Source organism: Streptomyces sp. NPDC017520, assembly GCF_044329855.1.
GTDB lineage: Bacteria > Actinomycetota > Actinomycetes > Streptomycetales > Streptomycetaceae > Streptomyces.
This window is the reverse complement of sequence record NZ_JBIRKB010000014.1, coordinates 111,897-166,831: the sequence shown is the minus strand read 5'-3', so window position 1 is coordinate 166,831 and position 54,935 is coordinate 111,897. Positions and strand designations below refer to the sequence as shown.

The following is a 54,935-nucleotide window of genomic DNA, read 5'->3' as shown; positions in this document are numbered from 1 at the left end:
GGAGCCGTGCAGGGCAGGTACGCACAGCAGCGCACCGTTGCCGAGCACCGCCGCCGACACGAGCACCACGCCGTGACCGAACCGGCCCGGCAGCCGTGCGGCCAGGACCGAGCCCAGGAGCGCGCCCGGTCCGGTCGCCGCGAGGGCGAGGCCGACGGTGGCGCCCGTCAGCCGCAGTTCGTGCGTGAGGAAGAGCAGGTAGACGGTCATCGTGGCCGCGAAGGAGAGCTGGAAGGCGGCAGAGGCGAGGCACACGGCCCGCAGCCAGGCGTTCTTGGCGACGAAGCGCAGGCCCTCCCCGATCCGGCGCCGGACCGGGGAGGCGCGCTCCGGTACCGGTGCCACCCGCCCGGGTACGGCTTCGGGACGGCGGATCCGCCGCAGAGACACGAACGAGACCGCGAAGAACAGCGCGGCGGTGGCCGTGGCGACCGGGGCCGACAACAGTGACACCAACGCGCCGCCGAGCGCGGGGCCGCCGATCTGCGCCGCGGACCGGCTGCCCTCCAACGCACTGTTGCCCCGCACGAGTTGGTCGCGCCGCACCATCCGTACGAGGGACGCCTGGTACGCCACGTCGAAGAGGACGGACAGGGCTCCGACGGTGAACGCCGCCACGAACAGCGCGGGCAGACCGAGCAGTCCGAGGAGACCGGCCACGGCCGCCGCCCCCAGGGCCACGGCTCGGCCGGCGTCGGTGAGCACCATCACCGTACGGGCCCGCCACCGGTCCACCCAGGCGCCCGCTAGGAGGGCGAGCAGCAGGATAGGCGCCTGCCCCACGGCGCGGAGGGCGCCCAACTGGCCCGCGCCCGCGTCGAGCGTCAGGACGGCGAAGAGCGGCAGCACGACGAGCGTCGTGTGCTCGCCGAGCTGGGAGGCCGTCTGACCTGCCCAGAGCCTGCGGAAGTCGGCGTCCCGCCAGGGGCCTGGCGGCATGGCTCTGCCGGAATCCGGTACGCCGGAGGAAGGGGAGGGGGAGGAGAGGGGCTGCACAGGAACCTCTGGAGTCGCCGGGCACGAGACCCGCGGCCGGGCGCACGGAGGCGCACCCGGGCATCGGGCGTGAAAGGGGCTCGCTGTGCCGCGACCTCAAGGGCAGCACGCGATGACGGGCCGGTCTGGCTACGACGTCAGCGCGCGCTCGGACGACCGAGCATGTCTCTCCGCTCCTGGTGGGGTCACTCCTCGCCCGGAAGGCTAGCGCTTACCGAGCGGGGGGAGAAAGGCAATTACGGGAGGCACGGAAAGGCGTGGCCGGCCTCGGACGGGTGCGACGGGGCGGCGGTACCCCTCGGCGTCCGCGATGCGGAGCACCGGAGGTCGGCCCCCGCTCCTGACGTTCTCACCACCCTGCCGTTCTCGCTGCCCGTACGGTTTTCACCGCCCGTACGGTTCTCACCCCACGTACGGTTCTCACCGCCCGTACCGTCCCCCTCGGTTCGGGCGACGGGAACGGCACGGGCGGTGAGGCCGCGTCACGCGACGGCGGTGCCCTCGAGCTCGACCAGCTGGCCGGGGACCGCCAGTCGCGTCACCCCGAGCAGGGTGCTGGCCGGCGCCACGTCGGCCGCGCCCAGCCGCCCCGCCAGCGCGCCGTAGTGCCGGCGCAGCAGATCGACGTCGGTCGTGTAGACGTTGAGGCGGACGAGGTTCGCGAGAGACATGCCCGCCTCGCTCAGCACGGCCTCCAGGTTGTCGATGCTCAGCGTCAACTGCGCCGCCATGTCCCCGTCGTGCTGGGGCTTGCCGTCGTCGCTCATCGAGGTCTGCCCCGAGACGTACAGGGTCCGGGTCTGCCCGGAAACTACTTCACCCTGGTTGAACCCCAGGTCCACCGACCACGTCACCGGGTTCACGGCCGTTCGTTCCAGTGCCACTTCAGCTCCATTCGATTCATGGGAGTACGGAGGTCCGTCGGCCCGGCGGTCGCCGGCCTCGACGTCGTACGGGGGAGCCTTCCAAACAAAAGACGACACCCTTGGTCATGTATTTCGCTACCGTTCCCGCATGCGCGCCGACCGATTGGTCTCGTTGGTACTGCTGTTGCGTCAGCGCGGTCGGCTGACCGCCGACACGCTGGCCCGTGAGCTGGAGGTCTCCACCCGCACCGTGCTGCGCGACATCGAGGCACTGTCCGCTGCCGGAGTCCCGGTCTACGCCGAACGCGGCAGGCACGGCGGGTTCGCCCTGCTGCCTGGTTTCCGGACCGAGCTCACCGGGCTGAACCACGACGAGACCCTCGCCCTGCTGGCCGCCGGACCGGGACGCGGGGAGCAGATGTTCGGTCTCGGACCGGCGCTCGCCTCCGCCATGCGGAAGGTGGTCGACGCGCTGCCCGAAAGCCATCAGGCCGCCGCGAGCGACGCGGCTCAGCGGATTCTCGTCGACCCGGAGACCGACCTGCTCTCGCGTCGGCCGGTCATGGACCAGGTACCGGGCACCACCATGATCGAGGTCCGCAGGGCCGTGCTCTCCGGCCGCAAGCTGCGCATCCACTACGCGGCCACGGGCCGGGCGCCGCAGTGGCGCACGGTGGACCCGATCGGCCTGGTGACCGTACGGGACCGGGGCTACCTGCTGGCCACCAGATCAGGCGCGGACCGCACCTACCGGCTGTCACGGGTGCTGGCCGCCGAGGAACTGCCCGAACCGGCCCAGCGGCCGAACCGGGTCGACCTGGACCGGATCTGGCAGGACCGTTCCGCGCGATTCCTCGCCGGCGGCGACCACGTCACCGCGCTGGTACGGGTGGCTCCGGCGCGGCGGGAGGAACTGCTGGGCACCGTGCTGGCCGTCCGCGCGGAAGATCCCGACACGGACGGCTGGCCGCGGCTGGAGGTCACCTTCCAGGACGCGCGGCACGCCGAATGGGCGCTGTGGCGGCTCGGTACGGATGCGGAGGCCCTGGCCCCGCAGTCCTTGCGCAGTGCCCTGCACGACCTGGCCGTCACGCTCGCGGCCCGCTACGGGGCCCAACTCAGTTAGGGCGCGTATCGAGTCCTGATCAATCTGCGGGAATCGACCTCACGAAAGGGACTGGATCGATAGACCTTCTTGCATGACGCGAGTGCAACTCACAGAACAAGAGTGGGAGTTCATCGAGCCGCACCTGCCGATCGGGGGGTGCGGTCCGTACCCCGAGCCCCTGCGGCAGCAGTTCGAGGGCGTGATCTGGCGGTTCAGGACGGGTGGGCAGTGGCGGGAGATGCCGACCGAGTTCGGTGCCTGGTCGACCGTCCACAACCGCTTCCGGCAGTGGCGTGACGCCGGCGTGTTCGAGGCACTGCTGGAGGACCTGATCGCGGAAGCCGCGAAGCGGGGCGAGGTGGACCTATCCCTGGTCAGCGTGGTCTCCACCACCGCGCGGGCCCACCACTACGCGGCCGGGATGCACCTTGATGAGGGCTTCGTCACCGCCCTGGAGAAAGCTGCTGCCGAAGAGGAGAAGGCCAAGTCAAAGGGGGCTCCCTTGAAGGACAAAGCGGGCAGGTCACCGAAGACGATTCCGCTCGGGAAGAGCGGCGACGCATCCGACGCCGGCACAAGCTCCGGCTGAAGGCCGCCCTCCTCGGACGCTCCCGGGGCGGGCAGACCAGCAAGGTCCACCTCGCTGCCGACCGCAAGTGCCGCCCCCTGGCATTCATCCTGACTGCGGGCCAGGCGGCGGACAGCCCGCAGTCCATCTCCGTCCTTGAGAAAGTGCGAGTGCGCGGGCCCGTCGGTCGCCCTCGCACCCGGCCGGACGCGGTCGCTGGGGACAAGGCGTACGCGTCCCGTGGAAACCGCGCCCACCTGCGTAAACGCCGCATCAAGGCGGTCATCCCGGAGAAGCGGGACCAGGCCGCCAATCGGAACGGGAAGGGCTCCAGAGGTGGCTGGCTCGTCAGCCACGACGCCGACCTCCAGTTACCTGGCCGGGCTCTACCTCCGTGCCTCGACGATCTGGATCAGGGATCTCATAGAGTCCACTCCTTGATCGCCGTGAAACGCGCACCGCACCCTGGTCGCCGCCCGCCGCCGGGACCAGGGCGCCGCTCTTGCCTCGAGGTGGCGGTGCCGCCTGTGCTCACATCCCGCCTGCGATTCTCATCACCGTGCCGGTGGCGTAGGAGGCGTCGTCCGAAAGCAGCCAGGCGACTGCTCCGGCGATTTCCTCGGGCTTGCCGGCGCGGCCCATGGGGGTGATCGCCGCCACCTTGGCGGGCCGCTGCGGGTCGGCGTGAAAGTCGGTCCAGATCGTCCCGGGGGCGACGCAGTTAACCCGGACGCCTTCGGCCGCCACTTCCTTGGACAGCCCGACCGTCATGGCGTCCACGGCGGCCTTCGCCGCCGCGTAGTGGACGTAGGTGCCGGGGCTGCCGAGGGTCGCTGCGGCTGAGGAGATGTTTACGATCGCCCCGCCTGCCGTCATGTCGCCGATGGCCCGGCGGGCGCACAGCAGGTAGCCCAGGATGTTGACTTCCAGGGCCTGCCGCATCCCTTCCGGGTCTGCGCTGGTCAGTGGTCCGACCGGCCCGCTCACCCCGGCGTTGTTCACCAGCCCGGTGACCGGTCCCAGGTGCGCGGCGGCAGTATCGAACAGACGGTCCACGTCCGCCGCGTCGGAGGTGTCGACCGCGACCGCGACGGCCGACCTGCCCAGCGCGCGCACCCCTTCGGCCACGACCTCGGCCGCTTCGGCGTCCGACCGGTAGCCGACGGCGACGTCGTGTCCTTCGGCTGCCAGCCGAAGGCAGATCGCCGCGCCGATGCCCCGGCTGCCGCCGGTGACCACAGTCACCCGCTGGCGCTCTCCCCGTTCCGCCATGTTCCGGTCCTTCGAGCTGGGCTGATAGATGATCGATCAAAGACCCACTCTACTCAGACTGCTTCCGTGTCGATCCCCGCCCCCAAGCGCCCGAGGTGAGGCGGTTACGCAGGTGGGCGTGGTTACCGCGAACCAAGGCGGCTTGTCCCGGCACCGCGTCCGGCCGGCCCGAACAGCGTCGGAGACTACGGCTCACTGAACTCCCCAGCTCGGTATGCCATTTGCACCCGCGTGATGCAAAAGGCCTGCAGACCCAAGTCCTCCGGTGAGGACGATTTCCGCAGATTGATCACGACTGGATACGCGCCCTAGGGGCGATGCGGTTCGGGGCCTGCCGCGGTTCAGCGACCGAACGGACGAAGGCGATCGTGCGTGAGCGCAAGCCTCCCCGACGCGAGGCGATGATCTCGTCGACCGGACGGCCGAAGGCTTCGCGGACCGGCTTGCTGTGTACCTTCACCGCGCAGTCGAGGTCGGTGCACAGGAGGAGACCGGTCGCGTCGAGGCGTTCGCGTTTGTCACGTGAGGGGCGTTGGGCGGTGAACAGCGAGACCTCGTTGAAGCGGCGGGCGAACCGGCACAGGTCGCACATCACCGCGCGCGAGCCGCGCGCCGAGTCGTTCGGGGCCTGGCGCAGCACCACTCCCCGCGCTCGGCCGTCGAGCTCGGTGACGAGGTAGGCGTGGGTCGGGGCGCGCATGTCTCTCCAGCCGAGGTAGTCGATCCGGTGCCATCGGACGTCGTCGAACCGGGCCGGCAGGCGGACCTTCTTCGCGGCCGGGTCCAGGTTCACGATCGCGCCGCGCACCTCTTCCCTGGTCATGGGGCGCATGGCTTCTCCTTGCGAGTCGCACACGGGTGCGATCTGTAGTGGGACGGGGGTGTGGGGACCCCGAGCGTCAAGGCGTGGGGGTGGTGGGTGCCGTGTGCCACGGCATCGCGCGGGGGCCGGGTCACGGCGCGAGTCCCATGCGATGGGCGGCGCCGGGGTCCCGCAGGGGTCTCAGCGCCAGGCGCACCAAGGCCAGTGCGTTGTCGTCACCGGCGATGCGATTGGCGCTGAGCTCGCCGCAGGACACGCACTGGTGGATGATCATCCACTCGCCGTCGGGCCTGACCGACATGCCCAGGGCTTCCATCCGGGCGCGGCAGTCCGCGGCCCGGTCGCCCGGCACCCGCCGGTCGACGTGCAGGCTGACCAGGCAGTTCGGACAGTGATTGCGGTGCGTGGTGCCGGGTGCCTCCAGGGGTACGTCCAGTCGGCAGCCCGCGCACCGGAAAGCGTCTCCCCGGTGCCCTCCCTGGCTGTGCAGGACGTCCTTGTACCGCTGCGGCCGCCGTGCGGCCCGGGCGCGGCGACGGGTGTTCTTCGCTCGTCTCGGCATGGCCGGTCCTCTCCTCTCCTTCCGGTTCAGAGGTCGCCGAACGCTTCGAGCGGAAAGGGAGGTTGCGCCAGTGGCCGGACGGCCAACCGCATCAGGATGAGCTGGTTGTCGTCCGTGCGGGCGGGGTGGGAGGTCAGCTCGTCGCACCGCACGCAACGGTGGATGACCACCCAGCCGCCCGTACGCGGCACGGCGACGGCGATCGGCGACATGCGGCCCCGGCAGTCACCGGAGCCGCCGTCGGCGGGGTCGGGAACATGCTGGAACTGCAGGCACGACGGGCAGTGATGGCGCCGTGCGCCGTCGTCGGCGACGGCGGACACGGTCCGGCCGCACCACGCGCAGGAGAAAGCGGTGTTCAGGGCGGTGCGTGGAGTGCTGGAGGGAGTTCTGTTGGTGCTGGACACCCGGGGTGCTCCTTGCTGGGAGGTCTGTGATGACAGCAAGAGCAGGCCGAGCGGCCTCGACGAAGAGGCCCACCCCGTACGACGCGACATGCGTGCGGGCGGAGGAAGGGGCTGATTCAGTGCACCGGAGAGTCACGTCCGGACGCCGTCCGAGAAGGACGGCAGCAGAAAGACGGACTACTGGCTAGACGGTGCAGCGAGGCGCGCGCGGCGCGGGCCGGAACATAAAAATCTCTCTTTTCCAGGGCGCGGAAGCCCAGAACAGACCGAGGAACGCCGTCAGCGTATGCACAGCTCGGTCGGGGGGCCAGCGATTATTTCCCGGCACCGCATCACCGGCTGCCCGCACCGCAACCACACGCGATCGATGAGCGCCCATGGCTTCAGGCCTGCCGGAGCGACCGTCAAGGCTTGTGGAGGGGAGAACCGACCCAGCGACGATATGCGTCCATGTCGACGTTGCTGCCGCACACGATGGTGGCTACGTGCCGGCCGGCGAAGCGCTCACGGTCTTCGAGGATCGCCGCGACGCCGAGCGCGGCCGACGGCTCGACGACGAGGCCGGCCTGGTCGAGGAGCATCCGCATACCGGCGATGATCGACGCCTCCCGGACAAGGACGGCGTCGTCGGCGACCAGGAGGAGGTCGTCCAGGACGGCCGGGATGGGATACCGGCCGGCGACGCCGTCGGCGATGGTGTCGGTCGAGCCGGTGGTGACGACGCGTCGTTGGCGCCACGAGCGTGTCAGCGCCGGTGCGCCCAACGGCTGGACGCAGATCACCTCGACATCGGGAGCCAGGGTTTTCATGACGTGACCCACGCCGGTGGCCAGCGCCCCACCGCCGAGAGCGATCAGAACGGCGTCGAACGACGGCACGGTGTCCACCAGTTCCAGGCCGATGGTCGCCGCGCCCTCGCAGGTCTCGATGTCCAGGCTGTCCTCGACCAGCCGAATGCCGTCATGCCGCGCGATGGCCGCGGCCCGCTGGCGCGCCGGCTCGTGATCGCCGTCCACCAGTTCCAGTCTGGCGCCCAGTGCGCGGATGCGATCGAGCTTGGCCCGGGTCGCGGAGCGGGATGCCACGACGGTGACGTCGAGCCCCCGGCCGCGGCCGGACCAGGCGAGGGCCTGGCCGAGGTTGCCCGCGCTCGCGCACACCACGGCTTGCGAGCCGTCATCGGCGAGCCGGCTCGCAACCACCTCGGTGCCGCGGGCCTTGAAGCTGCGGACCGGGTTCGCCGTTTCTAGCTTGACGCTCAGAGCGCATCCGAGGTGGGGCTCCAGCGCCTCGCAGCGGTACAGCGGAGTGTCGAGAAACATCGGGTCGATCAACCGGCGAGCCGCTCGGATCCGAGCGGTGTCGAGGCGTGTCTCCTGCACGACACAAGAGCCTAAGGGCTGTCCCGGCTGACCCAAAGTCTTTCGCGTGCCGCGTGCCGCGTGCCGCGTGCCGCGTGCCGCGTGCCGCGTGGGCGTGGGCGTGGTCAGGAGGTGACGAGCCCGGCGAGTTTGCGCAGCGACTCCTGGAGCGCCGCCGTCGCGGAGTCCTTGAGACTGCCGCCCATCAGTGAGACCGCCGCACCGGTGAACTCCCCGTCGATGCGCATCGTCGTGGCGTCGCCCTCCGGGGTCAGGGAGTACCGCATGGCCAGGTTGACCCCCATCGGGCCCTTGCCCCGGGTCGCCAGCAGGCGGCCCTCCTCCAGGCCGTCGACCGTCCAGATCACCTCGGCGGGGAAGCCCATGAGCTTCATGTTCTCCTCGTAGGTGGCCGCGAGCTCCAGCCGGGCCGGGCCGCCCTCGGGGAAGCTGGTGTGGGTGGCGTTCCACTCCCCGTACGACGAGAAGTCCGTCAGGCGGCCCCAGACCTTCCCGGCGGGCGCCTCGATGCGTGCCTCGGCGCTGACTTCAGCCATGCGACCACCCCTGGTTCGTCCGGTTTCGGTGTCGCGGAAGGTAGCGGGGGCCGCGTCAACATTCAATACTGATGCGCCGTCAGATCTGTTGGGGCTGTCTGTTCCGCCAGATCACCGCGGAGTCGAACCTGTCCGACGCGCGGGGGTGGGGGCCCTCGTCGTGGCAGTGGAAGGCCGCCCAGAAGAGATCGGCGGGCAGGGCGTCGTCGGGTGCGTACACGCGGTAGACGTACTGCAGCCCGTCCTGGGCGAGCAGCGCGACCATCCAGAACACCCGATCCTCCCCTTCTGCCCCCGCCGCGTCCCTGTGGCGTGGGGGACGTGCGCGCGGGGGCCTGCGGTTGCCGCGGGGGCGTGAGACGCAAGACGGCGCGCTCTCCGGACCGTCATGGTTGTGCCGTTCGGCGCGATCTCATCCGCAAGGATGACGGACGGCTGCGGCGTCCCCAACTTCGGTGGGATGCCCAATGGGTCGCTCCGGGGATGTCTTTCGGCCGTGGGACTGATGGGGTAGAGGTGTGCAAAACCGGACGCCGCGCATGCCTGACCAGCCCGCACCGAACCACGCCGAGAACGATGCCCGCTTCACCGTGGAACTGGCATCGGTGCTGACGGGTGCGCGCAGGCGCGCGCTGCGCGACGGTGACCGGCAGATCGACACCGCCCACCTCCTGCATTCGCTGATCGAGACGGACCCCGAGGTCCGCGAGGCCTTCGACGGTGGGCGCCAGTTGGCCAAGGTGCTCGGTTATCTCGTTCAGCGCAGCATCGGTTACGGGCTCCGCTGGCAGGGCTCCGTCGAGGACTCCGGCGCCGTTCCGGTGGTGCGCGACCCGGCGGTCGACGGCTGGTCGCCCTCGGCCCTCGCCGCGATGGAGGGCGCGCTGTACCGTGCGGCGTCGCGCGGCGAAGCGCGCGCCTCCGGCCTCGATCTGCTCGCCGCCCTGGCGGCCGACACCGAGTGCCGCGCGGTGGAGGTGCTCGCCCGCGGGGGCGTGGACGCGCGGTGGCTGGCGGACCGGGTGGTCGTGCTCACGGCCGAGGTGGCGCGACACGCTTGAGGCGCCCCGTGACGGTGATCCCTCACCGCCTTCCCGCGGTCGCGGCCGGAGGGCCGTCTCGACAGGTGTCATGGGGATGACGGTGCTGTCGACTGCTGCCATGATGTGCCGATGCAAGCGTCTTCGGGATTTCAGGGCAGAAGTGCCGGGCTGGGCCTCGCACTGGTCTCGGCCTTCGCCTTCGGCGGTTCGGGAGTGGCGGCCAAGCCGCTGATCGAGGCAGGGCTCGACCCGCTGCACGTGGTCTGGCTGCGTGTCGCGGGCGCCGCCGTCATCATGCTCCCGGTCGCCTGGCGACACCGGAATCTCGTACGGGAACGCCCCGCGCTGCTGGCCGGGTTCGGCCTGTTCGCGGTGGCCGGGGTCCAGGCCTTCTACTTCGCCTCCATCTCCCGTATCCCGGTCGGGGTGGCGCTGCTGGTGGAATACCTGGCGCCCGCGCTGGTCCTCGGCTGGGTCCGCTTCGTGCAGCGCAGGCCCGTCACCCGGGCCGCCGCGGTCGGTGTGGTGCTGGCGGTCGGCGGCCTGGCGTGTGTCGTCGAGGTCTGGTCCGGGCTCAAGTTCGACCTGCTCGGCCTGTTGTTCGCCCTCGGCGCGGCCTGCTGCCAGGTCGGCTACTTCGTCCTCTCCGACCACGGCGGGCAAGACGGCCGGGACGGCGGGGGCAAGCACGCCGAGCCTCCGCACCCCGTCGGGGTCATCGCGTACGGACTGATCGTCGGCGCGGCCGTCCTCACCGTCGTCGCCCGCCCCTGGGGCATGGACTGGTCGCTGCTCGGCGGCAGCGCGGGCATGAACGGCAATGAGGTCCCCGCCTGGCTGCTGCTCGGCTGGATCGTGCTGCTCGCCACCGTGCTCGCGTACGTCACCGGGGTCGTCTCGGTCCGGCTGCTCTCGCCCCAGGTGGCCGGAGTCGTCGCCTGCCTCGAAGCGGTCATCGCGACCGGACTGGCCTGGGTACTGCTCGGCGAGCACCTCTCCGCACCGCAGCTCATCGGCGGACTCGTGGTCCTGACCGGCGCGTTCATCGCCCAGTCCGCCGCGCCGAAGCCCCCGTCGGGTCCCGTCGCGTCCGGCGTCGGCGCCGGAGCGGCGGCGGGGGTCGTCGAGGGCGAGTTGTCCGGCGGCCGGGCCCCGCACTAGTGTGCCGACCATGCATCTGACTGTGCTGCCGCCCCCTGCCGCCTAGCGCGGGCGGCCACTCCTGACGAAGACCGGGCTCGGGCAGTCCCCGAGCGGCTCGTCGCTGCCCGCGTGCGGAGCCGAGCGACCTGCCACCCTGTCCTCCTCTGGAGAAGTCACATGTCCATCCCTGTTGCTTCCGCGCTGCCCGTCGGGCGGAGCATGCTGTATCTGGTCGTCGCCGGAGTCGCCTGGGGCACCGCCGGCGCGGCTGCCTCCCTGATCTTCCGGGTCAGTGATCTCGGCCCCCTCGCCCTGTCCTTCTGGCGCTGCGTGGGCGGTCTCCTCCTGCTGGCCGGGGCGCTCGCACTGCGCCCCCGCCGGACGCCCCGGGAGCCCGAACCCCGACGTCGCCGACTGTTCCGGATTCTCGGTACGGGCATCGGTCTCACCCTGTTCCAGAGTGCGTACTTCGCGGCGGTCGAGGTCACCGGCCTTGCCGTCGGCACCGTTGTCACGCTCGGCGCCGGGCCCGTCCTGATCGCCGTCGGGGCGCGTCTGCTGCTGGGCGAACGCCTCGGCCGGGGCGGCCTGGTCGCTGTGACCGGCGCGCTGACCGGGCTCGCCGTGCTGGTCCTGGGCGGCGAGGGCGGCGAGGTAGTGCCGGCCGGGGTGCTGCTCGCGCTGCTGTCCGCCTCCGGGTACGCGGCCATCACGCTGCTCACCCGCTGGCTCGGCCGGCACGGCGGCGGCGGTGACGCGCTGACCACCAGCGCCTGGGCGTTCGGCATCGGGGCGGTGGGCCTGCTGCCCATGGCCATGGCCGAGGGGCTGGCGCCGCACACCGCCGAGACGGGGCAGGTGCTGTGGCTGCTGGTCTATGTGGCCGCGGTCCCCACGGCGCTCGCCTACGCGCTGTACTTCGCCGGGGCGGCCGCCGTCCGGTCGGCCACCGTCTCCGTGATCATGCTCCTGGAGCCGGTGAGCGCGGCCGTCATCGCGGTGACCGTCCTGCGGGAGCGGCTGACGACGGCCACGGTCCTCGGCACGTTGCTCCTGCTGACCGCGGTGGCCGGACTGGCCCTCGCGGAGGCGCGCGGCGCGGCGGCGGCCCGCCGGGGGGAGGGCCTGGCCGTGTGAGGCCCCTGCCCGGCGGCGTGGCGGGTGCCGGTCGCGGCGGCCGTGGCCGCCGCGACCTCGGCGGGTCGGCGGGCCGCCGCGGCCTGCGTCAGAGTGCGGACAGGTACTCCGGTACGGCGATGGCCGGATCCATGTCGTCCGCGGGGACCGGCGCCGCGTAGCCCCGGGTGAGCGGCACGATGCCGGTCCAGTGGGGGAGCGCGCTGTCCTCGGGCTCGTCGTTGGGCCCGCCGGTGCGGACCTTCGCGGACACTTCGTTCAGGTCCAGCCGGATCACCGCTGTCGCGGCGAGTTCCTTGGCGTCGGCCGGCCGGGAGTCGCGGGAGCGGCCGGGCACGACCTGGTCCACGATCGCGTCCAGGGCGAGCCGACGCTCCTCGGGGTCGGTCACCGTCACGGCCGTGCCGTGCACCACCACCGAGCGGTAGTTCATCGAGTGGTGGAAGGCGGACCTGGCGAGCACGAGGGCGTCGACGTGGGTGACCGTCAGGCAGACCGGCAGCCCCGGGTCGGCGCTCCTGGCCGACCGTAGCGGTCGCGAGCCCGTGGAACCGTGGACGTACAGCCGCTCTCCTATCCTGCCGAAGAGGGTCGGCAGGACGACCGGGGCGCCGTCGCGCACGAAGCCCAGGTGACAGAGGCAGGCCTCGTCGAGGATGGAGTGGACCAGTTCGCGGTCGTAGGAGGCGCGGTCCTTGGCCCGGGTGGGCACCGTGCGGTCGGTGGGCAGGTAGGGGGCGGCGACGCCGGAGCCCGTGCCGTCGGGCGTTGCGGTGTGCTGCATTTGCTGACTCCATTGCACTAGTGCATACTGTTGTTTGTGCTAGGAGAGTATCGGATCAGTGGGCGGCGCGCAGCAGAGATCGCCGCCAGTGTGGAGCGCGGGGTCGGCTCCGGAGACCTTCCGCCGGGCCATGTGCTGCCCCCCATGCGGGAGTTGGCCGCGCGTCTGGAGGTCAACCCCAATACCGTGGCCGCCGCCTACCGGACGCTGCGCGAGCGCGGCGTGATCGAGACGGCGGGCCGGCGGGGGAGCCGGGTGCGTCCGGCCCCGGCCAGCACGTCGCGCGGCTCACTGCGGATCGAAGCGCCCCCGGGCGTCCGGGATCTCGGCGAGGGAAATCCCGATCCGGAGCTGCTGCCCGGCCTCGGGCCGGCGCTCGCGGCGGCCGCCGCGGCCGACGCGGAGAGCCATGGTCTGTACGGGCAGGCCGCGGTGGTCGCGGAGTTCGCCGCGTACGCCCGCGCCGTGCTGGACGCCGACGGGGTGCCCGCCGGGCCGGTCGCCGTGACGTCCGGAGCGCTGGACGCGATCGAGCGGGTCCTCGCGGCGCACCTGAAGCCGGGTGACGCGGTGGCGGTGGAGGATCCCGGCTGGGGCAGCGTGCTCGACCTCGTACCGGCGCTCGGGCTGCGCGCCGTGCCGGTCGGCGTGGACGACTCCGGCCCGCTGCCCGCGGATGTGGAGCGGGCGCTGCGGGCCGGGGCGCGGGCCCTGGTCGTCACCGACCGGGCGCAGAACCCGACCGGCGCGTCCCTGGACGCGCCGCGCGCCCGGGAACTGCGCGCGGTCCTCGGGCGCCACCCGGACGTGCTGCTGATCGAGGACGACCACGGACACGCCATCGTGGACCTGCCGCTGCACCCGCTGGCCGGGGTGACGGCCAACTGGGCGTTCATCCGTTCGGCGGCCAAGGCGTACGGCCCCGATCTGCGGGTGGCCACGCTCACCGGGGACGCCGTCACGGTCGACCGGGTGGCGGGGCGGCAGCGGCTCGGGCCCGGTTGGGTCAGCCGGCTGCTCCAGCGTGCCGTGCTCCACCTGTGGACCTCGGGAGCCGTCGACACCCTTGCGGTGTCCCGCTCCTACGGGGACCGCCGGGACGCGCTCATCCACGCGCTGGCGGAGCGCGGCGTGAGCGCCCGGGGCCGTAGCGGGATGAACGTGTGGGTGCCCGTGAGCGACGAGACCGGGGCCGTCGCCCGGCTGCTCCACGCGGGCTGGGCGGCGGCCCCGGGCGCACGCTTCCGGCTGGACACGCCCCAGGGGGTGCGGCTCACCGTCTCCCCGCTGACCGCGGCGGACATCGGGCCCCTGGCGGACGCGGTGGCCGCGGCAGCGGGTCCCGCACGGCCGGTCAGCTACGGCTGAGACCGGCGGCGTCCACGTCCGGTGGCCCGGCTCGGTCCGCCGCGGGTTCCGGCGGTACGGCTCGGTCCGCCGCGGGTTCCGGTGGGGCGGCGGCCGGGACGGCCGTGGGCTCCTGCGCGGCGGGGACAAGAGCCTCCGCGGGCTCGGTTGCGGTGGCGGGGCGGGCCCGGCTCTGGGTGAGGGCCGCCCCGACGAGGACGATCAGCGCCCCGACCGGGGTGTTCCAGCTCAGCTGTTCGCCGAGCAGTGCGACGCCTGCCGCCGTCGCGATCACCGGGACGAAGTACGTGACCATCTGGGCCGTCGTCGGACCGACCTCCTGGACCAGGCCGTACTGGAGCAGGACGGCGAGGCCCGTGCCCAGCGCGCCCAGGGCGAGCACCGAGACCGTCGGGAGCAGCGGAAAGGACGTCGGCGCCGAGGTGAACAGCGGCGTAACCACGGCCAGTTGCAACGTCCCGAGGAAGAGCTGGCTGCCCGTCAGCGCCAACGTCGACGACCCGGTCCCGGCCAGGGTGCGGCGTACGTAGATCCAGCCGACCGGATAGCAGAACGAGGCGAGCAGCGCCATGCCCGTACCCGGCAGGTCCAGGCCGGAGAAGCCCTGCCAGGCGCCCAGCACCGTGAGGACGCCGAGGAAGCCGACGCCGAGGCCGCCGACCCGGCGGCGGGTCGGGCGGTCCTCCGACAGGGCGACCACCGAGAGCGCCATGCCCCACAGCGGCGAGGTCGCGTTGCAGATACCGGCCAGCGTCGAGGGGATCGTCAGCTCCGCGTAGGAGAAGAGCGAGAACGGCAGTGCGTTGAGCAGGAGCGCCGCGACCGTGAGGTGCCCCCAGGTCCGGACGGAGCGCGGCAGCCGTTCCCGGCGCATCGCCATGGCGGCGACCAGCACCGCCGTACCGGCCAGCAGCCGGCCGAAGGTGACCTGGAACGGGGCGTAGCCGTCGGTCCCGATCTTGATCAGCAGAAAGCTGAACCCCCAGATGAGCGAGAGCCCCGCGAACCGGATCCGCCAGTCGAGGGCGGGGCGCCGCGCGGCGGACGCTCTCGGGGCGGGCGGAGGAGGTGGCGGGGAAGGTGGCGGGGGAGGTGCCGACGCCGGGGCCATGACCCCCGGCTCGCAGGGAGCGCTCATGAGGTCAACCCTGACGAAGATGACATCGTAGGACAAGCGAATCTTTCTGCGCTCGTTCGCGTAGCATCGCTTACATGTTGAACCTGGAGCGGCTGCGCACGCTGGACGCCCTCGCCCGGCACGGCTCCGTGAGCGGGGCGGCCGACGGGCTGCACGTCACGACCTCGGCGGTCTCGCAGCAGCTGGCGAAGCTGGAGCGTGAGGTCGGGCAGCGGCTGCTCGCCAAGCACGGCCGGGGCGTCCGGCTCACGGACGCCGGCCGGCTCCTCGCGGACCACGCCGCGCGGATCCTGTCGCAGGTGGAGCTGGCCCAGTCCGACATCGAGGCACAGCGCGGCGAGGTCGTCGGCGAGGTGCGGATCTGCGCCTTCCCGACGGCGGCTCGCGGGCTGTTCCCCGCGATGCTCACCGCGCTGCGCGCGGACCACCCCGATCTCGCCGTCCGTACCCGGGAGCTGGAGCCCGAACAGGGGCTGCGCGCGGTGCTCCGCGGAGACGTCGACCTGGCCGTCGTGCTCGACTGGAGCAACAAGCGGCTGCCTGTGCCCGGCGGGCTGGCCAAGGCCGAACTCCTCGACGACGCGCCGGACATCGCCATGCCGGCCGGGCATCCGCTGGCCGACCGTGACGAGGTGGAGCTGGAGGACTTCGCGGACGACCCGTGGGTGTCCTGGCCCGAGGGCGAATTCTGTTACGAGTGGCTGATGTTCACGCTGCGCTCGCGTGGTATCGAGCCCCGCATCGCCCATCTGGCGGGTGAGCACCACACCCAACTCGCGCTGATCGCTGCTGGGTTCGGCGTCTGTGTGGCTCCTCGGCTGGGGCGCGGTCCGGTCCCCGAAGGCGTGCGGCTGGTGCCGGTGCGGCAGACCATGCGGCGGCACGTCCACGCGGTCTGGCGCACGGACGCGGACCGCAGGCCGTCGGTCCGCGCCGCGGTGAAGGCGCTGCGGGCGGCGGGGGCTGGGGCGGGTGTGGGCGTGGGTGTGGCGGCGCACGGTGGATGAGCCCTGGAAATAGGCGGGTCGGGGCCGCGGGCGGGAGCTCAGGAGAGATCGGCGAGCTTGCGGAAGTCCCAGGAGGTGATCGTCTCCGGGGTGAGCCGCAGCCAGGCGTGCCGTCCGTCGTGCGGCATCTCCGCCATGCCGAAGTACTTCGCGGGGAACAGCCGCTCCGGCTCGGCGAGTTCGGGGCAGGGCTCGCCCGTGCGGGGCGCCTCGCCGACGAACTCCGCCCGGCCGGTGAGCTCCACGCCGCGCAGCTCCTCGTACCCCTCGCCGTCGTCCACGACCACGGCGATCCGGGCGTCCCCGTGCAGCTGGGACCAGCGCAGGCTGCGCGTGATGGAGTACAGCCAGAGGGAGTCGCCGTCCCAGACGAACCACAGGGCGCCGACGTGCGGGGCGCCGTCGGGGCCGAGCGTCGCCACCCGGCAGGTGCGCTGTTCGCGGAGATAGGCGTCACGCTCCCCGGGCGTCATCATGATCCGGCGGCCTCGTCGCTGGGTGTCGGTCATGGTCGCCCTCTCCCGTGATTTGACGCTACGTCAGGAAGTGTGGGGGCTCTTCCCTCGTGACGCAATGGCCGTTACTCTCGCGCGCCCGGTCCGTCTACGGGGGAGTCCGTCCACAGAAGTCCGTCCACGGGAGTCCGTCCACGGGAGTCCGTCCACGGGAGTCCGTCCACGGGAGCGCGTCCTCCCGGTCGGCGGTCACAGAGAAGGGGAGGAGCGCCCGTGCCGTCGAGGCCATCACAGGAGCGGCTCACCGAACTGCTCGACCCCGCCACCACCGTCCTGCTGACCGTCGAGTGCCAGCAGGGCGTCGTGGGGCCGGACAGCGCCCTGCCCGAACTCGCCGCCGCAGCTCGCTCGTCGGGCGCGCTCGACAACATCGCCCGCCTCGTCGCCGCCGCCCACGGGAGCGGAGTCCAGGTGATGCACGCGGTCGCCGAGAGCAGGCCCGACGGTCGCGGCGGCAACCACAACGCCCGGCTCTTCCGCGCCGCCGCCCGGCTGCCCGTCCAGCAGTACACCGGCAGCACCGCCGTCCGGGTCGCGGCCCCCATCGAGGTGGCCGACGAGGACCTCGTCGTCCGCCGGCTGCACGGCCTCTCGCCGCTGGCCGGCACCGACGTCGACCCGCTGCTGCGCAACCTGGGCTGCCGGACGCTCGTCGTCACGGGCGTATCGGCCAATATCGCGATCCCCAACGCCGTCTTCGACGCGGTCAACCTTGGCTACACGGCCGTCGTCCCGGCCGACGCCATCGCGGGGGTGCCCGCCGAGTACACCCCCGCGATGGTCCGCAACACGCTCGCCCTCGTCGCCACTGTCACCACCACGGACGCCGTGCTCGGCGGCTGGCAGCGACCGCGCAGGCGGGGGACGGGGCAGGGAGCGGCTACGCCAGCCTGATCGAGCCGCCCTCGACGGTGATCTCACGGGCGGGCAGCGGTCGCGTGGCGGGCCCGCCGGTCGGGCCGCCCGTGGCGGCGTCGAACGTGGAGTTGTGACAGGGGCACGTGATCGTGCCGTCCGATACGTCCTTGACCGCGCAGCCCTGATGGGTACACGTGGACGAGAACGCCTTGAACTCGCCCGGCTGCGGTTGGGTCACCACGACCTTCTGCGCGGCGAAGACCACCCCGCCGCCCTTCGGGATGTCCGCGGTCGCGGCGAGTACCTCTCCACCCTTCCCGCCGCCGCTCCCGGGCTGCTCGACCGTTTCCGAACCTCCCGAACCTCCCGAACCTCCCGAACCTGTCGAACCTTCCGACCCGTCCGATCCGTCCGATCCGCCGCACGCGGTGAGGGCGGCGGCCGCTCCTGCCGCTCCCACCGCGGCGACGACCGTGCGGCGTCCGAGGAGGCTCCGGCGTCCCTGCGTTGCGCTCATCGCGGCATTCCCTTCGTCGGTCTTCCCGGCTCGGTCACTTCGGTCAGGGTTACGTGCCCCGGGGACACGATGGTCACGCCGAGACCCCGGGATCTCGGGGTGCCGCGATGTCGGGATGCCGTTGGGCGGCCCCGGGCGGGGGAGGTTCCGCCGCCGAGCACGGCTTCCATCCGCCCGTCGACGAACAGGTCGGTACTCGCCACATCACGTACGCGAAAAGCGGGTTGGAGAAGGAGGCCGTGTTCAACAGGAATGTGGTCGGCCGTTTTCGTGTGGTCGGACATTCCTCGCCATCGATCACTCTCGGTTACTATGCTCACTTCATGCCGGAGGCCGGCAGTAAGGGGCGCGGCACCATCGACGGTCTGCTGGGGAGGGGCGGAGGCATCGGCTCGCTGGCCGAATCTCCCCGGATTCTCCCCAGCGTCGTCGACCGGTGACCCCTGCCTCTACGCCCCGGAGGAGTCGTCCGTGGATTGTAAGGCTGAAGAGATGGGTGGCCTGGGAAAGTGTTGGAAGAGGTCGTAGCGACTCGCTACGTCACGCCTCTGCGTGAGGGTGGCTCGCTCCCCGGAATCGTCGAGGCAGACGACCTGGGCACATACGTCATGAAGTTCACCGGGGCGGGACAGGGCCGCAAGACGCTCGTCGCGGAGATCATCTGCGGGGAACTGGGCCGTCGGCTGGGGCTGCGGGTGCCGGAGCTGGTGACCATCGAGCTCGACCCCGTCATCGGACTCGCCGAGCCCGACGAGGAGGTGCAGGAGCTGCTCCGCGCGAGCGGCGGACTGAATCTCGGGATGGACTACCTGCCGGGCTCGTTCGGGTTCGATCCGCTCGCCTACGAGGTCGGGGCCGCCGAGGCCGGCCGGATCGTCTGGTTCGACGCGCTGATCAACAACGTGGACCGCTCCTGGCGCAACCCGAACCTGCTCGTCTGGCATGGCGACCTCTGGCTCATCGACCACGGCGCGACCATGATCTGGCACCACAACTGGCCCGGCGCCCAGGCCTCCGCCGCCAAGCCGTACAACGCCTCCGACCACGTCCTGGCGCCCTTCGGGCCGGACATCGCGGCCGCGGCCGCCGAGCTCGCCCCGCTGGTCACCGAGGAACTGCTCACCGAGGTGGCCGCCGACGTGCCGGACGTCTGGCTGGCCGACGAGCCCGGCTTCGCCTCCGCCGACGAGGTGCGCCGGGCCTACATCGCACCGCTGCTCGCGCGGGCCGCCGACATCCACGCGCGGATCACGCTGGACGCGCCGGCCTCGACCCGGCCCTCCCAGGCGCCGGGCTGGCTCACCGAGCGGCTGCCGCCCCGGCCGAAGCGGGCCGCCGACGACCGCGCCGCGGCGTCCGCCCGTACCGGCGAGGAGGGTGGCCGATGACGCGCCGCGACGTCTTCGAGTACGCGCTCCTGCGCGTCGTGCCCCGCGTCGAGCGGGGGGAGTGCTTCAACGCCGGGGTGCTCGTCTACTGCCGGGCACACTCGTTCGTCGCCGCCCGTACGCACCTCGACGAGGCGAAGCTGAAGGCTCTGGACCCGGGCGCCGATGTCATCGGGGTGCGGGCCGCCCTGCGCGCCGTGGAGGGGGTCTGCGGCGGCGGTGAGGGGGCCGGTCAGGCGGCGGGCGACGACGCCGGGCGACGGTTCCGCTGGTTGATCGCCCCCCGCTCCACGGTCGTCCAGCCCGGCGCCGTGCACAGCGGCCTGACCGCCGACCCGGCCGGTGAGGTGGAACGGCTGCTCGACCTCCTCGTGCGCTGATCGACGCCCCGGCGGGACCCTGACGGCACAGCGGCGGGCGCTTCCGCCCGGTGTGACGTACGGCCCGCCGGGGCGTGCGCCGTTGACACCGGGTGCCAGGGCTTCTAGCGTCTCGTCTGCTGAAGGTACTAAGCGGTTGCTCAGCAACCGGGAGCCTTTCTGTCAGGGAAACGCCCCGACCCCCGCTGAGCCCCGATCCAAGGGCGAGGAGAACCAAGCATGTCCACCACCGAGCAGCGCGTCGCCATCGTGACGGGAGCGGCGCGGGGCATCGGCGCCGCCACCGCCGTACGTCTCGCGGCCGAGGGCCGTTCCGTCGCCGTACTCGACCTCGACGAGGCGGCCTGCAAGGACACGGTCGAGAAGATCACCGCCGCCGGGGGCACCGCGCTCGCCGTCGGCTGCGACGTGTCGGACGCCGGCCAGGTGGAAGCCGCCGTCGCGCGGGTCGCCGCCGAGCTGGGCGCGCCGACGATCCTCGTGAACAACGCGGGAGTGCTCCGCGACAACCTGCTGTTCAAGATGAGCGAGTCCGACTGGGACCTCGTGATGAACGTGCACCTCAAGGGCGCGTTCCTGATGGCGAAGGCCGTCCAGGCCCACATGGTCGAGGCCAGGTTCGGCCGGATCGTCTCGCTCTCCTCCTCCTCGGCCCTCGGCAACCGGGGCCAGGCCAACTACTCCGCGGTCAAGGCGGGGCTCCAGGGCCTCACCAAGACGCTCGCCAAGGAGCTCGGCAAGTTCGGCGTCACCGCCAACGCCGTCGCGCCCGGCTTCATCGTCACGGAGATGACCGCGCAGACGGCCGCCCGCGTCGGCATGGGCTTCGAGGAGTTCCAGGCGGCGGCCGCCACCCAGATCCCGGTCCAGCGCGTCGGCCGTCCCGAGGACGTCGCGAACGCCATCGCCTTCTTCGCGGGCGACGACGCGGGCTTCGTCTCCGGCCAGGTCATGTACGTGGCCGGCGGACCCCTCAACTGACCCGAAGGGCAGCGGACATCATGACGGTGCAGGACAGCGGAAAGGTCGCCCTCATCACGGGGGCGAGCCGGGGCATCGGCTACGGGATCGCCGAGGCGCTCGTCGCCCGCGGCGACCGGGTGGCCATCACCGGGCGGGGCGAGGACGCCCTGAAGGAGGCCGTCGAGCGGCTCGGCTCCGACCGGGCGATCGGCATCGCGGGCAAGGCGCACGACGAGGCGCACCAGGCCGTCGCGGTCGAGCGCGCGATGGAGGCCTTCGGCCGCGTCGACTACCTGGTGAACAACGCCGGGACGAATCCGGTCTTCGGCCCCATGGCGGAGCTCGACCTGAACGTCGCCCGCAAGGTCTACGAGACCAATGTGATCTCGGCGCTGGGCTTCGCGCAGCAGACCTGGAAGGCCTGGCAGAAGGAGAACGGCGGGGCGATCGTCAACATCGCCTCGGTCGCCGGGGTCTCCGCCTCGCCGTTCATCGGCGCGTACGGCATGAGCAAGGCGGCGATGGTCAACCTGACCCTCCAGCTGGCCCACGAGTTCGCCCCGGTCGTCCGGGTCAACGCCATCGCCCCGGCCGTGGTCAAGACCAGGTTCGCCGAGGCCCTCTACGAGGGACGCGAAGAGGCGGCGGCCGCCGCCTACCCGCTGGGCCGGCTCGGCGTGCCCGAGGACATCGGGGGCGCGGCGGCCTTCCTCACCTCCGCCCAGTCCGACTGGATCACCGGCCAGACCCTCGTGGTCGACGGGGGAATTTTCCTCAACGCCGGCGTGGGCTGAGAGCGGCCTGGGCCGGTTTGGCCCTGATTGGGTCAAGTGCCCCGCCGGGCCTGCGGATTGACCCGGTGGGGCGCTGCGGTATGGTCTGCCGACCCATGGCTGATCGAGGAGCGTGCACGTGTTCTACCGGGCCAGTCTGCAGGCTGCTGCAGCCCTAGCTTCCCTGTCTCTGCTGGCCGGCTGCGGTCTCCTTTCCGACAGTGGATCGGAAACGGACCAGAAGATAACCGTCGGGACGACCAGCTCCCCGTCCACACTGGATCCCGCGGCAGCCTGGGACGGGTCCTGGGAGCTGATGCGGAACGTCTACCAGACCCTGGTGAGCTTCCCCTCCGGCAGCACGATGCCGGAGCCGGACGCGGCGGACTCCTGCAAGTTCACCGACGCCACGAGCATGGCGTACCGGTGCACGCTCAAGAAGAACCTCAAGTTCTCCAACGGCGAGAAGCTCGACGCCGAGGCCGTGAAGTACTCCATCGACCGCATCGTGGACATCCACTTCAAGGGCGGCCCGGCCGGGATGCTCGACTCCCTGGACCGGATCGAGACCAAGGGCGACGACACGGTCGTCTTCCACCTGAACAAGTCCGACGCCACGTTCCCGTTCATCCTGGCCACGCCCGCGATGTCGCTGGTCGCTCCCGGCGACTACCCCAAGGACAAGATCCGCGACGACGGCAAGGTCACCGGTTCCGGCCCCTACCTCCTGGAGTCGTACAAGGACCGGGTCACCGCCGAGCTGAAGAAGAACCCGGACTACAAGGGCTTCGCCGACCGGAAGAACGACGCGGTCACCATCCGCTACTTCGAGAAGTCCGCCGACATGGTGACCGCGCTCAAGGCGGACGAGATCGACGCCACCTACCGGGGCCTGACCGCCGAGGAGGTCGTCAGCCTGGAGGACAACAAGGCCGACAACGCCGGCCTCCAGATCGTCGAGAGCACCGGCGCGGACATCCGCTTCCTGGTCTTCAACCCGAAGGACCCGGCCGCCGCGAACCCCGCCGTCCGCAAGGCCATCGCCCACGTCGTGGACCGTGACGCCCTCGTCGCCAAGGTCTACCGGGGAACCGCCGAGCCGCTCTACTCCATGGTCCCCAAGGGCATCGCCGGACACACCACGGGCTTCTTCGACACCTTCGGCGACCCGGACGTCAAGAAGGCGAAGAACATCCTCACCAAGGCCGGTATCACCGAGCCCGTGAAGATGAAGTTCTGGTACACCACCGACCGGTACGGCTCCTCCACGGAGCCCGAGTTCGAAGAGCTCAAGCGCCAGCTGGAGGCGTCCGGGCTGTTCGAGATCACGCTGCGGGGCGAGCCCTGGAAGACCTTCCAGGAAGGCTTCAACAAGGGCGACTACCCGGTCTTCGGCCGTGGCTGGTTCCCGGACTTCCCGGACCCGGACAACTTCATCGCCCCCTTCGTGGGCAAGGAGAGCGTCACCGGCACCCCGTACATCAACAAGGAGATCACCCAGCAGCTGATCCCCGCCTCGCGGCAGGAGAGCGACCGGGGCGCGGTCAGCAAGCAGTTCGAGCGGGCCCAGGAGATCCTCGTCGAGGACGTCCGCCTGCTGCCGCTGTGGCAGGGCAAGCTGTACACCGCCTCGGGCGAGGACATCGGCGGCACGGAGCGCGCGCTCGACCCGCAGACCGTGATGCAGCTGTGGGAGCTGTACCGCAAGGCCAGCTGGTAGACGCTGTACGGAGGGGCTCCCGGGACCCGTTGTCAGTGGTGACCGGTAGGTTCTGGGATCAAGAACCTGTTGCTCACCGGAGGTTGTGGACGTGACCGATATCGACCTGCTGCCCGAGTCCTGGCGTGCCGTCCTCGGCGAAGAACTCCAGAAGCCGTACGTCAAGGAACTGGCGGACTTCGTCGAGGAGGAGCGGGCCAAGGGCCCCGTGTATCCGCCGCGCGAGCAGGTCTTCGCCGCCCTGGACGCCACTCCGTACGAGAAGGTGAAGGTCCTCGTCCTCGGCCAGGACCCGTATCACGGCGAGGGCCAGGGACACGGGCTCTGCTTCTCCGTGCGCCCCGGTGTCAGGACGCCGCCGTCCCTGCGCAACATCTACAAGGAGATGCACCAGGAGCTCGGCCTGCCTGTCCCGGACAACGGCTATTTGATGCCCTGGGCCGAGCAGGGCGTCCTCCTGCTCAACGCCGTGCTCACCGTTCGGGGCGGCGAGGCCAACTCCCACAAGAACAAGGGCTGGGAGAAGATCACCGACGCGGTGATCCGCGCCGTCGCCGACCGGCCCGACCCGGCGGTCTTCGTGCTCTGGGGCAACTACGCGCAGAAGAAGCTGCCCCTGATCGACGAGGAGCGCCACATAGTGGTGAAGGGCGCGCACCCCTCGCCGCTCTCCGCCAAGAAGTTCTTCGGCTCCCGCCCCTTCACCCAGATCAACGAGGCCGTGGCCGCCCAGGGGCACCAGCCGATCGACTGGCGGATCCCCGACCTCGGCTGACGGGCCCCGGCTGACAGGACCCGGCCCACGGGCCTTGACGCCCGTGTCTGACCGGTTATGCGGAATCCCGGCGTTAGCGTCGGACCGACGGCAGCCGGTTGGACGGGCGACGGAGGAGACCGCAGTGGTGGAGCAGCAGGAGGCGTCCGATGACGCCGTCATGACCAGGATCGGCCAGGCGATCATGCTGCTCCACGGAGGTGACCGGGAGGAGGCCCGCAACCGTTTCGGCGCGCTCTGGTCGGAGCTCGGAGCGGACGGCGACGCCCTGCACCGCTGCACCCTCGCGCACTACATGGCCGACACCCAGGACGACCCCGGCGACGAGCTGGCCTGGGACCTGCGTGCCCTGACGGCCGCCGATGGCCTGCGAACCGCCGAGGCACCGGTCGACGGGCCGGACGGCGGGGAGGGGCCGTGCGGCGGCGACGGGGATGGGCGTGGCGGCGGCGACGGGAAGGGGCGTGGCGGGGCCCGGTCGGCGGAACACCGCGACACCCCGGCCGTCCGGGCGTTCTACCCCTCGCTGCACCTCAACCTCGCGGCGGACTACCTCAAACTCCAGCGCCCCGACTCGGCCCGTGTCCACCTCCAGCGGGCCCGCGCCGCGGCCGAGTCGCTCGCGGACGACGGGTACGGCGGCGGGGTCCGCGCCGCCATCGACCGCCTGGAGCTCCGCATGCGGGAGCAGTGACCCCGGGCGCCCACGCGGAGGCGGGAGCGTCAGCGGCCGTACGTCTCCGAGCAGCTGCGGGACTCCGGACTGCCCGCGGGCCAGCCGCCGTACCCCCGGCCGAGCGCGCAGACGTCCGCCCCGACGCCGGGGACGCGCGGCAGGGCGGGCACGGTGACGGACGGGACGCCCGGGACCCGGCGCGGCGTCCGGGGCTCCGGCGGCTCCGGGCGCTCCCGAGGACGGGAGACCCTGGCCGGTGCGGTGCGCCGGGTCTGCGGTGGGGAGCCGGCGGCCGGGGGCGCGGGGGAGGACGGCAGGGCCGCCGAGGGGCTCGGACCCGGCACCGCCTCCAACGCCTCACGGGCGGGCGGCTGCACGATCTGCGGGGCCACGTCCTGGGCCGGCCCGGTGGCGCCGGGAGGCGGCGGGGGAACGGCCCGGGGCTCCACCGCGACGCAGCCGGAGACGGCCGTGACCGTCAGCCCGACCAGGAGTTTCGCGGCGATTCTGGTTCTCTGCACGGGACAACTCTGCGGTTCTCCGGGGCATCGGGGGCCCGCTGCACCGGGAATGGCCCGCACGAGTGACCCGGTCAGCACGGCGCCCCTCCCGCGCCCGGCCCGCGCTCGCCGGAGAGCGCGACCGTCAGTCGCCGGTAGCACCGTCCACGCGCTTGCGCACCAGGTCGGCGTGGCCGTTGTGCCGGGCGTACTCCTCGATCATGTGCGTGTAGATCCAGCGCAGACTGAACGGCTTGCCCGCCGAGCCGACACCCTTGGAGAAGTCGTCCAGACCATACGCGGCGGCGTTCTTCCGGGCCGCCGCGACCTCCGCCCGCCAGGTGGCGTCCGCCTCGGCCCAGGTGTCCGACTCCGTCACATGGAACTCGCCGTCCGGGTCCTCCTCGGTGCAGTAGAGGTCCGGCAGCTCCTCGCCCGCCAGCACCTCACGGAACCAGCCGCGCTCCACCTCGGCCATGTGCCGAAGGAGCCCGAGCAACGTGAAGGCGGACGGCGGCACCGAGGCCTCGCGCACCTGGGCGTCCGTCAGCCCCGCGCACTTCATGGCCATGGTGGCGCGGTGGTAGTCGAGCCACCCCTCCAGCATGGGGCGTTCGGCGGCGTCGAGAGCGGGTTCGGAGCGTTCCGGAGAAGTCATGCGGGCCATAGTGACTCATGATCATGGCCCTGGCCAGGGAATTCGCGAGCGGTCCGGCAGAAGGGCCGAGGACGGTCGCAACGTATGCTGCCGGGGCGTGAACAGCCGCGCACAGCGGCGCGGCACGGCGACAGGGAGACCTCGTGAAGATCGGTTGCATCGGGCTCGGCGACATCGCGCAGAAGGCGTACCTGCCGGTGCTCAGCGCCGTACCGGGGGTCGAACTGCATCTGCAGACCCGCACCCCCGCCACGCTCCACGCGGTCGGCGACACCCACCGCGTTCCGGCCGACGGCCGTCACACGACCCTCGACTCGCTTCTCGCCGCCGGGCTGGACGCGGCGTTCGTGCACGCCCCGACCGCGGTGCACCCGCAGATCGTGGAACGGCTCATCGAAGCCGGTGTCGCCACCTATGTCGACAAGCCGATCGCCTATGGGTACGCCGACTCCGAGCGGCTGGTGAACCTCGCCGAGGAACGCGGCGTCAGCCTCGCCGTCGGCTTCAACCGCCGCCTCGCCCCGGGCTACGCGCAGTGCGCGGAGCACCCGCGCGAACTGATCCTCATGCAGAAGAACCGGGTCGGACTGCCCGAGGACCCCCGGACGATGATCCTCGACGACTTCATCCACGTCGTCGACACCCTGCGCTTCCTGGTCCCGGGCACCGTCGACCACACCACCGTGCGGGCCCGGATCGTGGACGGGCTGATGCACCACGTGGTGCTCCAGCTGTCCGGCGACGGATTCACCGCGATCGGCATGATGAACCGGCTGAACGGGTCGACCGAGGAGATCCTCGAAGTCTCCGGCCAGGACTCCAAGCGACAGGTCCTCAACCTCGCGGACATCGTCGACCACAAGGGGCAGCCCAGCGTGCGGCGGCGCGGCGACTGGGTCCCCGTGGCCCGGCAGCGCGGCATCGAAGCCTGTGTGCACACCTTCCTCGACGCCGTGCGCCGGGGCGAAACGCTCAGCGCCCGGGACGCCCTGGCGACCCATGAGCTGTGCGAGCGGGTGGTCCGGGAGGCCCTGGAGCAGGCCTCCTGAGCGCCCGCAGCCCCTCGACGGCGCACAGCGCGGCCAGCGCCGCCAGCGCCCCGTACACCGGCCAGGCGCCGAGCCGGACGTAGAGCGTGCTCCCGCGCGCCAGCGGCAGGTCGAACACCTCCGTCGCGCTCGCGTCCGTGCCGAGCGGGCGGCCCACCCGCTCCCCCCGGGGCCCGTACGCCGCACTGATCCCGGTGAGCGTCGAGTGGACCATCGGGCGGCCGTTCTCGGCTGCCCGCAGCGCCCCCAGCGAGGCGTGCTGGGCCGGGGCCCAACTGTCCTGGAACGTCGAGGTGGCGGACTGGGCGACGATCACCTGCGCCCCGTCGCGCACCAGCCCGCGGCTCATATCGGGGAACGCCGTCTCGAAGCAGACCAGGGGGCCGATCCGCAGCCCCCGCGCCCCGTCCGGGAGGGTCATCACCACCTGGCGGTCGCCGCGCAGCCGGTCCTCGCCCGCCGCCTTGCCCACGGAGGTCGCCCACCCCAGCAGGGAGCGGGCCGGAACGTACTCGCCGAAAGGGACCAGACGCATCTTGTCGTAGCGGTCCCCGGTCGGCCCGTCCGGGCCCACGAGCACCGCCGACTTGAAGATCCCCGACCGCCCCGAGCCGTCCGTCTGCCGGGCGTCCACATTGACCAGCAGATCGGCGCCGACCAGGCGGGACAGCCCGGCCAGCCGCCGCGCGGTCTCCGGGCGCTCCCAGGCACCCGCCCCGATGCTGCTCTCGCCCCACACGACCAGGTCCACGTTCCGGCCCCGCAGCGAACGGGTCAGCTCCTCGCCCCGGTCGAAGCGGCGGGCGACGCTTCCCGGTCCCTTCACCACGCCGGGCTGCACGACGGCGATCCTGACCGTGCCCGTGTTCGTGGGCCGCGGCGCCCAGGCCCACATCGCCGCGACGGACAGGGCGCACACCACCAGCAGGACGCCGGCGGCCGTACGGGCCGCTCGCTCGGCGACCAGCAGGGCCGCGCCGGTGTTCACCGCGAGCACCAGCAGACTCACCAGCCACACCCCGCCCACCGAGGCGACCCGCAGGGCGGGGGCGACCTCCCACTGGCTCGCACCGAGAAGCCCCCAGGGCCCGCCGAGCCCCTCCCAGGACCGGACCAGCTCGATCATCAGCCACCCGGAGGGCACGACGACCACGGCGGCGACGGCACGCGACACGGAAGGGGCCCCGCCGAGCAGCCGGGACACCAGCAGCCCCCAGGGCGCCCAGAGCAGCCCCAGCAGGGCGGCCAGCAGCACGATGAAGACGTGGAGGCTCGGGATCAGCCAGTGGTGCACCGCGATGACGAAGCCGATGCCGCCGATCCAGCCGTCCAGCGCGGCTCTGCGGGGTGAGGGCGCGGTGCGGATCAGCAGCAGCCAGGGGACCAGCGCGACGTAGGCGAACCACCAGAGTCCGGGCGCGGGAAAGGCGAGCGCCGGCAGCGCTCCGGCGAGCAGCGCCGCCGTGCCCCGGACCCAGGGGGACGAGAGCGCCCCCGCGTCGGCGGAGTCCCGGCCGCCGGCCGCCGGACCGTCACCGGAGGCGCCGTGACCGGAGGCGCCGCCTGCGCCGGTACCGCCTTCGGCAGCCCCGCCCGCACCGGACGTTCCCTCGCCGGGAGCGCCGGCCGCGTGCCGGCCGGCCGGGAGACGCCCGCCCCGGATTCGCATGCCGTGCCCTCCTCGGTCGTGCGCGGGCGGGCGGTCGCCCTCACCGCGTCAACCCCTGGATACCCAGTGTGGGGGAGGTGATCCGCGCCGGACACAGGGCGCGGGCCGAGCGGGGCACGACGGACGGGCCCGGCGCCCTTCGCACGGCGGCGACGGCAGTGCGACGGCGAGGCCTACGCGCCGGGCGCCCGGCGCCACTTCTCCTGGACGGTGACCGTACGGATCAGCCAGCCCGGTTCGGCGCGGTGCAGCTCGAAGGTGTAGCGGCCGCCGGTCACGAAGTCCGGCGTGGCGACCCCGGACCGCCCGGATTCCGTCCGGCCCGGCGCGTCCGTCTCCGGCCCGTCCGCCGTCTTCGGGGCCAGGCACATCGGATTGAGGTAGTCGGCCCGTACCTCGGCCCGGTCGCCCGTGTAGCCGCCCAGGTCCTCCAGGTCGATCCGGCGGTTGACGATCAGGTGCTGACGTACGGGGAAGAGGCGCATCGTCTCCTCCAGCCACCGGGCGATCTCGTCGGCCGGGCCCTCCAGGCCCCCGGCGTCCCGGTAGTCGGCGCGGCCGTCCGGGGCGAACAGGGCGCCGTAGTCCGACCAGGCCCCGTCGTCGACGGCCACCGCGTACCCGGTGATCACCGCATCGATGGCAAGCCGGTCCAGCACGGTCGCGAGTGCCACACGCTGTGTCATCGGGCAAGTCTCGGTCAAGCCGCCCGCCAGGCCAAGGGGCCCGCGCCGACGGGCCGGGGCCGGCGACCCGTCGGGGCGCGGGAGAACGGCTCCGCCGAGCAGGGGAACCGGCTCAGCAGGGCACGACGGCGACCGGTCCCAGCGCGTGCGTGACCGCCGTCTGCGCCACCGGGGACAGCCCCAGCCCGAGCGACTCGCCGCCCTTGCGACGGCCGACCACCGTCAGGGCCGCCGTCGCCGACGCGGTCACCAGGGTGCGCGAGGCCGAACCGTTGACCGGCTCCCGGACGATCTCCACCTGCGGGTACTTCTCGTGCCACCCGGAAGTCAGCTCGGCCAGGGTCCGCGCGGCCGAGCCGGCCGCCTCCTGCCGGTCCAGGACGGGCCCGCCCGCGAGCATCGAGGAGAACATCGTCCAGCCGTGCACGATCCGCAGCCGGGCGCCCGGCCGGGAGGCCGCGGTGGCGAAGGCGAACTCCAGGACCGCCTCGCTGCTCTCGTCGGCCGCCACCCCCGCCACGATGTCGGTGAACGCCCCCGCGTCCCCGGGACGGTTCTCGTCCCCCTCCGGGCCGTCCTCCTGCACGACCACGACGGGACAGCTCGCCATCGACGCGGTGGCGAGGCTGTTGGAACCGACCATCAGCGAGCGGAAGCCGCCGAGCCCGCGCGAGCCGACCACGATCATCGACGCGTCCCGGCCGAGCGAGACCAGGGCCGCCGACGGGAAGTCCAGCGGGGCCAGCGTCGAGGGCCGCAGCTCCGGAGCGATGAGGGCGCTCCGGCGCACGGACTCGGCCAGGAGGGCCTCCGCCTCGCGCCGTCCGGTCTCCTCGTCGACCTGCCGGGTGAGCGGGCGTACGTGGACGATCAGCAGGGGCAGCCCCCGCCGCACGGCTTCGTGGGTGGCCCAGTCGAGCGCCTGCCGACTGTGCGTGGAGCCGTCGACTGCGGCGATCACGGGAAGATCGTTGGTGGTCATGCCTCCGAGCGTACGTCGCCGGGCGGACGGCTCTCACCCGTAGTGGAGGACGGCGCGCACGCACGGAGGCGGACGGCGCGCACGCACGGAGGCGGACCGCTTCTCAGTCGTGGTTGTGGGTGGAGGTGGCGTCCTTGGGGGGTGTGCTGCGCCCGCCGTCGCTGCCGCTGGCCACGACGGCGACGAGAGCCGCCAGGACGGCCACCACGGCGAGCCGGCCACCCACGCGCAGGGCCCACCCGGTGCGGGCCCCGGTGGTCGCTCCCGGCCGGCCGGGCAGCTTCTCGGAGCGCCGGGCGGGCCGCGTCAGGCGCAGGAGCAGCAGCGCGGCGATCGGGAGCTGGAGCAGCCAGACACTCGTGCGGAACCAGCCGTCGTACCAGACGTTGGTCCCGTACAGCAGGGTGTGCCAGACGCTGAGGACGTAGACGACGATCACGCAGCGGTGCAGTACCCGCCAGGTCTTCTGGCCGATGCGGTGGCGTACGTAGAAGATCAGGCCGAGAGGGATCGCGAGGTACAGGGCCGCCTGGCCGATGGGGATGGCGATCTTGCCGGTCCCCGAGTCGTAGCCGCCGGGGACGAGGGCCTCCACGAAGGCGGTGGCGACCGCGGAGTTCCAGGACGCGGTGTCGTGCCGGACCAGTTCGGCCCCGAACAGCAGGGCGTGGGCCGCGATCAGGGCGATGGTGTTGAGGCTCGTGGTGCGGTGCAGGCGTTCCAGCCGGGGGCCCGACAGCGGCAGGCGGCCTGGTCGCGGCCCCGACAGCATCAGCCCGAGGATGACGGTTCCCCAGGCCCAGAGCAGGGCGGACCAGCCGAACGCCTGGCTGAGGAAGTACATCCAGAAGCCGCCCGCGTCGGCCATGAACGGCATCACGGTGACGGTGGACGAGGTCTTGTTGCGGATGCGTATATAGAGCAGGACGAAGATCGCCGCGGTGATGAGGAGCGCCACCAGGCCGTCGGGCCACGAGGCCCGCAGGTCGGAGCGGAGCGTCGGACGTCTCGGCTCTCCCGGCCGCCGGGGGGTGGGGACCCGGCCGTCGTCCGGTGCGGTGCTTCCGGTGGCCGCGGCCGCGGTTCCCGTTCGGTCCTCGGTGGCCGGTGCGGTGCTTCCGGGCGTCTCGGCGGCCGCTGCCGGTTCAGGGGCGGGGGGCGGGTTCGTCATGCGGCCTCTTCGGGGCGGGGGGATCTGGCGGCGGGGGCGGATGCGGCGGCCCCGGGCCACGAGGCGTACGCAGACGCGTTGTTGGAGCAGTCGGGCGCTCGGAGGGAAAAGTTCCCGCCCTTCGTGTGTGATATGGATCACGTCTTGCCGCTGGTGGGGCAAACGCGGTGAACTCCCGTTGTTTCGGCATCTGGTGCTCTTCTCTCCGGGGTGGGCGCGACTGGCACGATGGCTGCTATGGGAGCCGGAACCGCACTCCGACTCGGACGCACCGCGCTGTTCGCGGTGGTGTGCGTCGCCGTGTCCGGACTCGGCCACGCGCTGATGTCCGGCGCGCCCCTGCCCCTGCTCGTCCAGGCCGCCGCGCTGCTGCCGGTGTGCGGGGCGGGGTGGTGGCTCGCCGCACGCCGGCGGAGCGCTCCGGTGACCATGACGGCCCATGTCCTGGGCCAGTTGGGGCTGCACGCCCTCTTCGCCTGCGCCGGATCCTGGCTGCCGTCCGGCGTCGGCGCGCACCACTCGGGCGGCGGGCGCCGTGTGCCGGACGCGATGAACCACTCCGCTCACGAGGTCCCGATCGGCGGCCCGTCCGACCTGATGGGGCTTCTGGCCGCCTTCGACGGGGCGGTGTTCACCCTCGGCATGGCCGCCGCCCACGCGGTGGCCGGGCTGATCTGCGGCTGGTGGCTGTGGCGCGGCGAGGTCGCCCTCGCCCGGCTGGGCCGCAGTCTGGTGCTGTTCGTCCGGGCACCGCTGCGGACGGCCTGGCGCCTGTGGTCCGCGACGCCCCCCGCGCCCGCGCCGCCCGTCCGACGACGCGTCCGCCGCCGGCCCTGCCGCCCCCGGGGCATCCTCGCCCTGCACGCCATCTCCCGGCGCGGGCCGCCGCACTCCCTCCCCCTCCTCTGACCTCCATCCGCCCTCCGGCCGCTGAGCGCCGGAGGCGGTACGGGTGTGCGCCGCGCACACCCGTGACAGGCATGCCGGTTCACCGGGCCGCCCCCGACGGGGCCCGGGACCGGTCGCCGGAGCCGGGCGACCGCTGCCGCGGCTCCGCAAGGACGCGAAGGACTGCTGTGACTCTTCCTGCTCCCGCGCTACCGGCCGTCGCCAGGCCCGCTGCCGTCGCGCCGCCGCCCGCCGCGCCGCCGCCCGCCTCCCGGCCGCCGGTCATCCGGGTGTCCACCACCCGCCCGCCCCGCCCCCGGGTCCCGGCCGCCCGGCAGAACGACGGGCAGATCACCGACTGGGCGCTCGCCGCGGGCGGCGGGGACCGGGAGGCCGCCGACCGCTTCGTCCGGGCGACCTACGAGGACGTCCGCAGATTCGTCGCCTATCTCAGCTCCGACGTCCCCGGGGCCGACGACCTGGCTCAGGAGACCTACCTCCGGGCGATGAGCGGACTGGCCCGGTTCGGAGGGCGTTCCTGCGCCCGGACCTGGCTGATGTCGATCGCGCGACGCGTCGTCATCGACCGGCACCGCGCCGCCGCCGTACGCCCCCGGACCGCCGACACCGCGGACTGGCAGACCGCCGCGGAACGCGCCCAGCCCCGTCATCCCGCCGGATTCGAGGAGTCGGTCGCGGTGCTGGACGCCCTGCGCCGGCTGGACCCGGCACGCCGTCAGGCCTTCGTCCTCACCCAACTGCTGGGCGCGTCCTACGAGGAGGCGGCGGCCGCCGCCGGCTGCCCGATCGGCACGGTGCGCTCCCGCGTGGCCCGCGCCCGCCGCGAACTCGCCGGGCAGTGGCGCGGGGCGCCGGCCCAGGAGCACCGGCGCCCGCGTCCCTCACTGGCCTGACCCACCCGCTCCGGCAGGCCCCACCTGCATCGGCCTGCCCCACCTGCTCAGGCCTGACTCACCTGCTCCGGCCTGCCCCACCCGCACCGGACGGAAACCGCTAGCCGACGCCCGCCCGCGAGCCCTCGGGCTCCCGGGCGGTGCGCCGTCGGCGGAGCAGGAACACCGGCAGCAACAGGCACTGGAGGCAGACCGCCCCCCAGAACACCCGCGCCGAACCCGCCGACTCCGCCGCCCCGTACAACTGCCCGCCCACCACCCCGCTGGCGAACGCGCCGACGCCCGCCGCCAGCCGCTGCCGCCCGAACACACGCGCCGGGGCGGCCGACGAACGGGCCAGCGCCTCCAGGTCGTTCTTGAGGAAGAGCACGATCTCACCGAGACACAGCAGCGCCCCGCCCACCGCGATCCCCGCGCGCCCCCCGGCCCCGATCGCCGCCATGCCCGCCGCCATCGCGCCGAACCCCCACCGCAGGGCGGCCGGGTAGCTCAGTGCGGCGACCCGCTCCGCCAGCACCGGCTGGCCGACGACGAGGAGGGCCGCGTACCCCGCCAGGACGGCCCCGTAGAAGGCCGCCGACGTCCGGGGGACCGCGTACAGCGCCAGATAGTGCTGGAAGAACATGAACGCGTACACGCTCAGCACGGTCACCACGAACGGGGAAGGCCCGGAGCGCGGTGCACCGTGCTCCGGGGCCCGGCCGGCGGCGGGCGCTGCGGAGGACCCGTCGGACGATCCGTCGGACGACCTGGTGGAGGGCCGGTCCGCCGCGTCCGCCGGCAGCAGCGCGTGCCCGGCCCCCACGAGTGCGAACAGCACGGTGACGCAGGAGAACAGCACCCCGGGGGAGCCCATGACGAGCGGCGCGGCGGCCGGAGGGCCCAGCGCCATCCCCGCGTTGAACGCCGAACCGCTCGCCGACAGCAGCCGGGGGCGCTCCGCCTCGGACGCCCCCTCAACCAGATACGCCTTGTTCGCCGGGAGGTACAGCGCCGCGCCCGCCGACACCAGCAGCAGCGCCCCGACCGCGAGGACCGGACTCGTCAGCCCCGGGACGAACGCTGCGAACCCCGCCGTACGCAGCCCCAGCGCCAGCAGCATCGCGCGCCGCAGCCCGATCCGCCCGGTCACCGGCCCCGCCACCACGCCTCCGGCGAACTGGATCAGCGAGGCGACGGCCAGCACGAAGCCGACCGTGCCGAGACCGAGGCCGAGCCGCTGGTGCAGCAGCACCGACACGTAGGGCAGCACGGCGAAGCTGCCCAGCGTGATCAGGAACGAGCCCCCCAGCAGGAACCGCTGCGGGCCGGTGAGCGGCGGGCGCCGCCTCCGCCCGGGGGCGGCCCGGCCCGGCCGTCCCCGGTCCGCGCCGGCCCCCGGAGCTCCGTCCGTCCGGCCGAGGCTCACCTTCCCGGGCTCACGGCGCCCCGGCGACGACCGGGCGGACCCGGACGGCCGCGCTCCACGCCCGGTGCTGGGCCAGTTCCGCCGTCCGCGCCTCGGCCAGCACCATGCCCGTACAGCCCCGCTGGTCGCCGACGTGGTCCACGCTCTCGCCGGGCTCGCGTACCGGGAACCACTCCACCGCCCCCGGGAACGCCCCGAGTTCGTCGAGACCGTGCCAGCCCTTCAGCACCCCGGGCCGCTCCGCGTACACCAGGACGAAGCCGTACGCGGGCCCTGTGGCGTCGAGCGGGGTGTCCAGCAGCGCCGGGCGACGGCCGAGCGCCTCGTCCATCATGGCCGTGTAGACATTGGTCCGCAGCGTCCGGCACAGCACCTCGCCGACCAGCGCGCCGCCGATCCTGCGGTTGATCTCCACCAGCTCGGGTCCGTCGGCCGTCAGGACGAACTCCACATGGGCGAAGCCCCGTCGGTGACCCGCCGCCGCGAGGACCCGGCCCACCCACGCCTCGATCCCGTCCCGCTCCCCCCGGTCCAGCGCCACCGGGAACGCCGCCGCCTCCTCCCGTACCACCGCCGCCCGGGACGTCTGGCGGCTCAGCACCCCGAGCAGCCGGGTGGTCCCGTCCCAGCCGATGGTCTCCGCGCTGTACAGCGGACCTGCGAGGAACGCCTCGGCGAACAGCTCGCCGGCCAGAGGCTGTCGTGCCGCCTCCGCCAGCGCCCGGTGCAGGGCCTCCTCGTCGTGCACGATCCACACAGAGCGGGACGAGGTGCCCGCCGAGTCCTTCAGGACCGCGGGCAGCCCCACTGCCCGCAGCACCTCCCCGGCGCCTTCGGGACCCGGCGGGACGGATACGGCCGCACTCCGGCTCAGCCCCCGCGCGTGCAGCGTCTCCCGGACCCGGCGCTTGTCCCGCAGCAGCCGTACGGCCCCGGGATCGGCGCCCGGGAGCCCCAGTTCGGCGGCCAGCTCGGCGGCCGGCAGGCTCCAGGTGTCCGTCGTGTTGATCAGCCCGGCCAGGCCCGGCACGGCGGCCAGGGCCCGACGGGTGGCCTCCGGATCCATCGTGTCGACGTCCACGACGTCCAGCGCGTCCGGCGGCAGCACCGCCAGCTCGTGCCGGTAGACCGCACGGTCGCCGGTCAGCAGGCACAGCCGGTGCCCCGCTCCGGCGGCGGCCTCCACCATCCTGCCCAGGCCGAAGGACAGGGACTCCAGTGCGGCGATCGTCATGGCAGCAGCTCCACGGTCGGTACGGGGGAGGGGGCGTCGCCCTCGACGGTCCTCGCGGCCTCCGGAGCGGCGCGCCCGGCCCACTCCATCACCGACCACGGCGGCAGCAGCTCGGCCGGCGACGCGATGGTCCGGGGCCGCAGCCCGGCCGGGTCCAGGGCCTCGGCGTGCCGGGTGAACACCCGCTCCGCGTACCGGTGTCCGGTGTCGGCGCCCAGCACCAGGTGCAGCCGGCCGGGATCGCGGGCCGCCTCCCAGGACGCCGTCAGATGGGCCGCCCCGGTGGACAGGCCGGCGAACACCGCGTGCTCCCGCAGCAGTCCGACCGCGCCCGCCATCGCGTGGCGGAAGTCCAGCCAGTGGACGGTGTCGTACAGCTCGTGGCGGACGTTCCCGAACGGTATCGAGCTGCCGATGCCCGCGATGATCGCCTCCGGGTCCTCGAACCGCTCGCTCCCGAACGTCACGCTGCCGAACGGCTGGATGCCCACCAGCCGCACCGACCGCCCCGACTCCCGCAGCGCGCGGGCCAGTCCACCGGTCGACGCACCCGTGCCCACCGCGCCGACCACGGTCAGCGGACCCTCCGGCAGCGCCCCGGTGAGCAGCTCCGCGAACTCCCGGTAGCCCTCGTGGTGGACCTGGTCGTGGTACTGCCGCATCCAGTGGAAGTCCGGCCGCTCCGCCAGCAGCCGGCGCACATGGCGCACCCGCAGCTCCTGGTCCAGGCGCAGGCTCCGCGAGGGCGGCATCGCGTCCACCGTCGCGCCGAGGATCTCCAACTGGGCCCGCATGGTGTCGTCCACGGTGGTGGAGGCGACGATGTGGCAGCGCAGCCCGTAGCGGTGGCAGGCCATGGCGAGCGCCAGCGCGTAGATCCCGCTGGAGCTGTCGACCAGGGTCTGCCCGGGGACCACCCGGCCCCGGCGCAGCAGCGAGCGGACCGCGCCGAGCGCCGCGTACACCTTCATCGTCTCGAAGCGGGCGAGGACGATGTCGCCGGTCAGCCGGACCAGGTCCGGGGTCTTCACCGCGTCGGTGATGTGCTCGTGGACCGTCGCGACGGCCGGGCGCGCGGAAGCGTCCGGCCCCGCGGCGCGCGGACGGGCGTCCGCCCCGGCCCTCACTTGCGCCGCCCGCGCACGATCAGCCGGTCCGAGCGCTGGTCGTAGCCGGACGCGTCGAACCCGCCGAAGCACTCCACATCGGTGAAGCCCGCGCTCTCGAAGAGGGCGTGCAGCTCGGCCGCCGAGTAGAGCCAGGAGGTGATGGACGCCGTCCGCGCGGTGGTGCCGCGCACCAGCGTCCAGTCCGTGCGCAGCCGCCGCCAGCTGTCGAGCACGGTGTCACGCTGGACCACGTAGCCGCCGTCGGGCAGGTCGACCGCCTTCGGCCGCCCGATCCAGCCAGCCAGCACCTCCTTGCCCATCACGTCCACCAGGAGCTGCCCGCCCGGGGCGAGGCTCTCGTGGGCGTTGCGCAGCACCCGGAGGTTGTCGTCGGCCTCGTCGAAGTAGCCGAACGACGTGAAGACGTTCAGCACCACGTCGAACGCGCCCGGCTGCCGGTACGCGAGCATGTCGGCGCGCTCCAGCCGGACCTCGGCGCCCGCCGCGTCGCAGGCGGCCCGGGCGCTCTCCAGCATGGAGGGCGACAGATCGACCCCCGTCACCTCGTACCCGCGCTCCGCCAGTGGCACCACGAAGAGACCCGGCCCGCAGCACAGGTCCAGGACTCTCGCGCCCGGTGGGAAGTCCAGCAGGGGAGAGGACGCGACCAGGGCGGCCGCGGACTCGGCCCGCGCCGCCGAGAACATCGTCGGGGCGAAATCGGACCAGAGAGCGTCGTCCTCGTACCAGTGCATGCCTCGCGGCCTCCTCCCGGGCCCGGGGCCCGTGGGTGTCCTGCTGCCGTCGCCCGGGCAGCCGTGTCACGTCACCGGCCGCCGTTCTCGTCACCGGGCGGGCCTCCCGCACCCGGCGTCTCTCCAGTAGTCGGCCGACCCGGCCGGGAAGTTCCCCGCGATCACCGGGCGGCGGCGGGCCACCGCCCGGCACTGCCCGCGCCTCACCGGCGGCCCCCGGGCGGTGTGCAGGCGACGTAACCGTCGCTGTTCGCCCGGTGTCATCCCCGGGTAACGGGCCCTTCCTAGATTCGGGGACGACCGCAGCCCGCCCCCGCGTCCCTCCGGGAACGCCCGCCCCGAAGGGTCCCCATGACCGTGCCGACCCCGCCGCCGGACGCTCCCGCCACCGACCGGGTGCGCACGGTCTGCTCGTACTGCGGTGTCGGCTGCGGGATCGTCCTCGACATCGCCGCCGGCCCCGACGGCCGCCGCACCGTCGTGAAGGCCTCGGGGGACAAGGAGCACCCGTCGAACGCCGGCCGGCTCTGCACCAAGGGCGCGACCGGCGCGGACCTCCTCGCCGCCCCCGGACGGCTGACCACCGCCCTGGCCCGCCCCGACCGCAGCGAGCAGCCCGCCCCGCTCGGCCGGGACGCCGCCATCGCGGAGACGGCGCGCCGGCTGCGGTCCGTGCTGGACACCCACGGCCCCGACGCGGTGGCCCTCTACGTCTCCGGCCAGATGACGCTGGAGGCGCAGTACCTCGCCAACAAGCTGGCCAAGGGCTTCATCGGGACCAACACCATCGAGTCCAACTCCCGGCTTTGCATGGCGAGCGCGGGCAGCGGCTACAAGCTGTCCCTCGGCGCGGACGGGCCGCCCGGCTCCTACGAGGACTTCGCTCACGCCGACGTCTTCCTCGTCACCGGAGCCAACATGGCCGACTGCCACCCGATCCTCTTCCTGCGGATGATGGAGCGCGTCAAGGCGGGCGCGAAGCTGATCGTCGTCGACCCCCGGCGCAACGCCACCGCTGCCAAGGCCGACCTGTACCTCCGGATCCGGCCCGGCACCGACCTGGCCCTCCTCAACGGGCTGCTGCACCTCCTCGTCGAGAACGGGCACACCGACCCGGAGTTCATCGCCGAGCACACCGAGGGCTGGGAGCGGATGCCCGCCTTCCTCCGCGACTACCCGCCCGCCGCCGTGGCGGAGATCACCGGCATCCCCGAGGACGACATCCGGCGGGCGGCCCGCTGGATCGGCGAGGCGGGCGACTGGATGAGCTGCTGGACGATGGGCCTCAACCAGTCCACCCACGGCACCTGGAACACCAACGCGATCGTCAACCTGCACCTGGCGACCGGAGCGATCTGCCGTCCCGGCAGCGGCCCCTTCTCGCTCACCGGCCAGCCCAACGCCATGGGCGGGCGCGAGATGGGCTACATGGGCCCCGGACTGCCCGGCCAGCGATCGGTCCTGGTCGACGAGGATCGCGCCTTCACGGAGGAGCTGTGGGACGTGCCGCCCGGCACCCTGAGCGCGGACGGCTCGGGCAGCGGCACGGTCGACATGTTCCGGCGCATGGCCGAGGGGGAGATCAAGGCCTGCTGGATCATCTGCACCAACCCGGTCGCCTCGGTCGCCAACCGCCGGACCGTCATCGAGGGCCTGGAGGCCGCCGAATTCGTCGTCACCCAGGACGTGTTCGCCGACACCGAGACCAACGCGTACGCCGATGTCGTCCTGCCCGCCGCCCTCTGGGCCGAGTCCGAGGGCGTGATGATCAACTCGGAGCGCACCCTCACCCTCTCCCGCCGCGCCGCCGACCCGCCGGGAGAGGCCTGGCCGGACTGGCGGATCATCGCCGCGGTTGCCTGCGCCATGGGGTACGAGGACGCCTTCGGCTACACGAGCGCCGAGGAGGTCTTCGCCGAGATCACCCGGGCGTCGAACCCGCGCACCGGCTACGACCTGCGCGGGGTGACGTACGAGCGGCTGCGCGGCACGCCCGTGCAGTGGCCCAGCGCCGACGTCGACGGCCCGGCCCGCAACCCCGTGCGCTACGTCAACGACGGCGTCAGCCAGGAGCTGACCGTGCGGCCCGACGGAAGCGTGCCGAGGCTCGCCTTTCCCACACCGAGCGGCCGGGCCGTCTTCCACGCCCGCCCGCATCTGCCGCCGGCCGAGATGCCCGACGAGGACTACCCGTTCGTCCTCAACACCGGGCGGCTCCAGCACCAGTGGCACACCCTCACCAAGACCGCGAAGATCACCAAGCTGAACCGGCTGGACCCCGGCCCGTTCGTGGAGATCCACCCCGACGACGCCGCCGCCCTGGGCCTCGGCGAGGACGACGGGGTCGAGGTCGCCTCGCGGCGTGGCCGCGCGGTGCTCCCGGCCCGGATCACCGACCGGGTGCGGGCGGGGGAGTGCTTCGCCCCGTTCCACTGGAACGACCTGTTCGGCGAGTACCTCGGTGTGAACGCCGTGACCAACGACGCGGTCGACCCGATCTCGTTCCAGCCCGAGCTGAAGGTGTGCGCGGTCCGGCTGGCGAAGGTCGCCGCACCCGCGGCGCGCCGCGAACCGGCCGCGGCGCAACGGCTCTCGCCCACCGGTGTCCCCGGCCTCCCGGACGCCCCCGGCCGGCCCGCGGGCACGTCGGGGCCGGTGGGAACGCCAGGCCTCGGAGGCATGCCGGTTTTCGTGGGCTCGCCGGGCCCGGTGGACGCCTCGGGCCCGGTGAGTGCCCCGGGGCTGGTGGGCGCGCTGGGCCTGGTGGACACCGCCCCACCCGTCCTCACGGAGACGGAACGCCGCTATCTGGCCGGATTCCTCGCGGGCCTGGGCACTCGGCCGGAGGGCACCCCGGTGCTTCCGGCGGGCGCTCCGTTCGCCCCGGACCACGCGCTGTGGGTCAACGGAGTGCTGGCCGGCACGTACTCCCGGCTCGCGGGGACGCCGGAGCCCGCCCCCGCGGCGCCGACGGGCGCCCCGGAGGAACCGGCCCGGCCGGTCGTCGTGCTCTGGGCCTCGCAGACCGGCAACGCCGAGGAGGCCGCCGCGACGGCTGCCCGGACCCTGGCCGCCGAGGGATACCGCACCACGCTCCTCGGCATGGACGACGGGACGCCCGACGCCCTGCCGAGCCCGGCCGACCTCCTCGTCGTCACCAGCACCTTCGGCGACGGCGACGCCCCCGACAACGGCTCCGGCTTCTGGGAGGCGCTGAACGCCCCCGGGGCCCCGGGCCTGGCGGGCGTCCGTTACGCCGTGCTCGCGCTCGGCGACTCCAGCTACGACGACTTCTGCGGCCACGGCCGCCGTCTGGACGAACGCCTCGGCGAACTGGGCGCCGAGCGGCTGGTCCCGCGCACCGACTGCGAACCGGAGTACGAACAGCCCTTCGACCAGTGGCTCAAGGAGGTCCGGGCGGCGCTGGAGGCGACGACGACACCGGAGGAGACGGCGGAGCCGGCGACGGCCGCGCCGCCCGGGTCTGCCGCGCCGCCCGGGTCTGCCGCGCCGCCCGGGTCTGCCGCGCCGCCCGGGTCTGCCGCACCGCCCGGGTCTGCCGCACTGCCCGCGTCCGCCGCACTGCCCGCGTCCGCCGCATTGCCCGCCGCCGCACCGCCCGGGTCTGCCGCACCGCCCGCCGCCGCGGCGACGGCGTCGCCGGTCGGGGCGGCCCCCGCCCGTCCCTCCAGGGCCGCGCCCGTCACCGCCCTCCTCACCGGGAACCGCCTCCTGAGCCTGCCCGGCGCGACGAAGGAGGTCCGTGCGTTCACGATCGACACGCGGGGCGCCGACACCCCCCTGACGTACACGGCCGGGGACGCGCTGGGCGTACAGCCCCTCAACTCGCCGGACCTGGTGGCCGAATGGCTCGACGTCACCGGACTCGACCCCGCCGCCGAGGTGGACGTCCCCGGGCACGGCCCGGTCGCCCTGGAGACGGCGCTGCACCGCCACCTGGACATCGCCCGCGTCACCCCGGACCTGCTGCGCCTGGTCGTCGACCACACGGGGGACCGGTCCCTGAAGAAGTTGCTGCGCCCCGACAACAAGGGCGAGAGGGACCGGTGGATCTGGGGGAGGCAGGCCGCCGACGTCCTGGCCGAACACCCGGTACGCGCCACGGCCGCCGCCTGGGCCGAGGTGCTCGGGCCGCTGCGGCCCCGGCTGTACTCCATCGCCTCCAGCCCGCTCGTGGACCCCCACCGCATGCGGCTGACCGTCTCCGTGATCCGCTACGAGAGCCACCGCGGCCGGCTGCGCAAGGGCGTCGCCTCCACGTTCCTCGCCGACGCCGCACCGGAGAGCCCTCTGTCGGTGTTCGTCCAGCGCAACGAACGCTTCCGCCCGCCCGCCGACCCGGCCACCCCGATGATCATGGTCGGACCCGGTACGGGAGTCGCTCCGTTCCTGGGCTTCCTGGAGGAACGCCGGGCGCTCGGCCACCCCGGCCCCAACTGGCTGTTCTTCGGCGAGCAGCACCGCGCCACGGACTTCTACTACCGTGACGAACTCGAAACGCTGAGCCGCTCGGGCACCCTGACCCGGCTGGACACCGCCTTCTCCCGCGACCAGCGGGCCAAGGTCTACGTCCAGGACCGGATGCGCGAGCACGGAGCCCAGCTCTGGTCCTGGCTCCGCGACGGCGCCCACCTCTATGTCTGCGGCGACGCCTCCCGCATGGCCAAGGACGTCGACCGGGCCCTGCGCGACATCGCCGTCGCCCACGGGGGACTCGACCCCGACGCGGCGGCCGCGCAGGTCAAGCAGCTAGCCTCGGACCGCAGATACGTGCGTGACGTGTACTGAACGAGGGAGCGCGGCGACATGGGGTGGACCGAGGTACCGGTGGACACCGAGCCGGCGGCGGGCGCCGTCCTGCTGATGGGCATCCCCGGCAGCGGCAAGAGCACCGTGGCCGCGGCTCTCGCCGCCCGCTTCGCCGCCTCCGCCCACATCGAGGTGGACGCCCTCCAGGAACTCATCGTCTCCGGCGGCCGGTGGCCCTCGCCCGAGCGGGACGAGGAGGCGGACCGGCAGATCTTCCTCCGGGCCCGCAACGCCTGCCTGCTGGCGGACAGTTTCGTCGCCGCGGGCTTCCTCCCGGTCATCGACGACGTCGTCGTACGCCGTGCCCACCTCGACTTCTACCGCGCCACGCTCACCGGCGTACCGCTGCACTGCGTGGTCCTGGCTCCCGGCGCCGCGAAGGCCATGGAGCGCAACCTCGCCCGGGACAAGACGCTGACGACGGACTGGTCGTTCCTGGAGACGGCGATGCGCGCCGAACTGGCCGACGAGAAGATCTGGATCGACAGCGCGGAACTGACCGTGGACGAGACGGTCGACGCGGTCCTGTCCGCCACCGGCCTGAGGCCTCCGCGGACCTGATACCCCAGCGGCCCTGTCCACCGGTCAGGCACCGAGGAGCGTGCCGAAGCTGTCTGACCCCAAAGAATTTCCGGTCAGGAAGTTCACGATCACGACCCTGATTTCCCCTCAACTCATAACGGCTTCGCGGTCGGTACCCATGAGGAAGAGGAGGCCCCCGAATGGACTCGGCCATGACAGTGTTCGGTTCGATCGTCATCGCCAAAGCCTTCGCGCTGACGGCGCTCTGGCTGCGGTTGCACCGACGGGCGCAGAGCGAACGGGAACGGCACCACTGTCTGCTGGAGATGGCGGGCAAGCTGCCGACAGGAGGCACGGTGGAAATGGGCGAACGCGGCGACACCGGGCATTACCTGTGCGTGAGGATCGAAGGTCCCCCGGCCGACGGCGAGAAGGGCCTCACGGCATGAGCGTCCAGGACCCGGCCGAGGGGGCTGACCGGTCAGCGGCTGTCCCCGCGCCTCCTGCCCCGTTCGACCGGGACGACCGGGACCGGCAGCGGACGGACGCGGAGTTCGCCTCCTTCTACCGCGAGGAACTGCGCTCGCTGGTCGGCTTCCTGATCAACCAAGGGGCCGGCGTGCGGGACGCCGCGGACATCGCGCAGGAGAGCATGACCGACGCCTACCGGTGCTGGGGCGACATCGAGTATCCGAAGGCGTGGGTCCACAAGGCCGCCTCCCGTGCGCTGATACGCAAGGTCGCCGAGATCGAAGATCCCGTCGAGGACGTTCCCGAGCCGACGTCCCTGCTGCCGCGTCCCGACGCCATCGCCGAGTGGGAGGCGCGGTACGACGCGCTGCTCATCCTGCGCGGCCTCCCTCCGAGACAACGCCAGGTCATGGCCTGGACCCTGAACGGCTTCACGCCCACCGACATCGCCGACCACCTCGGTCTGTCGGCCGAGACCGTGCGCGCCAACCTCAAGAAGGCCCGCCGAGCCGCAGTAGCCCGTATCGAGGAACGCGAGGAGGACCAGTGACCCGCCACCCCGCATACGACCCTGACGGGCAGGAACCGCACCGGCGGCTCGATCGGATCCAGCCCTCCCTGGCCCGTGCTCTGGACGGAGTTCTCGATGTCGAAGCCGGACTGCGGGAGATACTCATCCTCTCTCGCCACGACACCGCCGTCGACGGCCTCGACGCCGTCCTGGACACCGAGGCCGGACTCTCCGCCATCCTGCCTCCCGCCGCACCCGGCAGCTCCTTCCGCGGACCGCACGACGGCAAGCGGACGGAGGCACTCCTACGCGCGATCGGGCCGGAGGACCGCATGGCCCTGCGCAACGAGACGGAGGTCAGGACGGCCAGCCTGCGGCTTGCCCGCACCCGCAGGCTGGCGCTGGAGCTGGAGGACCACCCGCCCTACGACACCTACCTCGCTCGCACGCTTGCTCTCGACCTCGCTTGCGACATCACCCACGACCTCGCCCACGATCTCCCGCTGGCCCGCGGCCTGGCTCGGGACCTCAGCATCACCGCCGCCCGTGAACTCGACCTCAGCCGTGCCGCCGCTGTCGCCGACCGCCTCGGACAAGCGCGCGGACTCGGCTCCCGTGCGGACCGCCTCGCGGCTCGCACGCGCGCCGGGGACCTGACCTCCGCCCTGGACCTCGCTCACGCCCATGCCGTCGGCCTCGCCCGCGACGTCGGCCGCAACCGAGGCATCGCCCTGACCTTCCGTCTCAACGTTGCCGATGACCTCGATCTCGCCCTGGACATCGCCCACGGCCGCGCCATGGACCTGGTCCATCTCCTCGGCTTCGAACCCGGCCCCGATCGGAGTCCCGCCCACCGTGAGCTCGTCGACCAGGTCGTGGGCATCCGTACCGCTGAGATGTGCCGAACCATCGGCCGGGTGTTCGGTCAGAAGCCCCCCACGCTCGACGGTGCCTCCCTGCACGCGCTGTTGAACGACTTCGTCACCGCCGACCTGAGGGATGCCGACCTGGCCGGGATCGACCTCACAGGGGTGCACTGGTCGGAGCGCGGCACACAGTGGCCCGCGGGCCTGGACGTCGAAGCGCTGAAAGCCCACTCGGAAAAGACGTTCCCGGGCAGCGGTACCTGGGTCGTCCGCTCCGGCACCGCGACGCTCCACGACCTCGCCGACCGGTAGCCGGACGGACCCTGGGCTCGGGCGGTCGGCGGCCCCGCCCGCCGTTCGCGGTCGGACAACCGGCTCGGCCCCGGCGTTGTCAGACCCCCGCCGTACGGTGGGGACCATCTATCCGCGCTGCTGGCTGCTGCGCTGCTGGATCGCCCCGCCCGGCTGCTCCCGGGCGGGGCGCACAACGCCTACGGGGTGGTGCCCGCCGACTCACCCGCGTGCGGGCTCAGCACCCCGGCCCAGATCAGGATGAAGAGGACGATGCCGAGGAGGATGCGGTAGATGACGAACGGCATGAAGCTCTTGGTCGTGATGAACTTCATGAACGAGTTCATAGCGTCTAGGTCTTGAGCGACTTTGACCTGCTGTTTTCCACCACTCTTCAAGATCGAAACAGGGAGCAGTGGGAGATGGCACCTTCCAGTGCTCTCCCTCGCTGGCCGCGAAGCGCAGCCACCTGGTTTGCTGCGAATCGGCAATCCCCTGTGGCCGCCACGTGCAGCAGGCGGGTCCGCCACATATACCGACTCCGGTGACACGATCGGTTCCGGTGTCATCCTCGGATAGTTTCGGCCGACGATCGCGGCCTGGCTCAGCCGCGGATCGCACGTCACCTGACGCGTGACTGGTCACCAGCCCTGCCCCGGCCTCGCCGCATGGAAGGCGCATCCAGCTGACCGGCCCGCGAGCCGCCAACGCGACCAGTGCGGGGTCGAACTCGAGCGCGTCACTGTGGTCGAAGGGGCAGGACATCATCTGGTCGCCGGTGGGCGTGGGGTGACTCCCGCGGGTACGGGGGTACGGGGGGGGGTACGGGGGGGGATCATCCCGCCCGCTCGATGCCCTCCCGCCTGGCTCCGCGTCCGAATCCCGCCGAAGAGCTGACCGACCACGACAGCCCACAGGGCTCTGGCCGCCGCGCTGACCCGCAGTCGGGCGGAGAGCCGCGCAGTCGCCTGAGTCCCACCGGTGGTCCGACACCTGTGTCCCGACCGGCCGCTCTAGCGTGAGACTCATGTGTACGCGTGTGCTGTGGCAGGCGGCCTGGCAGCCGGTCGTCGTGGGCCGGAACATGGACTGGAAGCAGAGCCTGGACACCAGCCTGTGGGTGCTGCCCCGCGTGGCGGAGCAGGCGGGTATGGGAGCGGACGACCCGCTGCCGCTGCGGTCGAGCCCGTTACGGCAGCGTGGTGGCCACCGCGTACGACTCCGCCACCACGGACGGGACCAACGAGGCGGGTCTTGGCGCGCATCTGCCGTGGCTGGCCGAATCGGACCACGGGGAGCGCGGCCCGCGCCTGCCGGCCGTGAGCGTCGCACTGTGGACGCTGCACCTCTTACGAGCTGGTGCGTGATTGCGCTGGAGACGTGGGTGCCTGACCTGACCTGGGGCTTTGTGTCAGTCGGTGGTGTTGCGGTCGGAGACGAGGCCGGCGATGGCCCGGTAGGTGGCGGGCAGGTTCTCCCGGCGGTGGGTCCAGCGGGTCAGTTGCTTCCAGCGTTTGTGGTCGGCGAGGGCGTGTTCGACGGTGATGCGCTTTGAAGAGTGCCGGTGTCGGGCTCGTAGGCGGGCTTCGAGGACCTCGGGCGGGCTGATCTTGTTCCCCTTCCTGGGCGGGGTGACCGCTTGGCCGGGGTGGTCGCGACGGAGTCCGAGGTAGCCGTCGTCCAGGAGGACTTCCACGTCGGGAAAGTGCTGGAAACAGGTGCCGATGCCTTCATTGCGTGCGGCGGTCACGTCGTGCATCCGTCCTGGTCGCAGGGTGTCGGTCCAGAGTGTGCGGCCCTGATGGTCGGCGATGACGGTGGCCTTCATCGTGTTCTGCTTCTTCTTCCCCGAGACGAAGGAACGGCGTCCGCCGCGGCTGGCCGGGGGCCGGCGGACCTGGACTTCGGTGGCGTCCAGCCGCAGCTCGATGCCTTCAGCCTGGGCGTATGCGAACACATCCGCCAGGGTCCGCAGCCGCAGGCCGGGCCGGTCTGGGACCGCGCATCCCCGCTCGGCCAGCAGCCCTCGTATCTCACCGATCGCACGGGTGATCGTGGAGCGGTCGACGCCGAACAGCAGCCCCAACGCTGCATGCGGCAAATCGTGCCGCAGATGAATCAGTGTGGCCACGACCCGGTCGACGAACACCAGCCGATGCCGGACACCCGCTCCAGCCCCGCGCTTCCTGGCCCCGCCGCGAGCTTCGTAACGCCGGCCCTCGACCACGGCCTGCCAAGGGTCGGCCAACTCCTCAACCAGGCAGGCGAGATGACCCCGGGAGACCCCCGTGAACACCTGATGCGCGAGAACCGTCCGACTGACCATGATCGCCACAACCGGATCATGCCACCCACCAGCAAGAACACCTCACCCGCAATCACGCACCAGCTCGTTAGACCGCTTCCCCACCGTCGCCGAGGCGGTCGCCGCGCTGGAGGCCGAACCCTTCTAGGTGCGCCCACAGGGCGACGCCCACGCCGGCACATAGAGCACGGTGCACCTGCCGCTTGACGACGCCACGGTAGACTCGGCGGTCATAGAGTTCCTCGACCGCCTCCCGCCCGCCGACACCCCGGCCCGCGCCTACGCCGCCCTGCTCAGCGTCATGCGCAACGCCGCCCAGTCGTTCGGCACTCCGGACCCGGCCCGCCCGAACATCTCCATGATCATCTGGCGCGCCCTCGCCGACCTGACCCACCGCGTCTACGCCTTCGAGTCCTCCTTCAGCCCGGACATCGTCTGGACCCGCCTCGACCACGCTTCGACCGTACCGCCCGCCTCGACCCGACCGCCGACAACCTGGTCGGCGACGTCACCGGCCGCTACGAGCCCCGCGAACCGTTCGCCCTCGCGGGGTCGTGAGGCAGCTCGCAGCTCGTGAAACCGTGGCCCGGCGTCCGGCAGAGAGTCAGGGCACGAGGCTGTCGAGGTCGATGTCGAGGGGGACGGGGACGGAGACCTTCAACCGGTTGCGGTGGATGCCCGTGGCCACATACGTGCTGGTCATGACGTCGAGTTCGTAGGTGTGGACGGTGGGGGCGCCGGCCTCGTCCTCGACGCGCCAGAAGTGGGGGATCCTGGCCTGTGCGTACTTGAAGGGCTTCAGGGACCGGTCGCGGTCCGCCGACTCCTCCGAGACGACCTCGATGACCAGGGCGACGTCCTCGGGCGCGTACCACGTCCGGTCGGGGTCGTAGGAGGCGGTGGTGAGCAGGATGTCGGGCTCAGGGCGGCTCTTCTTGTCGAGCCGGACGGTCATCTCACGCTCGGCATCGAACCCGTCGGGGGCGGCCTGGCGCAGGGCGAAGGTCAGGTTCTCCACCAGCCGGGCGTGCCAGGACCGCTGCGGCGACATCATGAAGATCAGGGCTCCGTCGATGAGTTCGGTGTGCCGCGGCGCCTGGGCGAGGCGGTCGAGGTCATCGGCTTCCCAGCCGCTGATCCTGGGCGGGATCATCCAGTCGGGGAGTTCGGCGGTCACGGCTTCCTCCAGGCGCCTCGAAGAGGTCAGGGGCCCTCATCCCGGATCGCGGACACGGGCGCAACGCTGGTGTGAGCATAGTCGAGCGACCGGACCTCTCACTCGGCCCGTGTGGGTCCGACGAGCCGGACGCCGGTGACCATCTCGGTGTGGATCCGGACGACGTGGTCCATGGACGAGCTGCTTCGGTGGAGTGGTGCACGTCAGCTTGAGCGTCGGGTCGAGGTCGGCCGACACCAGGCTTGCGATGTCGTCGAGGTCGCAGTGGTAGCCGCCGTCCTTTTCCTCACAGGTCAGGGGGCTTCCGCGGCGGCCGCGGAAGCCGACGGCGCGATGACGCCGCCCAGGAAGAAGGTCGGAGCGGGGAGCAGCGCCGCCGTGCGGAGGTGGACACGCTTGCGGGTGTCGCGTGACATGCCTTGCCTTTCTGGAGTGATCGTGCCGACCGGGGCCCGGCCTGCCGGAGCGGCCCCGAGACGGTCGGCGACGTCCCGGTGGGGCGCGTCACTGGTCGGGGGAGAGTGCATTCGGACCACTCGCCGCGAGCGGCTCGGCGAGCCTCGGCGTGTCGCGGGCGTAAGGGTGCGCGTACCGGAAGAACCCGGACGAGCAGAAGCGTGAAGTGTGGCGGCGATGGCGGGACGGGCAGTCGCTGAGTGAGATCGGGCGTGCGCTGGGCAAGGTGCCCGGGTCGATCCACGGGGTGGTCGCGGCGAAGGGCGGGTTCGTCCCGGCGGCCCGGACCAGGTCGGCCGGGGTGCTGTCGCTGGTGGAGCGGGAGGAGATCTCCCGGGGTCTGGCTGCCGGTGATTCCTTCCGGGCGATCGCGGGCCGGCTGGGGCGGGCACCGTCCACGGTCAGCCGCGAGGTAGGGCGTCATGGCGGGCGTGAGAAGTACCGGGCCGCTCGCGCGGACGAGGGCGCCTGGGACAATGCCCGGCGTCCGAAGTCCTGTCTGCTGCGGCAGAGTCCCACCTTACGGGACACGGTCGCGGGCAAGCTGAGTAGCCGTATCTCAACCGATCATGGAACGTGCGGGTCGAACAGGGTTCCTGATGGGGTGCCCTTCCGGCTGTACGCGCATGAGGGCAGGGCCTCTCGGTAGCTCGGGGATGCGAATCTGACCGAGCAGTACCAGGAGGCCCTGTTGTCACATGTGTACGCGGTTGCGCCTGTCGATTTCAACTCATCCGTCGTTTCGTGCGATTGTCGCGCATGTGTACGGGGAACGCGGCTGATCATCCGGACCGGGTACGGCGGTATCCGTCGGACATGACGGACGCGGAGTGGGTGGCGGTGCGGCCCTTGCTGCCCACGCCGTCCTGGCTGGAGGGCCGGGGCGGGCAGCCCGAGGGCTGCTGCCACCGTCAGATGCTGCACGCGATCCGCTACCTGGTCGCGGGCGGGATTTCCTGGCGGGCGATCCCCGCGGATTTCCCCGACTGGGCCCGGGTCTATGCCTTCTTCCGCCGCTGGCGCGAGAACGGGCTGGTCGCGGAGTTCCATGACCGGCTGCGCGGCCGGGTGCGGGAGCGCGAGGGGCGGGAGGCGGAGCCGACGGCGGGGATCATCGACGCGCAGTCGGTGAAAGCCGCCGCGAACGTTCCCGCCGGCTCACGCGGCTTCGACGGCGGGAAGCTGATCAACGGGCGGTAGCGGCACATCGTGATCGACTGCCTGGGGCTGCTGCTGGCCGTGGCCGTGACCGCCGCGAACGTCGGGGACCGCGAGGCGGCCGTCGGCCTGTTGACCCGGCTGCGGGCCCTGCACCGGGACATCTGCCTTGTATGGGCGGACGGCGGCTACACCGGCTCCCTCGGCGACTGGGCCCGGCAGAAACTCGCACTGGCCCTTCAGATCGTGAAGCGCACCGACGATATGGAGGGGTTCGTGGTGCTGCCCAGGCGGTGGGTGGTCGAGCGCACCCTGAGCTGGTTGATGCACTCGCGGCGTCTGTGCCGGGACTACGAGACCCTGACCGCCACCAGCGAGGCGATGATCACGCGGATGGGCCGCCGCCTGGCGAGGCCACGAGCCTGCGGCCGGCACTGAACGCGCCCGACGCCTCCTGCAGCAACCACCCGCGCTCGGCCAGGCGTTTCGCCTTCGACCGCACCCCCCTCGACCTTCGCCACCACCGTCGCCTCGATCCCGAGGGCCGTCGCGATGTCCTTGGCCCGCATCGGCTCATGGCCCGGCCGGTCCTGAAGCACGTTCAGGATCCGCAGGTTGTCCAGCGAGAGCACCGACACCGTCAGCCCCTCCCGCCAGGGCGGCACGATCGCTCCCGGAACCGACGCGGACGCAGGCCCAGGAACGGGAGTGGGCGCCGTTTCTCCCGCGTCCCCGGCTTCCGCCGCGGCAGTGGTCGCCGCGGCGGATACGGCCAGGGCCTCGACGAGCTCTTCGCGTGCGATCACCCGCCGGTCCAGCTCGATCTCACCGGCCTCCAAGGCCGAAGCCGGACGGGCCGCCTCCTCCCGCAGCACCTCCACCCGCTCACGGGCAGCCGCTTCCCGCGCCTCCAGCAACCCCAGCATCGACGCCATCGCGCACCCCTCACGAACAAGCGGAAGCAGAACGCCGGATGCCTCCCTCACCCCCGACCGGGACCATGCCTGACCAGCAGGAATCAAGCGATCACGTTCGGTTGAGATACGGCTTCTCATTCATCTAGCCGTGGTCTACGACAGGGGGTAAGCCGTTGCCGGTGGGCAGCAGGCGAAGGCGCCGGGAGCGTGGAGAGGAATATCTGGAGGAAGAGCGCCGTCGGCGCTTCTACGCGCCCCGCGTTCGTACTGCTTCGGCCGAAGACCTACTGGTCGTGGCGAGGGTCCTCACGGTATTCATGGAGATCAGAGTGGGGGACGGGGGGACCGATAGTGCTTGTCGTGGCACTACTGGTGATCAGCGGGGTTGCACTGGTGTCGCGTTGCGGGGGGCCGACGGCCTATCACCGGCCATGTCGCCGCAGGCGCAAGGGACTGTTCGCGCGTTGCCGGGACCATTCCTTCACGTTCGTCACGATCACCGATCTGGCGGGGCTCGCGCTGTTCGGACTGGCCTTCGGCGTATGGACGTTCTTCGGGGCGACCGGCTGATGCCGCGCCGACGGAGCCAGGGAGGGTGGTCGGCGGTGCCCTGGTGGGCCTGGGGCGTGGCAGCCCTCGCCGGAGTGGGCGGTCTGTGGCGTGCCGTCGCGGTCTGGCCCGTGTGGACGGGCGCGTTGCTCGCTGCCGTGGCGGCGGGGCTGGCACTGAGGCCGGGCCGGGCAGTGGTGCGGCGATGGGTCGGCCGCTCGGTGCTTCCCGGAGCGCCCCTGCGCTACTCGCTGGCACACCTGGACGCGCTGGCCCCTCGCGAGTTCGAGCTGGCGGTCTGCTCCTTGCTGCGCCGCGACGGACTGAGCGCGGAGCACGTGGGGAGAGCGGGAGACAAGGGCGCCGACGTCCTCGTCGTCGACCGTTCGCGACGGCGGGTAGTGGTGCAGTGCAAGCGACTGCGGCCGGACCGGCGGGTCGGGGACCAGGACGTGCAGCGCATCAACGGTACCTACCGTCATGATCACGGCGCCCAGTTCGCTGTGATCGTGACCACCGGCGGTTTCACGACAGCGGCCAGAGCAAGCGGCCCACGCTACGGAATCCACCTCGTGGACCGGAACGCCCTGGAGAGATGGGCGGATCAGGGCGAGCCGCTCTATCAAATACTTCGCGTGCTTGATCCGGTTGCCCGGCGCAGCCGGTGGTTGTCCAGATCTTGAGAGGCGGGGATCTCGCGTAAGGCGGTCCCAGATCATTGCGGGAGATCGGTTCGGCCGGCAAGACGGCGTGCGAGTAAAGCAGTTGTCGTAGTGAGGGGAAAAATGTCTGACGAGGTCAAGTCCGCACGCATCCAAGTATTCGGTGCCGATCCACGGCACGCGGAGCTGGAAGCCCGAGAGCTGCGCGACGTTCTGCACGAGCTGGACGGCGCCCAGGTGCGGTTCGCCGCGGCGGAGGCGTCTGACGGCGCCGAGGGAGCGAAAGGGGCGGAGCTGCTGACACCGGAGGTCGTGCTCGTCCTCACCACGGGCAGCTTCGGGGTGGCCGGCGCCGCCATCAAGGCGTGGGCGAGCGTCCGCGGGAGCCGGAAGGTGCGCATCGAACATCCCGACGGCTCGGTCACGGAGTTCCAGGGCGGAGTCTCCGGACGCGAGGTGCGGGCGCTGCGCGAAGGCCAGGGGGACGGCCCGGGTGTGGGCCGGGGATCCGGCCGATGAGCCGCAAGCACGCGCTGCTCGTGGGGACCGCGGTCTACGGAGACGCGAGCTTTCCCGCCCTTCCCTCAGTACGCGCGGACGTCCACTACCTGAGCCAGGTCCTGGAGATGGCCGCGGTGGGCGGGTACGAGGAGTGCGTGCGGGTCGAGGACTCGTCGAAGTCGGCCATCAAGCAGGCCATCGAGCATTTCCTCAGGGCACGTGAGCCCGACGAACTGGTCGTGCTCTATCTCAGCGGCCACGGCACATACGACCGTGACGGTGGCCAGCTCTACTACGTCACCGCGGACACCGAGGGCGGCCGCGTACAGGAGACCGCTCTTGAAGCCTCCTACGTGACCGATCAGTTGGAGAAGTGCGCCGCCCGGCGCAAAGTTCTTCTGCTCGACTGCTGCTTCAGCGGCAGCGCCGTGCAGGGCTTTCGCAGCAAGGGGGCCTCGCACTCGACCACCGCACCGGTCCTGGAGGCAGGCGGTGTCCACGTCATCACCGCATCGCAGCACTGGGAGCCGGCGTTCACCACCGATGCGGACCAGCCTTCTCAGTTCACCCGCGCGATCGTCGAAGGCCTGCATTCGGGCCAGGCGGATCTGGACGGTGACGGCCAGGTCTCTGCGAACGACTTGTTCCGGCACATCAGCCGCGACCTGCAGAAGGCACCCGACGCACGGCGGCAGACGCCGACCCAGTCCAGCCTGCACGTCACTGGCGACATCTATCTGGCTCGTGCCTCCACGGGGCGCCAGATCCCCGCGCTCAAGCCGCTGCCCGCCGGTCTCTCCGCAGCCGTCGACGACTCGGGGAAAGCCGTACCGGCGCCGGTCAAGTCCACCGAGACGGCACACGACGACTCCGCGTTCACCGACGCGGACTGGAATCACCTGCTGACGTACTACCAGCACTGCCTGGAGGCCGAGAGCTCCACCGACCACCTGCTGCCTCTCGCGGGCAGCGAACCTCCGCGTGCGGTCTGGGCGGCGAAGGAGGAAGTCCTGCTCTCCGGCATGGAGACCTCGGTGCAGGCGCCGGAGGGCGTCGCGGACCTGGCAGAACGAGCCGCCAAGGACGGTGCCGACCTCTGGTACGGATATCCCGTCGCTGTCCTCTACGACGGCAAGCGGCAGGTGTGCGCACCGCTCGCCATGCGGCAGGTCGAGGTCGAACGCGATTCCCAGGGGCGCAACGTGGTCACGCCCACCGGGCCGATCGCGCTGCACCCCAGACTCGTCCTCGAACGGTTGGGCAAGGACGAGGGCAACGAGCTGTTGGCTGCCTACCAGCCCAACTGGCGGCCGGGATTCCGAGAAGACATGGTCCGCGATCTGCGCAGCTTGCTGCAGGAGCTGGGGCTGCCCGACACGGAGCACCTCGATCCGGGATCGCTCGGTGACGGCAGCTCCTTGCGGGCCGCGCACGAAGGGGCCCGCAATGTGGCGATCGTCTTCGCCGCGCGACCGGACTCCGCCGCCACCGCGCAACTGATGAAGGACTACAAGACGCTGCGGAAGAGCATCGGGCAGTTCTCCGGCACTGCGCTGGGCGCGTTCGCAGGAGCGGGAGCCGCAGAGGTTGACGAGAGTGCCGAGCGGGCGGTGCAGATCGTCGCCCCACTCGAAATCAACGAAGGGCAAGAAGCCGTCATCCGGGCCGCCATGGTCCGCAGGCTCACCGTCGCCACCGGCCCGCCGGGTACCGGCAAGAGCCAGCTCATCGTCAATGCTGTCGCCACAGCCAGGGCGGCCGGTCAGACGGTGCTCGTGGCATCGACCAACAACAAGGCCGTTGACGAGGTCTGGGAGCGGTGTGAGGAGCTGGCACCGGGGCTTCTCGTGCGCACCGGCAACCAGAGTGCCGTCGAGCAGGAATTGCGGACGCTGGAGCAGTTGACGCGCAGTGCCAAGCCCGATCAGACGTCCCAGACGTACCGCGGTGAACTCCGGAACCGCGTCCGGTCGCAGGATGCGCTACGACGC

58 protein-coding genes and 2 pseudogenes (2 of these 60 cut by a window edge) are annotated in these 54,935 nt (G+C 72.1%); 32 read left to right on the top strand and 28 right to left on the bottom strand.

From position 1 onward, the window contains the following. Together ACH4KB_RS28940 and ACH4KB_RS28935 are read right to left on the bottom strand one after the other, a co-directional pair. On the bottom strand, positions 1-939 hold the 5' portion of the coding sequence (locus ACH4KB_RS28940) for an MFS transporter (protein WP_398068790.1). The gene continues 363 nt to the left of window position 1, outside the view; the window shows 939 of its 1,302 coding nt (coding positions 1-939); it begins with the start codon at positions 937-939; its stop codon lies beyond the left edge, outside the window. A 539-nt stretch (positions 940-1,478) separates the two neighbouring features. Continuing rightward, positions 1,479-1,874 (bottom strand): RidA family protein, encoded by a 396-nt coding sequence (locus tag ACH4KB_RS28935; protein ID WP_398068818.1) that lies wholly within the window; start codon positions 1,872-1,874, stop codon positions 1,479-1,481. 136 nt (positions 1,875-2,010) lie between these two features. On the opposite strand from ACH4KB_RS28935, the gene ACH4KB_RS28930 reads away from it, so the two are divergent. Then, complete coding sequence (locus ACH4KB_RS28930) at positions 2,011-2,988, top strand: helix-turn-helix transcriptional regulator (RefSeq protein WP_398068789.1); 978 nt, start codon at positions 2,011-2,013, stop codon at positions 2,986-2,988. A gap of 73 nt (positions 2,989-3,061) precedes the next feature. Beyond that, positions 3,062-3,979: pseudogene (locus ACH4KB_RS28925) on the top strand (transposase). 90 nt (positions 3,980-4,069) lie between these two features. Here ACH4KB_RS28925 and ACH4KB_RS28920 read toward each other — a convergent pair. The 7 genes from ACH4KB_RS28920 to ACH4KB_RS28890 form a co-directional block, all read right to left on the bottom strand. Continuing rightward, positions 4,070-4,810, bottom strand: a complete 741-nt coding sequence (locus ACH4KB_RS28920; protein WP_398068788.1) for an SDR family NAD(P)-dependent oxidoreductase — start codon at positions 4,808-4,810, stop codon at positions 4,070-4,072. 289 nt (positions 4,811-5,099) lie between these two features. Continuing rightward, positions 5,100-5,642 (bottom strand): FBP domain-containing protein, encoded by a 543-nt coding sequence (locus tag ACH4KB_RS28915; protein ID WP_398068787.1) that lies wholly within the window; start codon positions 5,640-5,642, stop codon positions 5,100-5,102. Between the two features lie 121 nt (positions 5,643-5,763). Next, on the bottom strand, positions 5,764-6,195 hold the full coding sequence (locus tag ACH4KB_RS28910; RefSeq protein ID WP_398068786.1) for an RNHCP domain-containing protein: 432 nt from the start codon (positions 6,193-6,195) through the stop codon (positions 5,764-5,766). Between the two features lie 26 nt (positions 6,196-6,221). Then, entirely contained in the window at positions 6,222-6,602 is a 381-nt protein-coding gene (locus ACH4KB_RS28905) for an RNHCP domain-containing protein (RefSeq protein ID WP_398068785.1), read from the bottom strand. 404 nt (positions 6,603-7,006) lie between these two features. After that, positions 7,007-7,984 (bottom strand): threonine/serine dehydratase, encoded by a 978-nt coding sequence (locus ACH4KB_RS28900; RefSeq protein ID WP_398068784.1) that lies wholly within the window; start codon positions 7,982-7,984, stop codon positions 7,007-7,009. Positions 7,985-8,088: 104 nt separating this feature from the next. Further along, on the bottom strand, positions 8,089-8,520 hold the full coding sequence (locus tag ACH4KB_RS28895) for an SRPBCC family protein (RefSeq protein WP_398068783.1): 432 nt from the start codon (positions 8,518-8,520) through the stop codon (positions 8,089-8,091). Between the two features lie 79 nt (positions 8,521-8,599). After that, complete coding sequence (locus tag ACH4KB_RS28890; protein WP_398068782.1) at positions 8,600-8,794, bottom strand: hypothetical protein; 195 nt, start codon at positions 8,792-8,794, stop codon at positions 8,600-8,602. Positions 8,795-9,038: 244 nt separating this feature from the next. On the opposite strand from ACH4KB_RS28890, the gene ACH4KB_RS28885 reads away from it, so the two are divergent. The 3 genes from ACH4KB_RS28885 to ACH4KB_RS28875 all read left to right on the top strand — a co-directional run bounded on the left by ACH4KB_RS28885 (position 9,039) and on the right by ACH4KB_RS28875 (position 11,843). Further along, on the top strand, positions 9,039-9,581 hold the full coding sequence (locus ACH4KB_RS28885; RefSeq protein ID WP_398068781.1) for a Clp protease N-terminal domain-containing protein: 543 nt from the start codon (positions 9,039-9,041) through the stop codon (positions 9,579-9,581). A gap of 111 nt (positions 9,582-9,692) precedes the next feature. Continuing rightward, positions 9,693-10,724, top strand: a complete 1,032-nt coding sequence (locus ACH4KB_RS28880) for an EamA family transporter (RefSeq protein ID WP_398068780.1) — start codon at positions 9,693-9,695, stop codon at positions 10,722-10,724. A gap of 159 nt (positions 10,725-10,883) precedes the next feature. Next, positions 10,884-11,843 (top strand): DMT family transporter, encoded by a 960-nt coding sequence (locus tag ACH4KB_RS28875; protein ID WP_398068779.1) that lies wholly within the window; start codon positions 10,884-10,886, stop codon positions 11,841-11,843. Positions 11,844-11,931: 88 nt separating this feature from the next. Here ACH4KB_RS28875 and ACH4KB_RS28870 read toward each other — a convergent pair whose 3' ends face one another. Next, entirely contained in the window at positions 11,932-12,627 is a 696-nt protein-coding gene (locus ACH4KB_RS28870) for a pyridoxamine 5'-phosphate oxidase family protein (protein WP_398068778.1), read from the bottom strand. 36 nt (positions 12,628-12,663) lie between these two features. On the opposite strand from ACH4KB_RS28870, the gene ACH4KB_RS28865 reads away from it, so the two are divergent. Next, positions 12,664-13,995, top strand: coding sequence for an aminotransferase class I/II-fold pyridoxal phosphate-dependent enzyme (locus ACH4KB_RS28865; protein ID WP_398068777.1), 1,332 nt, complete (start codon positions 12,664-12,666; stop codon positions 13,993-13,995). Here ACH4KB_RS28865 and ACH4KB_RS28860 read toward each other — a convergent pair. Continuing rightward, complete coding sequence (locus ACH4KB_RS28860) at positions 13,982-15,133, bottom strand: DMT family transporter (RefSeq protein WP_398068776.1); 1,152 nt, start codon at positions 15,131-15,133, stop codon at positions 13,982-13,984. The two genes, ACH4KB_RS28865 and ACH4KB_RS28860, sit on opposite strands and share 14 nt — an antisense overlap. A gap of 74 nt (positions 15,134-15,207) precedes the next feature. Between ACH4KB_RS28860 and ACH4KB_RS28855 the strand changes: the two genes are divergently transcribed. Then, positions 15,208-16,140 carry a LysR family transcriptional regulator gene (locus ACH4KB_RS28855; RefSeq protein ID WP_398068775.1) on the top strand — a complete coding sequence of 311 codons (933 nt, stop codon included), beginning with the start codon at positions 15,208-15,210 and terminating at the stop codon, positions 16,138-16,140. 38 nt (positions 16,141-16,178) lie between these two features. Here the strand turns inward: ACH4KB_RS28855 and ACH4KB_RS28850 are convergent, their stop codons facing one another. Continuing rightward, entirely contained in the window at positions 16,179-16,649 is a 471-nt protein-coding gene (locus ACH4KB_RS28850; RefSeq protein WP_398068774.1) for a pyridoxamine 5'-phosphate oxidase family protein, read from the bottom strand. Between the two features lie 219 nt (positions 16,650-16,868). On the opposite strand from ACH4KB_RS28850, the gene ACH4KB_RS28845 reads away from it, so the two are divergent. Further along, a complete protein-coding gene (locus tag ACH4KB_RS28845) occupies positions 16,869-17,549 on the top strand; it encodes a cysteine hydrolase (RefSeq protein WP_398068773.1) in 681 nt (226 codons plus the stop codon). Here ACH4KB_RS28845 and ACH4KB_RS28840 read toward each other — a convergent pair. Then, positions 17,536-18,030, bottom strand: a complete 495-nt coding sequence (locus ACH4KB_RS28840; protein WP_398068772.1) for a Rieske (2Fe-2S) protein — start codon at positions 18,028-18,030, stop codon at positions 17,536-17,538. The genes ACH4KB_RS28845 and ACH4KB_RS28840 overlap by 14 nt on opposite strands. Before the next feature lie 509 nt (positions 18,031-18,539). Between ACH4KB_RS28840 and ACH4KB_RS28835 the strand changes: the two genes are divergently transcribed. From ACH4KB_RS28835 to ACH4KB_RS28805, 7 genes are all read left to right on the top strand, one after another. After that, positions 18,540-19,418, top strand: a complete 879-nt coding sequence (locus ACH4KB_RS28835; protein ID WP_398068771.1) for a HipA family kinase — start codon at positions 18,540-18,542, stop codon at positions 19,416-19,418. Further along, entirely contained in the window at positions 19,415-19,798 is a 384-nt protein-coding gene (locus ACH4KB_RS28830) for a DUF3037 domain-containing protein (RefSeq protein ID WP_398068770.1), read from the top strand. The genes ACH4KB_RS28835 and ACH4KB_RS28830 overlap by 4 nt, the downstream gene beginning before the upstream one ends. A 219-nt stretch (positions 19,799-20,017) precedes the next feature. Next, positions 20,018-20,779: a 3-oxoacyl-ACP reductase FabG gene (gene fabG, locus ACH4KB_RS28825; protein WP_073804853.1), complete on the top strand. Its 762-nt coding sequence runs from the start codon at positions 20,018-20,020 to the stop codon at positions 20,777-20,779. A 20-nt stretch (positions 20,780-20,799) separates the two neighbouring features. Further along, positions 20,800-21,555: an SDR family oxidoreductase gene (locus ACH4KB_RS28820; protein WP_398068769.1), complete on the top strand. Its 756-nt coding sequence runs from the start codon at positions 20,800-20,802 to the stop codon at positions 21,553-21,555. A 118-nt stretch (positions 21,556-21,673) separates the two neighbouring features. Next, entirely contained in the window at positions 21,674-23,254 is a 1,581-nt protein-coding gene (locus tag ACH4KB_RS28815; RefSeq protein WP_398068768.1) for an ABC transporter substrate-binding protein, read from the top strand. Between the two features lie 85 nt (positions 23,255-23,339). Next, complete coding sequence (locus ACH4KB_RS28810; protein WP_398068767.1) at positions 23,340-24,029, top strand: uracil-DNA glycosylase; 690 nt, start codon at positions 23,340-23,342, stop codon at positions 24,027-24,029. A 124-nt stretch (positions 24,030-24,153) separates the two neighbouring features. Next, a complete protein-coding gene (locus ACH4KB_RS28805; protein ID WP_398068766.1) occupies positions 24,154-24,723 on the top strand; it encodes a hypothetical protein in 570 nt (189 codons plus the stop codon). Between the two features lie 29 nt (positions 24,724-24,752). On the opposite strand, the gene ACH4KB_RS28800 is transcribed toward ACH4KB_RS28805, so the two are convergent. Continuing rightward, entirely contained in the window at positions 24,753-25,226 is a 474-nt protein-coding gene (locus tag ACH4KB_RS28800) for a hypothetical protein (protein WP_398068765.1), read from the bottom strand. Positions 25,227-25,350: 124 nt separating this feature from the next. After that, on the bottom strand, positions 25,351-25,872 hold the full coding sequence (locus tag ACH4KB_RS28795) for a DinB family protein (protein WP_398068764.1): 522 nt from the start codon (positions 25,870-25,872) through the stop codon (positions 25,351-25,353). A 134-nt stretch (positions 25,873-26,006) separates the two neighbouring features. Here ACH4KB_RS28795 and ACH4KB_RS28790 point away from each other — a divergent pair, with 134 nt between their 5' ends. Continuing rightward, positions 26,007-26,912: a Gfo/Idh/MocA family protein gene (locus ACH4KB_RS28790; RefSeq protein WP_398068763.1), complete on the top strand. Its 906-nt coding sequence runs from the start codon at positions 26,007-26,009 to the stop codon at positions 26,910-26,912. On the opposite strand, the gene lnt is transcribed toward ACH4KB_RS28790, so the two are convergent. The 4 genes from lnt to ACH4KB_RS28770 all read right to left on the bottom strand — a co-directional run bounded on the left by lnt (position 26,836) and on the right by ACH4KB_RS28770 (position 31,420). Then, a complete protein-coding gene (gene lnt / locus ACH4KB_RS28785; RefSeq protein WP_398068762.1) occupies positions 26,836-28,581 on the bottom strand; it encodes an apolipoprotein N-acyltransferase in 1,746 nt (581 codons plus the stop codon). The two genes, ACH4KB_RS28790 and lnt, sit on opposite strands and share 77 nt — an antisense overlap. 173 nt (positions 28,582-28,754) lie before the next feature. Then, positions 28,755-29,267 carry a nuclear transport factor 2 family protein gene (locus ACH4KB_RS28780; protein ID WP_398068761.1) on the bottom strand — a complete coding sequence of 171 codons (513 nt, stop codon included), beginning with the start codon at positions 29,265-29,267 and terminating at the stop codon, positions 28,755-28,757. 112 nt (positions 29,268-29,379) lie between these two features. Then, positions 29,380-30,249 (bottom strand): universal stress protein, encoded by an 870-nt coding sequence (locus ACH4KB_RS28775; protein WP_398068760.1) that lies wholly within the window; start codon positions 30,247-30,249, stop codon positions 29,380-29,382. 103 nt (positions 30,250-30,352) lie between these two features. Beyond that, on the bottom strand, positions 30,353-31,420 hold the full coding sequence (locus ACH4KB_RS28770) for a ferric reductase-like transmembrane domain-containing protein (protein ID WP_398068759.1): 1,068 nt from the start codon (positions 31,418-31,420) through the stop codon (positions 30,353-30,355). A 237-nt stretch (positions 31,421-31,657) separates the two neighbouring features. On the opposite strand from ACH4KB_RS28770, the gene ACH4KB_RS28765 reads away from it, so the two are divergent. Beyond that, complete coding sequence (locus ACH4KB_RS28765; RefSeq protein WP_398068758.1) at positions 31,658-32,329, top strand: hypothetical protein; 672 nt, start codon at positions 31,658-31,660, stop codon at positions 32,327-32,329. A gap of 269 nt (positions 32,330-32,598) precedes the next feature. Beyond that, a complete protein-coding gene (locus ACH4KB_RS28760) occupies positions 32,599-33,222 on the top strand; it encodes a sigma-70 family RNA polymerase sigma factor (protein WP_398068817.1) in 624 nt (207 codons plus the stop codon). A 100-nt stretch (positions 33,223-33,322) separates the two neighbouring features. On the opposite strand, the gene ACH4KB_RS28755 is transcribed toward ACH4KB_RS28760, so the two are convergent. Genes ACH4KB_RS28755 through ACH4KB_RS28740 form a run of 4 tightly spaced genes read right to left on the bottom strand, consistent with a single transcriptional unit; the run spans position 33,323 to position 37,728 of the window. Then, positions 33,323-34,630 carry an MFS transporter gene (locus ACH4KB_RS28755; protein WP_398068757.1) on the bottom strand — a complete coding sequence of 436 codons (1,308 nt, stop codon included), beginning with the start codon at positions 34,628-34,630 and terminating at the stop codon, positions 33,323-33,325. 10 nt (positions 34,631-34,640) lie between these two features. After that, entirely contained in the window at positions 34,641-35,864 is a 1,224-nt protein-coding gene (locus ACH4KB_RS28750) for an ATP-grasp domain-containing protein (protein ID WP_398068756.1), read from the bottom strand. Next, the gene (locus ACH4KB_RS28745; RefSeq protein WP_398068755.1) at positions 35,861-36,991 is read right to left on the bottom strand and encodes a pyridoxal-phosphate dependent enzyme; all 1,131 of its coding nucleotides are present in this window, start codon (positions 36,989-36,991) and stop codon (positions 35,861-35,863) included. Before ACH4KB_RS28745 ends, ACH4KB_RS28750 begins: the two co-directional genes overlap by 4 nt. Continuing rightward, positions 36,988-37,728 (bottom strand): class I SAM-dependent methyltransferase, encoded by a 741-nt coding sequence (locus ACH4KB_RS28740; RefSeq protein WP_398068754.1) that lies wholly within the window; start codon positions 37,726-37,728, stop codon positions 36,988-36,990. The genes ACH4KB_RS28745 and ACH4KB_RS28740 overlap by 4 nt, the downstream gene beginning before the upstream one ends. A gap of 351 nt (positions 37,729-38,079) precedes the next feature. Here ACH4KB_RS28740 and ACH4KB_RS28735 point away from each other — a divergent pair, with 351 nt between their 5' ends. From ACH4KB_RS28735 to ACH4KB_RS28715, 5 genes are all read left to right on the top strand, one after another. Continuing rightward, positions 38,080-42,537: a molybdopterin-dependent oxidoreductase gene (locus ACH4KB_RS28735; RefSeq protein ID WP_398068753.1), complete on the top strand. Its 4,458-nt coding sequence runs from the start codon at positions 38,080-38,082 to the stop codon at positions 42,535-42,537. Between the two features lie 18 nt (positions 42,538-42,555). Then, on the top strand, positions 42,556-43,119 hold the full coding sequence (locus ACH4KB_RS28730; RefSeq protein WP_398068752.1) for an AAA family ATPase: 564 nt from the start codon (positions 42,556-42,558) through the stop codon (positions 43,117-43,119). 161 nt (positions 43,120-43,280) lie between these two features. Then, complete coding sequence (locus ACH4KB_RS28725; protein WP_398068751.1) at positions 43,281-43,529, top strand: hypothetical protein; 249 nt, start codon at positions 43,281-43,283, stop codon at positions 43,527-43,529. Then, complete coding sequence (locus ACH4KB_RS28720; protein WP_398068750.1) at positions 43,526-44,101, top strand: sigma-70 family RNA polymerase sigma factor; 576 nt, start codon at positions 43,526-43,528, stop codon at positions 44,099-44,101. The genes ACH4KB_RS28725 and ACH4KB_RS28720 overlap by 4 nt, the downstream gene beginning before the upstream one ends. Continuing rightward, on the top strand, positions 44,098-45,240 hold the full coding sequence (locus tag ACH4KB_RS28715) for a hypothetical protein (RefSeq protein ID WP_398068749.1): 1,143 nt from the start codon (positions 44,098-44,100) through the stop codon (positions 45,238-45,240). Before ACH4KB_RS28720 ends, ACH4KB_RS28715 begins: the two co-directional genes overlap by 4 nt. Positions 45,241-45,419: 179 nt before the next feature. On the opposite strand, the pseudogene ACH4KB_RS28710 reads toward ACH4KB_RS28715, so the two are convergent. After that, positions 45,420-45,557, bottom strand: a pseudogene (locus ACH4KB_RS28710) (undecaprenyl-diphosphatase); the annotation flags it as partial. A gap of 864 nt (positions 45,558-46,421) precedes the next feature. On the opposite strand from ACH4KB_RS28710, the gene ACH4KB_RS28705 reads away from it, so the two are divergent. Further along, on the top strand, positions 46,422-46,586 hold the full coding sequence (locus tag ACH4KB_RS28705) for a hypothetical protein (RefSeq protein WP_398068748.1): 165 nt from the start codon (positions 46,422-46,424) through the stop codon (positions 46,584-46,586). Between the two features lie 44 nt (positions 46,587-46,630). On the opposite strand, the gene ACH4KB_RS28700 is transcribed toward ACH4KB_RS28705, so the two are convergent. Next, complete coding sequence (locus ACH4KB_RS28700; RefSeq protein WP_398068816.1) at positions 46,631-47,545, bottom strand: transposase family protein; 915 nt, start codon at positions 47,543-47,545, stop codon at positions 46,631-46,633. Between the two features lie 169 nt (positions 47,546-47,714). Here ACH4KB_RS28700 and ACH4KB_RS28695 point away from each other — a divergent pair, with 169 nt between their 5' ends. Then, on the top strand, positions 47,715-48,101 hold the full coding sequence (locus ACH4KB_RS28695) for a hypothetical protein (RefSeq protein ID WP_398068747.1): 387 nt from the start codon (positions 47,715-47,717) through the stop codon (positions 48,099-48,101). Positions 48,102-48,128: 27 nt separating this feature from the next. Here ACH4KB_RS28695 and ACH4KB_RS28690 read toward each other — a convergent pair whose 3' ends face one another. Beyond that, positions 48,129-48,677 (bottom strand): Uma2 family endonuclease, encoded by a 549-nt coding sequence (locus tag ACH4KB_RS28690; protein WP_398068815.1) that lies wholly within the window; start codon positions 48,675-48,677, stop codon positions 48,129-48,131. Positions 48,678-48,994: 317 nt separating this feature from the next. Next, on the bottom strand, positions 48,995-49,117 hold the full coding sequence (locus ACH4KB_RS28685) for a hypothetical protein (RefSeq protein WP_398068746.1): 123 nt from the start codon (positions 49,115-49,117) through the stop codon (positions 48,995-48,997). Positions 49,118-49,323: 206 nt separating this feature from the next. Here ACH4KB_RS28685 and ACH4KB_RS28680 point away from each other — a divergent pair, with 206 nt between their 5' ends. The 3 genes from ACH4KB_RS28680 to ACH4KB_RS28670 all read left to right on the top strand — a co-directional run bounded on the left by ACH4KB_RS28680 (position 49,324) and on the right by ACH4KB_RS28670 (position 50,753). Further along, on the top strand, positions 49,324-49,806 hold the full coding sequence (locus ACH4KB_RS28680; RefSeq protein ID WP_398068745.1) for a transposase: 483 nt from the start codon (positions 49,324-49,326) through the stop codon (positions 49,804-49,806). A 167-nt stretch (positions 49,807-49,973) separates the two neighbouring features. Continuing rightward, complete coding sequence (locus tag ACH4KB_RS28675) at positions 49,974-50,357, top strand: transposase (protein ID WP_398068744.1); 384 nt, start codon at positions 49,974-49,976, stop codon at positions 50,355-50,357. A gap of 9 nt (positions 50,358-50,366) precedes the next feature. Next, complete coding sequence (locus ACH4KB_RS28670) at positions 50,367-50,753, top strand: transposase (RefSeq protein WP_398068743.1); 387 nt, start codon at positions 50,367-50,369, stop codon at positions 50,751-50,753. On the opposite strand, the gene ACH4KB_RS28665 is transcribed toward ACH4KB_RS28670, so the two are convergent. Next, a complete protein-coding gene (locus ACH4KB_RS28665; RefSeq protein ID WP_398068742.1) occupies positions 50,666-51,250 on the bottom strand; it encodes a hypothetical protein in 585 nt (194 codons plus the stop codon). The two genes, ACH4KB_RS28670 and ACH4KB_RS28665, sit on opposite strands and share 88 nt — an antisense overlap. A gap of 342 nt (positions 51,251-51,592) precedes the next feature. On the opposite strand from ACH4KB_RS28665, the gene ACH4KB_RS28660 reads away from it, so the two are divergent. From ACH4KB_RS28660 to ACH4KB_RS28645, 4 genes are all read left to right on the top strand, one after another. Beyond that, on the top strand, positions 51,593-51,802 hold the full coding sequence (locus ACH4KB_RS28660; RefSeq protein ID WP_398068741.1) for a hypothetical protein: 210 nt from the start codon (positions 51,593-51,595) through the stop codon (positions 51,800-51,802). Continuing rightward, a complete protein-coding gene (locus ACH4KB_RS28655; protein ID WP_398068740.1) occupies positions 51,775-52,464 on the top strand; it encodes a restriction endonuclease in 690 nt (229 codons plus the stop codon). The genes ACH4KB_RS28660 and ACH4KB_RS28655 overlap by 28 nt, the downstream gene beginning before the upstream one ends. 102 nt (positions 52,465-52,566) lie before the next feature. Further along, a complete protein-coding gene (locus ACH4KB_RS28650; RefSeq protein WP_398068739.1) occupies positions 52,567-52,962 on the top strand; it encodes a hypothetical protein in 396 nt (131 codons plus the stop codon). Continuing rightward, a protein-coding gene (locus ACH4KB_RS28645; RefSeq protein WP_398068738.1) for an AAA domain-containing protein crosses the window boundary here: on the top strand, positions 52,959-54,935 show its 5' portion. The gene runs 1,725 nt beyond the window's last position; 1,977 of the gene's 3,702 nt are visible here — the first part of the coding sequence; its start codon is at positions 52,959-52,961; its stop codon lies off the right edge, out of view. The genes ACH4KB_RS28650 and ACH4KB_RS28645 overlap by 4 nt, the downstream gene beginning before the upstream one ends.

What these genes read in the sequence shown, in the direction of transcription:
- ACH4KB_RS28730 (WP_398068752.1), top strand. Translation starts at nt 42,556, where the DNA reads ATGGGGTGGACCGAGGTACCGGTGGACACCGAGCCGGCGGCGGGCGCC.
- ACH4KB_RS28720 (WP_398068750.1), top strand. Translation starts at nt 43,526, where the DNA reads ATGAGCGTCCAGGACCCGGCCGAGGGGGCTGACCGGTCAGCGGCTGTC.
- ACH4KB_RS28850 (WP_398068774.1), bottom strand. Translation starts at nt 16,649, where the DNA reads ATGACCGACACCCAGCGACGAGGCCGCCGGATCATGATGACGCCCGGG.
- ACH4KB_RS28830 (WP_398068770.1), top strand. Translation starts at nt 19,415, where the DNA reads ATGACGCGCCGCGACGTCTTCGAGTACGCGCTCCTGCGCGTCGTGCCC.
- ACH4KB_RS28650 (WP_398068739.1), top strand. Translation starts at nt 52,567, where the DNA reads ATGTCTGACGAGGTCAAGTCCGCACGCATCCAAGTATTCGGTGCCGAT.
- ACH4KB_RS28895 (WP_398068783.1), bottom strand. Translation starts at nt 8,520, where the DNA reads ATGGCTGAAGTCAGCGCCGAGGCACGCATCGAGGCGCCCGCCGGGAAG.
- lnt (WP_398068762.1), bottom strand. Translation starts at nt 28,581, where the DNA reads ATGCGAATCCGGGGCGGGCGTCTCCCGGCCGGCCGGCACGCGGCCGGC.
- ACH4KB_RS28860 (WP_398068776.1), bottom strand. Translation starts at nt 15,133, where the DNA reads ATGAGCGCTCCCTGCGAGCCGGGGGTCATGGCCCCGGCGTCGGCACCT.
- ACH4KB_RS28855 (WP_398068775.1), top strand. Translation starts at nt 15,208, where the DNA reads ATGTTGAACCTGGAGCGGCTGCGCACGCTGGACGCCCTCGCCCGGCAC.
- ACH4KB_RS28765 (WP_398068758.1), top strand. Translation starts at nt 31,658, where the DNA reads ATGGGAGCCGGAACCGCACTCCGACTCGGACGCACCGCGCTGTTCGCG.
- ACH4KB_RS28770 (WP_398068759.1), bottom strand. Translation starts at nt 31,420, where the DNA reads ATGACGAACCCGCCCCCCGCCCCTGAACCGGCAGCGGCCGCCGAGACG.
- ACH4KB_RS28870 (WP_398068778.1), bottom strand. Translation starts at nt 12,627, where the DNA reads ATGCAGCACACCGCAACGCCCGACGGCACGGGCTCCGGCGTCGCCGCC.
- ACH4KB_RS28750 (WP_398068756.1), bottom strand. Translation starts at nt 35,864, where the DNA reads ATGACGATCGCCGCACTGGAGTCCCTGTCCTTCGGCCTGGGCAGGATG.
- ACH4KB_RS28735 (WP_398068753.1), top strand. Translation starts at nt 38,080, where the DNA reads ATGACCGTGCCGACCCCGCCGCCGGACGCTCCCGCCACCGACCGGGTG.
- ACH4KB_RS28910 (WP_398068786.1), bottom strand. Translation starts at nt 6,195, where the DNA reads ATGCCGAGACGAGCGAAGAACACCCGTCGCCGCGCCCGGGCCGCACGG.
- ACH4KB_RS28780 (WP_398068761.1), bottom strand. Translation starts at nt 29,267, where the DNA reads ATGACACAGCGTGTGGCACTCGCGACCGTGCTGGACCGGCTTGCCATC.
- ACH4KB_RS28795 (WP_398068764.1), bottom strand. Translation starts at nt 25,872, where the DNA reads ATGGCCCGCATGACTTCTCCGGAACGCTCCGAACCCGCTCTCGACGCC.
- ACH4KB_RS28725 (WP_398068751.1), top strand. Translation starts at nt 43,281, where the DNA reads ATGGACTCGGCCATGACAGTGTTCGGTTCGATCGTCATCGCCAAAGCC.
- ACH4KB_RS28840 (WP_398068772.1), bottom strand. Translation starts at nt 18,030, where the DNA reads ATGAGCGCAACGCAGGGACGCCGGAGCCTCCTCGGACGCCGCACGGTC.
- ACH4KB_RS28915 (WP_398068787.1), bottom strand. Translation starts at nt 5,642, where the DNA reads ATGCGCCCCATGACCAGGGAAGAGGTGCGCGGCGCGATCGTGAACCTG.
- ACH4KB_RS28740 (WP_398068754.1), bottom strand. Translation starts at nt 37,728, where the DNA reads ATGCACTGGTACGAGGACGACGCTCTCTGGTCCGATTTCGCCCCGACG.
- ACH4KB_RS28700 (WP_398068816.1), bottom strand. Translation starts at nt 47,545, where the DNA reads ATGGTCAGTCGGACGGTTCTCGCGCATCAGGTGTTCACGGGGGTCTCC.
- fabG (WP_073804853.1), top strand. Translation starts at nt 20,018, where the DNA reads ATGTCCACCACCGAGCAGCGCGTCGCCATCGTGACGGGAGCGGCGCGG.
- ACH4KB_RS28820 (WP_398068769.1), top strand. Translation starts at nt 20,800, where the DNA reads ATGACGGTGCAGGACAGCGGAAAGGTCGCCCTCATCACGGGGGCGAGC.
- ACH4KB_RS28675 (WP_398068744.1), top strand. Translation starts at nt 49,974, where the DNA reads ATGACGGACGCGGAGTGGGTGGCGGTGCGGCCCTTGCTGCCCACGCCG.
- ACH4KB_RS28655 (WP_398068740.1), top strand. Translation starts at nt 51,775, where the DNA reads ATGGACGTTCTTCGGGGCGACCGGCTGATGCCGCGCCGACGGAGCCAG.
- ACH4KB_RS28880 (WP_398068780.1), top strand. Translation starts at nt 9,693, where the DNA reads ATGCAAGCGTCTTCGGGATTTCAGGGCAGAAGTGCCGGGCTGGGCCTC.
- ACH4KB_RS28875 (WP_398068779.1), top strand. Translation starts at nt 10,884, where the DNA reads ATGTCCATCCCTGTTGCTTCCGCGCTGCCCGTCGGGCGGAGCATGCTG.
- ACH4KB_RS28775 (WP_398068760.1), bottom strand. Translation starts at nt 30,249, where the DNA reads ATGACCACCAACGATCTTCCCGTGATCGCCGCAGTCGACGGCTCCACG.
- ACH4KB_RS28685 (WP_398068746.1), bottom strand. Translation starts at nt 49,117, where the DNA reads ATGTCACGCGACACCCGCAAGCGTGTCCACCTCCGCACGGCGGCGCTG.
- ACH4KB_RS28665 (WP_398068742.1), bottom strand. Translation starts at nt 51,250, where the DNA reads ATGGCGTCGATGCTGGGGTTGCTGGAGGCGCGGGAAGCGGCTGCCCGT.
- ACH4KB_RS28930 (WP_398068789.1), top strand. Translation starts at nt 2,011, where the DNA reads ATGCGCGCCGACCGATTGGTCTCGTTGGTACTGCTGTTGCGTCAGCGC.
- ACH4KB_RS28690 (WP_398068815.1), bottom strand. Translation starts at nt 48,677, where the DNA reads ATGATCCCGCCCAGGATCAGCGGCTGGGAAGCCGATGACCTCGACCGC.
- ACH4KB_RS28920 (WP_398068788.1), bottom strand. Translation starts at nt 4,810, where the DNA reads ATGGCGGAACGGGGAGAGCGCCAGCGGGTGACTGTGGTCACCGGCGGC.